Origin of the sequence: Rhizobium leguminosarum bv. viciae (assembly GCF_012276115.1) — a bacterium.
Taxonomy (GTDB): Bacteria; Pseudomonadota; Alphaproteobacteria; order Rhizobiales; family Rhizobiaceae; genus Rhizobium; species Rhizobium leguminosarum_T.
Window position 1 is genome coordinate 113,765 of record NZ_WIEU01000015.1, and the last position, 42,675, is coordinate 156,439.

At 61.6% G+C, this 42,675-nt stretch carries 41 protein-coding genes and 3 pseudogenes; 21 read left to right on the forward strand and 23 right to left on the reverse strand.

What is annotated here, in order from left to right; all coding sequences use genetic code 11:
- The first annotated feature begins 393 nt into the window (after positions 1 to 393).
- From GFM02_RS35485 to GFM02_RS23875, 4 genes are read left to right on the forward strand one after another with little or no spacing between them, the layout of a single operon-like run.
- On the forward strand, positions 394 to 522 hold the full coding sequence (locus tag GFM02_RS35485; RefSeq protein ID WP_281411277.1) for a hypothetical protein: 129 nt from the start codon (positions 394 to 396) through the stop codon (positions 520 to 522).
- Entirely contained in the window at positions 519 to 1,268 is a 750-nt protein-coding gene (locus tag GFM02_RS23865) for a metal ABC transporter ATP-binding protein (RefSeq protein ID WP_168322997.1), read from the forward strand. Before GFM02_RS35485 ends, GFM02_RS23865 begins: the two co-directional genes overlap by 4 nt.
- The gene (locus GFM02_RS23870; RefSeq protein WP_003557122.1) at positions 1,265 to 2,137 is read left to right on the forward strand and encodes a metal ABC transporter permease; all 873 of its coding nucleotides are present in this window, start codon (positions 1,265 to 1,267) and stop codon (positions 2,135 to 2,137) included. Before GFM02_RS23865 ends, GFM02_RS23870 begins: the two co-directional genes overlap by 4 nt.
- 16 nt (positions 2,138 to 2,153) lie before the next feature.
- Positions 2,154 to 3,053, forward strand: coding sequence for a metal ABC transporter substrate-binding protein (locus GFM02_RS23875; protein WP_138387947.1), 900 nt, complete (start codon positions 2,154 to 2,156; stop codon positions 3,051 to 3,053).
- Between the two features lie 33 nt (positions 3,054 to 3,086).
- On the opposite strand, the gene GFM02_RS23880 is transcribed toward GFM02_RS23875, so the two are convergent.
- From GFM02_RS23880 to GFM02_RS23890, 3 genes are all read right to left on the reverse strand, one after another.
- The gene (locus tag GFM02_RS23880; protein WP_130681468.1) at positions 3,087 to 3,395 is read right to left on the reverse strand and encodes a Dabb family protein; all 309 of its coding nucleotides are present in this window, start codon (positions 3,393 to 3,395) and stop codon (positions 3,087 to 3,089) included.
- Positions 3,396 to 3,523: 128 nt separating this feature from the next.
- A complete protein-coding gene (locus GFM02_RS23885) occupies positions 3,524 to 3,949 on the reverse strand; it encodes a hypothetical protein (protein ID WP_041936192.1) in 426 nt (141 codons plus the stop codon).
- A 143-nt stretch (positions 3,950 to 4,092) separates the two neighbouring features.
- Complete coding sequence (locus tag GFM02_RS23890; protein ID WP_168322998.1) at positions 4,093 to 4,581, reverse strand: RidA family protein; 489 nt, start codon at positions 4,579 to 4,581, stop codon at positions 4,093 to 4,095.
- Positions 4,582 to 4,774: 193 nt separating this feature from the next.
- Between GFM02_RS23890 and GFM02_RS23895 the strand changes: the two genes are divergently transcribed.
- Positions 4,775 to 5,473: a TetR/AcrR family transcriptional regulator gene (locus tag GFM02_RS23895; protein WP_168322999.1), complete on the forward strand. Its 699-nt coding sequence runs from the start codon at positions 4,775 to 4,777 to the stop codon at positions 5,471 to 5,473.
- An 84-nt stretch (positions 5,474 to 5,557) separates the two neighbouring features.
- Here GFM02_RS23895 and GFM02_RS23900 read toward each other — a convergent pair.
- Together GFM02_RS23900 and GFM02_RS35230 are read right to left on the reverse strand one after the other, a co-directional pair.
- Positions 5,558 to 5,860: pseudogene (locus GFM02_RS23900) on the reverse strand (DUF2200 domain-containing protein); the annotation flags it as partial.
- 162 nt (positions 5,861 to 6,022) lie between these two features.
- Entirely contained in the window at positions 6,023 to 10,378 is a 4,356-nt protein-coding gene (locus GFM02_RS35230) for a hypothetical protein (RefSeq protein WP_246792374.1), read from the reverse strand.
- A gap of 585 nt (positions 10,379 to 10,963) precedes the next feature.
- On the opposite strand from GFM02_RS35230, the gene GFM02_RS23915 reads away from it, so the two are divergent.
- Together GFM02_RS23915 and GFM02_RS23920 are read left to right on the forward strand one after the other, a co-directional pair.
- On the forward strand, positions 10,964 to 11,590 hold the full coding sequence (locus GFM02_RS23915) for a class I SAM-dependent methyltransferase (RefSeq protein WP_168323000.1): 627 nt from the start codon (positions 10,964 to 10,966) through the stop codon (positions 11,588 to 11,590).
- 99 nt (positions 11,591 to 11,689) lie between these two features.
- Positions 11,690 to 12,196, forward strand: a pseudogene (locus tag GFM02_RS23920) (nucleoside kinase); the annotation flags it as partial.
- A 20-nt stretch (positions 12,197 to 12,216) separates the two neighbouring features.
- Here the strand turns inward: GFM02_RS23920 and GFM02_RS23925 are convergent.
- The 5 genes from GFM02_RS23925 to GFM02_RS23945 all read right to left on the reverse strand — a co-directional run bounded on the left by GFM02_RS23925 (position 12,217) and on the right by GFM02_RS23945 (position 18,722).
- Positions 12,217 to 15,129: a sensor domain-containing phosphodiesterase gene (locus tag GFM02_RS23925; RefSeq protein WP_168323001.1), complete on the reverse strand. Its 2,913-nt coding sequence runs from the start codon at positions 15,127 to 15,129 to the stop codon at positions 12,217 to 12,219.
- Positions 15,129 to 15,740, reverse strand: a complete 612-nt coding sequence (locus GFM02_RS23930; protein WP_020048815.1) for a GNAT family N-acetyltransferase — start codon at positions 15,738 to 15,740, stop codon at positions 15,129 to 15,131. Before GFM02_RS23930 ends, GFM02_RS23925 begins: the two co-directional genes overlap by 1 nt.
- Positions 15,741 to 15,768: 28 nt before the next feature.
- Positions 15,769 to 17,067, reverse strand: a complete 1,299-nt coding sequence (locus GFM02_RS23935; protein WP_017963152.1) for a M16 family metallopeptidase — start codon at positions 17,065 to 17,067, stop codon at positions 15,769 to 15,771.
- Positions 17,068 to 17,070: 3 nt separating this feature from the next.
- Positions 17,071 to 18,495, reverse strand: coding sequence for a threonine synthase (thrC, locus tag GFM02_RS23940; RefSeq protein WP_168323002.1), 1,425 nt, complete (start codon positions 18,493 to 18,495; stop codon positions 17,071 to 17,073).
- 77 nt (positions 18,496 to 18,572) lie between these two features.
- Complete coding sequence (locus GFM02_RS23945) at positions 18,573 to 18,722, reverse strand: hypothetical protein (protein ID WP_168323003.1); 150 nt, start codon at positions 18,720 to 18,722, stop codon at positions 18,573 to 18,575.
- 36 nt (positions 18,723 to 18,758) lie between these two features.
- On the opposite strand from GFM02_RS23945, the gene GFM02_RS23950 reads away from it, so the two are divergent.
- The gene (locus GFM02_RS23950) at positions 18,759 to 19,406 is read left to right on the forward strand and encodes a hypothetical protein (RefSeq protein ID WP_205930435.1); all 648 of its coding nucleotides are present in this window, start codon (positions 18,759 to 18,761) and stop codon (positions 19,404 to 19,406) included.
- A gap of 31 nt (positions 19,407 to 19,437) precedes the next feature.
- Here the strand turns inward: GFM02_RS23950 and GFM02_RS23955 are convergent, their stop codons facing one another.
- The 4 genes and pseudogenes from GFM02_RS23955 to GFM02_RS23970 all read right to left on the reverse strand — a co-directional run.
- A complete protein-coding gene (locus GFM02_RS23955) occupies positions 19,438 to 20,679 on the reverse strand; it encodes a type II toxin-antitoxin system HipA family toxin (protein WP_168323004.1) in 1,242 nt (413 codons plus the stop codon).
- Positions 20,676 to 20,975 carry a helix-turn-helix domain-containing protein gene (locus GFM02_RS23960; protein WP_246792377.1) on the reverse strand — a complete coding sequence of 100 codons (300 nt, stop codon included), beginning with the start codon at positions 20,973 to 20,975 and terminating at the stop codon, positions 20,676 to 20,678. Before GFM02_RS23960 ends, GFM02_RS23955 begins: the two co-directional genes overlap by 4 nt.
- Positions 20,976 to 21,163: 188 nt before the next feature.
- Entirely contained in the window at positions 21,164 to 21,853 is a 690-nt protein-coding gene (locus GFM02_RS23965; protein WP_168271389.1) for an HAD family hydrolase, read from the reverse strand.
- A 200-nt stretch (positions 21,854 to 22,053) separates the two neighbouring features.
- Positions 22,054 to 22,266, reverse strand: a pseudogene (locus tag GFM02_RS23970) (methyl-accepting chemotaxis protein); the annotation flags it as partial.
- A 458-nt stretch (positions 22,267 to 22,724) separates the two neighbouring features.
- Between GFM02_RS23970 and GFM02_RS23975 the strand changes: the two are divergent.
- Both GFM02_RS23975 and GFM02_RS23980 read left to right on the forward strand, forming a co-directional pair.
- Positions 22,725 to 22,946: a hypothetical protein gene (locus GFM02_RS23975; protein WP_168271388.1), complete on the forward strand. Its 222-nt coding sequence runs from the start codon at positions 22,725 to 22,727 to the stop codon at positions 22,944 to 22,946.
- Between the two features lie 286 nt (positions 22,947 to 23,232).
- Positions 23,233 to 23,490, forward strand: coding sequence for an oxidoreductase (locus GFM02_RS23980; RefSeq protein WP_168271387.1), 258 nt, complete (start codon positions 23,233 to 23,235; stop codon positions 23,488 to 23,490).
- Positions 23,491 to 23,889: 399 nt separating this feature from the next.
- Here GFM02_RS23980 and GFM02_RS23985 read toward each other — a convergent pair whose 3' ends face one another.
- Positions 23,890 to 24,576, reverse strand: a complete 687-nt coding sequence (locus GFM02_RS23985) for an ArsR/SmtB family transcription factor (protein WP_168271386.1) — start codon at positions 24,574 to 24,576, stop codon at positions 23,890 to 23,892.
- A 72-nt stretch (positions 24,577 to 24,648) separates the two neighbouring features.
- Here GFM02_RS23985 and GFM02_RS23990 point away from each other — a divergent pair, with 72 nt between their 5' ends.
- Genes GFM02_RS23990 through GFM02_RS24000 form a run of 4 tightly spaced genes read left to right on the forward strand, consistent with a single transcriptional unit; the run spans position 24,649 to position 26,656 of the window.
- Entirely contained in the window at positions 24,649 to 24,978 is a 330-nt protein-coding gene (locus tag GFM02_RS23990) for an NIPSNAP family protein (RefSeq protein WP_168271385.1), read from the forward strand.
- A complete protein-coding gene (locus GFM02_RS23995) occupies positions 24,975 to 25,325 on the forward strand; it encodes an antibiotic biosynthesis monooxygenase family protein (RefSeq protein WP_168271384.1) in 351 nt (116 codons plus the stop codon). Before GFM02_RS23990 ends, GFM02_RS23995 begins: the two co-directional genes overlap by 4 nt.
- Positions 25,322 to 25,450, forward strand: coding sequence for a hypothetical protein (locus GFM02_RS35490; RefSeq protein WP_281411278.1), 129 nt, complete (start codon positions 25,322 to 25,324; stop codon positions 25,448 to 25,450). The genes GFM02_RS23995 and GFM02_RS35490 overlap by 4 nt, the downstream gene beginning before the upstream one ends.
- A 51-nt stretch (positions 25,451 to 25,501) precedes the next feature.
- A complete protein-coding gene (locus tag GFM02_RS24000; RefSeq protein WP_020048826.1) occupies positions 25,502 to 26,656 on the forward strand; it encodes a site-specific DNA-methyltransferase in 1,155 nt (384 codons plus the stop codon).
- Positions 26,657 to 26,814: 158 nt separating this feature from the next.
- Here GFM02_RS24000 and GFM02_RS24005 read toward each other — a convergent pair whose 3' ends face one another.
- From GFM02_RS24005 to mutY, 3 genes are read right to left on the reverse strand one after another with little or no spacing between them, the layout of a single operon-like run.
- Positions 26,815 to 27,180, reverse strand: coding sequence for a nuclear transport factor 2 family protein (locus GFM02_RS24005; protein ID WP_168271383.1), 366 nt, complete (start codon positions 27,178 to 27,180; stop codon positions 26,815 to 26,817).
- 5 nt (positions 27,181 to 27,185) lie between these two features.
- A complete protein-coding gene (locus tag GFM02_RS24010; protein ID WP_168271382.1) occupies positions 27,186 to 27,800 on the reverse strand; it encodes an HAD family hydrolase in 615 nt (204 codons plus the stop codon).
- Between the two features lie 2 nt (positions 27,801 to 27,802).
- The gene (mutY, locus tag GFM02_RS24015; RefSeq protein WP_168323005.1) at positions 27,803 to 28,906 is read right to left on the reverse strand and encodes an A/G-specific adenine glycosylase; all 1,104 of its coding nucleotides are present in this window, start codon (positions 28,904 to 28,906) and stop codon (positions 27,803 to 27,805) included.
- 108 nt (positions 28,907 to 29,014) lie between these two features.
- Here mutY and GFM02_RS24020 point away from each other — a divergent pair, with 108 nt between their 5' ends.
- A complete protein-coding gene (locus tag GFM02_RS24020; RefSeq protein WP_168271380.1) occupies positions 29,015 to 29,512 on the forward strand; it encodes a DUF721 domain-containing protein in 498 nt (165 codons plus the stop codon).
- Positions 29,512 to 29,706, forward strand: coding sequence for a hypothetical protein (locus GFM02_RS24025; protein ID WP_168271379.1), 195 nt, complete (start codon positions 29,512 to 29,514; stop codon positions 29,704 to 29,706). The genes GFM02_RS24020 and GFM02_RS24025 overlap by 1 nt, the downstream gene beginning before the upstream one ends.
- A 133-nt stretch (positions 29,707 to 29,839) precedes the next feature.
- Here the strand turns inward: GFM02_RS24025 and GFM02_RS24030 are convergent, their stop codons facing one another.
- Entirely contained in the window at positions 29,840 to 30,511 is a 672-nt protein-coding gene (locus tag GFM02_RS24030) for a Fic family protein (protein ID WP_168271500.1), read from the reverse strand.
- Positions 30,504 to 30,686 carry a hypothetical protein gene (locus GFM02_RS24035; protein WP_168271378.1) on the reverse strand — a complete coding sequence of 61 codons (183 nt, stop codon included), beginning with the start codon at positions 30,684 to 30,686 and terminating at the stop codon, positions 30,504 to 30,506. Before GFM02_RS24035 ends, GFM02_RS24030 begins: the two co-directional genes overlap by 8 nt.
- Positions 30,687 to 31,131: 445 nt before the next feature.
- On the opposite strand from GFM02_RS24035, the gene GFM02_RS24040 reads away from it, so the two are divergent.
- From GFM02_RS24040 to ppdK, 3 genes are all read left to right on the forward strand, one after another.
- On the forward strand, positions 31,132 to 31,902 hold the full coding sequence (locus GFM02_RS24040) for a DsbA family protein (RefSeq protein ID WP_017993213.1): 771 nt from the start codon (positions 31,132 to 31,134) through the stop codon (positions 31,900 to 31,902).
- Between the two features lie 306 nt (positions 31,903 to 32,208).
- Positions 32,209 to 35,670 carry a chromosome segregation SMC family protein gene (locus GFM02_RS24045; RefSeq protein ID WP_168323006.1) on the forward strand — a complete coding sequence of 1,154 codons (3,462 nt, stop codon included), beginning with the start codon at positions 32,209 to 32,211 and terminating at the stop codon, positions 35,668 to 35,670.
- A gap of 827 nt (positions 35,671 to 36,497) precedes the next feature.
- Complete coding sequence (gene ppdK / locus GFM02_RS24050; RefSeq protein WP_168323007.1) at positions 36,498 to 39,206, forward strand: pyruvate, phosphate dikinase; 2,709 nt, start codon at positions 36,498 to 36,500, stop codon at positions 39,204 to 39,206.
- 33 nt (positions 39,207 to 39,239) lie between these two features.
- Here the strand turns inward: ppdK and GFM02_RS24055 are convergent, their stop codons facing one another.
- Together GFM02_RS24055 and GFM02_RS24060 are read right to left on the reverse strand one after the other, a co-directional pair.
- A complete protein-coding gene (locus GFM02_RS24055) occupies positions 39,240 to 39,518 on the reverse strand; it encodes a hypothetical protein (RefSeq protein WP_168323008.1) in 279 nt (92 codons plus the stop codon).
- 443 nt (positions 39,519 to 39,961) lie between these two features.
- Positions 39,962 to 40,159, reverse strand: a complete 198-nt coding sequence (locus GFM02_RS24060; RefSeq protein ID WP_131622948.1) for a hypothetical protein — start codon at positions 40,157 to 40,159, stop codon at positions 39,962 to 39,964.
- Between the two features lie 144 nt (positions 40,160 to 40,303).
- Between GFM02_RS24060 and GFM02_RS24065 the strand changes: the two genes are divergently transcribed.
- Positions 40,304 to 40,549, forward strand: coding sequence for a hypothetical protein (locus GFM02_RS24065; protein ID WP_003546063.1), 246 nt, complete (start codon positions 40,304 to 40,306; stop codon positions 40,547 to 40,549).
- A gap of 16 nt (positions 40,550 to 40,565) precedes the next feature.
- Here the strand turns inward: GFM02_RS24065 and GFM02_RS24070 are convergent, their stop codons facing one another.
- Complete coding sequence (locus GFM02_RS24070; RefSeq protein ID WP_168323009.1) at positions 40,566 to 40,958, reverse strand: hypothetical protein; 393 nt, start codon at positions 40,956 to 40,958, stop codon at positions 40,566 to 40,568.
- Between the two features lie 338 nt (positions 40,959 to 41,296).
- On the opposite strand from GFM02_RS24070, the gene GFM02_RS24075 reads away from it, so the two are divergent.
- A complete protein-coding gene (locus GFM02_RS24075) occupies positions 41,297 to 42,208 on the forward strand; it encodes a DUF1499 domain-containing protein (RefSeq protein WP_168323010.1) in 912 nt (303 codons plus the stop codon).
- Positions 42,209 to 42,675 lie beyond the last annotated feature (467 nt).

The window sequence follows — 42,675 nt, forward strand, 5'->3', positions numbered from 1 at the left end:
GGCATGTAGCGGCCAGAGGGCTCATTTCTGTGGCGAGCACTGGAATACGGTGGGCGACGGCGCTGTACGCCGATCAGCCCTCATGGTGAGGGTGAGGAGCGGAGCAATCGATCCAGTGAATCGATTGCAGTGACAAACGAAGGGCCGTCTCGAACCACGGGGGCGGGTAATTGGACACCAGCGATCCGCATCTGTGAGGGCCTGTGGCCAGCCCCGTCCTTCGAGGCCCCTGCGGGGCACCTCAAGATGAGGCTGGAGAGAAGGCGCGCCTTGGAATGGGCCGGCGGCCGTTTGTCGCCTTTTTCATTTCTGCGAGTAAGTGCTCCCTCCCGCCTCAATCTCGCCGCAATCGTTATAACATAACCGTAATGTTATTACATTGTAGGATGCACCATGGCCCCGAGCCCCGACCGCCCCTTCGTCAGCCTGCTCGGACAGTCGGCTTTTTCAAGGGTGATCGGCATGGCGCTGGTCATTGCCGTCCTTTGGCTGGCGATCCACTGGGCGGTTTTGCTGCCATGACGCCGTTGATCCGTCTCGAGAATCTGACCGTCGCCTATAACCGGCACCCCGCCGTCCATCATGTCTCCGGCGCCTTTGCCTCGGGCAGCCTGACGGCGATTGCCGGGCCGAACGGGGCGGGCAAGTCGACGCTGCTGAAGGCGATCATGGGGGAGCTTCGCCCCGCCGAAGGCCGGGTCGAGCACCGGCTGGGGCGGGCGGAATTCGGTTATCTCCCGCAGGCGGCCGAGATCGACCGGCGCTTTCCGATCTCGGTCATCGATACCGTCATGCTCGGCGCCTGGAAGAAGACGGGCGCCTTCGGCCACATCGCGGCCAGTGAGGTGAAGAGGGCAGGCGAGGCGCTCGCAGCCGTCGGCCTCGAAGGCTTCGGCCGTCGTCATGTCGGCTCGCTCTCGGCCGGCCAATTCCAGCGTGTGCTTTTTGCCCGGCTGCTGTTGCAGGATGCCGGCATCATCCTGCTCGACGAGCCGTTTACGGCAATCGATGCCCGCACCACCAGGGATCTCGTCGATATCGTCACCCGCTGGCACGGCGAAGGCCGCACCGTGATCGCCGTGCTGCACGATTTCGAGCTGGTTCGCGCCCATTTCCCGCAAACCCTGCTGCTCGCCCGCGAACTGGTCGGCTGGGGTGCGACCGCAGATGTCATGTCCTCCGTCAATCTCCTGAAGGCCCGCGCCATGGCCGAGCGCTGGGATGAGGATGCGAATGCCTGCGCACCCGAAGAGGCGCCGGCGGCATGACGGCTTACGATCTCTTCCTCGCACCCTTTGCCGATTACGGTTTCATGCGCCGCGCGCTCGTCGCCTGCCTCTGCCTCGGGCTCGGCTCGGGACCGATCGGCGTTTTCCTGATGCTGCGGCGCATGAGCCTGATGGGCGACGCGATGAGCCATGCCGTGCTGCCCGGGGCTGCGATCGGCTACCTCGTCGCCGGCTCCCTGTCGCTGACGGCGATGGGCCTCGGCGGGCTGATCGCCGGCCTGTCGGTGGCGCTGCTGTCCGGCGCCGTCAGCCGGATGACCGTGCTGCAGGAGGATGCGAGCTTTGCCAGCTTCTATCTCGCCTCGCTGGCGCTCGGCGTGCTGATCGTCTCGCTGCGCGGCTCGAATATCGATCTCCTGCATGTGCTCTTCGGCACCATCCTGGCGATCGATGCGCCCGCCCTTTATCTGATCGGCGCGATCACCTCGCTGACGCTCGTCATCCTCGCCTTCATCTACCGGCCGCTGGTGGCCGAATGTTTCGATCCGGGGTTTCTGCGCGCCGTCGGCGGGCGCGGGCCGGTCTATCACGTGCTCTTCCTGTTGCTGGTGGTGCTGAACCTCGTCGCCAGCTTCCAGGCGCTCGGCACGCTGATGGCCGTCGGCCTGATGATGCTGCCGGCAGCCGTCGCCCAGCTCTGGTCGCGCAGTCTGCCTGTCATGATGGCGATAGCAGCCGCAAGTGCTGCCGCCTCCGGCTATCTCGGCCTGATCGCCTCCTACCATCTCGAGCTTGCCTCCGGCCCGACGATCATCATGACGGCGGCGGTCCTTTACGGCTTTTCTATTCTTTTCGCGCCCTCCGGCCTGGCCCGGCGCTTCTTTCCCCGCCCGCATTTGAAGGGCTGATCCCAAGGAGACTTCGATGACACCGCACAGACTGCTTCTCTCCGCAGCAATCCCCGCTTTGATGGCGCTGTCGGCCATGCCCGCCTCCGCCGAAACGCTGAAGGTGGTGGCCTCCTTCACCGTGCTTGCCGATGTCGTCAAGCAGGTCGGCGGCGAACACGTCAAGGTGACGAGCCTCGTCGGGCCGAACGGCGATCCCCACGAATTCGAGCCGTCGCCGGCCGACGCGAAGAATTTGAACGCCGCTCAGGTGACCTTCGTCAGCGGCGAGGGGCTGGAAGGCTGGATGGACCGGCTGATCACCGCCTCGGGCTATAAGGGCAAGCCGGTCACCGTTTCCGAAGGCATCAACACCCGCACCATGGAAGAGGACGGCGAAAAAATCACCGATCCGCATGTCTGGAACAGCCCCGTCAACGTCAAGATCTGGGTCGCCAATATCGAAAAGGCGCTGTCATCGGCCGATCCCACGGACGCCGCCGCCTTCAAGGCCAATGCCGAGAAGTACACCAGGACGCTGGACGAGCTGAACGCCTACGCCCATGCGAAATTCGACAAGGTGGCCGACGATCGCCGCAAGGTGCTGACCAGCCATGACGCCTTCGGCTATTTCGGCCGTGAATATAATGTCAGCTTCCTGGCGCCGCTTGGTCTGTCCACCGAAAGCGAGGCCTCGGCCGCCGACGTCGCCAAGCTGATCGAGCAGATCAAGGGCGAGCATGTGAAGGCTTATTTCTTCGAGAATTCCAACGATCCGCGCCTGGTCAAGCAGGTCGCCAAGGCAACCGGGGCCGAGCCGGGAGGCGAGCTCTATGTCGAATCCCTGTCCGACGCCAAGGGGCCGGCGCCGACCTATGAAAAGATGTTCAAATACAATGTCGACCAGCTCGCCGCCGCCATGGCGAAGTCGAGCTGAGGAATCGAGGGCTGCAGGCCTAACCTGCGGCCCTCACATATTGAGGTCGAAGACCAGGATGCCGGCAAGGCCTCCATCCGTCGACGAGACGATGCGCTCGCCCACCGTCACATGCTCGGGATGGATGAGATAGGCGTCGCGGGCTTCGGCGCTTTCAAAGGTCACGGCAAACCCGTCGACGAAGCCGCCATGCAGTCCCTCGGGCGAAACATTCGGCCCGTATTTGATATCCAATATGCCGGGAATGAGCTGCTTCAGGGCGGCGATCGCTTCGAACAGCGACTGCTTGTCGTCGTTCGTCATCGCGGTCTTCAGCCGCAGGAACACGCAGTGCAGGATCATCAGTGGTCCTCCCGATTTCTTTGGCCGATTTTCTTTGGCCCGATTTTCTTTGGCTGGAGAATAGCGGCGAAAGCCGGGAGAGCAATGAGATTTATTTTCACGCAGGCGTTGCGCCGCAAGCCGGCAGATTACATCTGGTCGGTCTTGACCATGGGCCGCTTGTAGATCTTCTGGACGAGATCGCTCGCCAGCGCGCGGGCTTCGTCTTTTTCAGCCGGCGTCATCGGCCGGCAGGTGTTCCTGGTGTTTGAACTGTCGAGCACGGTCGTAGAGCCGGAATTGGCGATGACGAGATGCCAGCTGCAGGAGGCGACCTTGTCGATGGCGACGGCACCATGGCAACCGGTGGACAGGCAGAAGGCAATGGTCCTCTGCGCCCCGTTGTCGCCTTTATAGGCCAGCGCGACGGCTTTCTTGATATCCGTGACCCATCGCTCGCATTGCGCCTGTTTTGCCCCGGGCTGGCAGCTCTTGGTAACGGGAGTGACGTCACCGGCCTGAAGCGGCGAGACGCAAAAAACACCCATCGAGAGGGCGAGCAGAAACTTGAGCATGGGATTTTCCTTGTGCAAGCCATGAGAGACGCACATCGCAGGCCGTTGGTCAATGGCCACTCGCAAAAGGGAAGGGTGGCGCGCCAAGCAGATGTTGGCGCGCCACCGGGAAAATCCGAAATTGTGTCGATCCGTCGCCGCCGCTATTCCAGAATGACCACGGCTTCGACCTCGAAGAGCATGGGGTCGATGGCAAGCTTGGGAACGGGAATCAACGTCTGCGCCGGCAGTGCTTCGCCGAACATGTCCTTGACATTGCTGGTCAGCACCTCGAGCTTGGACATATCGTGATCGACCACGAAGACCGTCAGCTTGGCGACCTGATTCGGCCTTGCGCCGAGCGCATCGAGGGCGGTGCGCAAATTCGCATAGGCCTGCTTCACCTGGACGGCGAAGTCGGGCGACAAGGCCCCCGTGTTGTCCTGGCCGCCCTGTCCGGAGATATAGGCCAGCCGGCCCTGGCGCGGCACGATCACCGCCGTGCTGTAACCGTTCGGCGAGGGGTCGTAGAGGTTTTTCGGATTGACGATATCAAGCTTGAGATCGTCCTCATTGGCTGTTGCCGCAGTTGGAACGCTGATGGTCATGATGATGAGTCCTCCGATAATGAGATGCTTGATTGCACGTGACATGGCTTCTCCTGGCTTCCCCAGGGCTGCGAGCGACCGATCCTCGCGGCCTGCAGGATGGAATCTTATCGCCACACGATACGACTCGTACGACGTACGATTAAATTGCATCGTACGTCGTACGAGTCAATCGGTCAGCATCGACATTCCCAGTATTGTCGGCTTAGATCGACGTCTGGATCGGTAAGGAAGACGAATGGCAGCCAAACGCAGCGGTGCTGAGAGTAAAGGGTCTGGACGGAGAGGTGCGTCACCTCAGTCCGGGCAGGAGCCGCGCAGTGAACCGCCTCTCTCGCTGGAACGGATCGTGGCGACTGCGGTGGATCTGCTGGACGCCGAGGGCGTCGACGGACTGAAGATGCGCCGGCTGGCCGATCGTCTCGGCGCGGGCGCGATGAGCCTCTATTGGCACGTCGACAACAAGGAAAAGGTCTTCGATCTGGCGCTGGATTCGGTGCTCGAATATCGCGGCCCGCCTGATATCGTCGAGTCTCGAGACTGGCGCGGGGAAATCGTACATATGCTCGAAGACTGGCGCGCCAGCATGCTGCGCCATCCCTGGTCGGCCTCGCTGCTGCCGCGCCGGGCGCTCGGCCCGAACATCCTCATTCGCCTGGAACTGCTGAGCAAGACCTTGTCCGGAGCCGGTGTCCGTGATGCGGATTTGAACGTCGCCATCTGGTCGCTCTGGAACTATGTGATCGGCGCGACCATCACCCGGGCGAACTTCGATCTCTCGGATGACGACAGGGCGGCCGCGCAGCAGCGCCTGACGGGTCTCAGCCAACACTATCCGACGATCGAACGCTCTCGTCTGCTGCTGGATAATGATTGGGACGGCGCCTTCAGGAAGGGCCTCGACTTCCTGCTCGATGGCCTCGCTCCGAGACAGTGAACATTCGTCATTCCTGGACGAGAGGGTGCCGGATTCTGCGCGCCTGCCGCGGGTGGGCGCGCGCTGCCGCGACACGGCTCCCGGCTATTTCCGCAGGATTTTTTCCATCGCTTTCCCTTTCGCGAGTTCGTCGATCAATTTGTCCAGATAGCGGATTTCCCGCATCGTCGTTTCCTGGATGTCTTCCACGCGGACACCGCAAATCACGCCTGTAATCAACGATCGGGAGGGATTCATCTGAGGCGCTTGCGCAAAGAAATCCTCGAAGTTGGTCTTCGCAGCCAATTGGTCGTCCAGGCTCTGCTGGTTATGCCCCGTCAGCCAACAGATGATGTCATCGACCTCCGTCTTCGTGCGTCCCTTCTTCTCTGCCTTGGCGACATAGTGGCCAGATTAAGCTTCCTCCCCCGATCGCCCGATTACCGTTTGTTCCTGCGTGATCCGGCAAACCCGGCGCTCATGCGCCTCCTCGAAGCCGCGCAGGGGGCCATACACTGGTGGCACGGGTACAGGTCGTTTCGGGGTAGATCGACGGCGGCCCTGGCCCCGTCATCTCTCCGATAGATCGACTGAGATTACCTCGACAACCTTGTTACCGGACAGCGTAGCGGTGACCGCAAGGGCCTTCGAGTTGGCCTGTTCGATCAGGCCCAGAAAATTGACTGCCTTGCCTGCTATCCTTTTCGCAAAGGCTTTCCGCAGAACTGCCCCTGTCTTTCGATGGATGACCTTGACCCGTGGATTGGCTCCATTGGCCAGGAGATAAAAGCCAGTGTGGGAACCATTTTCGAACATGTATTGGTCTGCGAGTTGAGTCTGTATCTTGTCGATCAGGATGTCACCAGTCCAATGAGGCTCTTCGGCCATTTTGATTTCTACAGAGATTAGCCCGAGCTCCGCATTTCGTGAGTGAATTCTCAGATCTGGCCGGTTCTCGACCGCGACTTCCTGCTCACGGATGACCTCGTAATGCTGCGCTCCAATTTCGCGCATCCTACCCGATAGCCAGTTCCGAATATCGTCTTCCTTGCCTCGTCCGCTTCTGAAGAGGAAGCCTTCGTCGTCGTCGAAATGATGCAGCTTCTCTAGGAGCGCCACTAGGTGGCGCTTTACCAGCGCTCGGAATTCCTCGATCGAAGTCGGTGTCTTGGAGAATGAATTCAGGAAAGCGATGGCCTCGCTGGCCGGGAGCAGGTCACGCCGAACAGATGTTCTGACCAGCTTGTCCCTTTGGTACAGGAACGTGTCGCGATGCCGTCTCAAATCGGGGTCAACTGCGAGTGCGTCGAGGGATGCCAGCGCTTGCTCAGATCCAAGGGCGGTCAGAGCATTTAAGAAATATGAGCGCTTTGACGTTGCTTTGTCCGCAATATCCGGTGAATAGGCATCTTCGTGGACGGGATCATTGGCCGGCGGCCATACAAGGTAAGTTGCTTTTGCCAGAGCGCGCAACACCGCGGCATCGGTGGCTAGATTGTCGCGCTCTGCATCGCGCTCCTCCGCTCTGGAATACGAAGGCGATTCCCGTCCTATAAATCTCAAGAAAAGCGCTTTGCTTGAAGGGCTCCAATAGTAACCGAATGCCGTCGTCCACCCAGCCCAAGCAGAGGCGGGCTCCACGCAAAAGAGCGCGTCGAGCCATATCCATGCGTCCGACATCCTGAAGCTCGACACGGCAGCGGTAAAGTTTTGCTGCAAGAAGGGTGTCAGGACCGTTGGGCTGACTGCAGAAGAGCGCGCGACGAGGTTCACGGCAATTTCAAGATCGCGCCTATTTTCTGGCAAGCCAGAGGTAAGCAAGAGTTGAAACAGCGGCGGGGCAATCAGTTCACGGATATCACTGCTGGAATAAGCGATCCTGCTGAAGCCATCCGACGTGGACTCCTTATCGCCGCCACTCCCTATGTCCTCTTCAAGAATACCGGTCGCGACACCCGTGAAAAGCTGGCGCTTCAGAAGGGCAAGCGGAAGTAACCAGTCCGGAAAACTGTTCAAGTTAGCAAAGCCGTACCGGAAAGCCCGTTCAACAAGATGATCAGGAAGTTGCGCCAGCGCTTCTGGAGCTTCGAGTGCGAGACCTGTTAGTCCGACCCATGCCTGGTAGGTATCGCGATCGGCATAGGAAATATCATTGTCCCTCCAGTAGCGCTTGAAGCCCGCAGCGAAAAGTTTGGCGATCCACTCTCCGTGGCGAGCCCTCATGCCGTCTACAACGCTTGTCCCGAGGTCGTTGGAGCTTCTATGAACGGCCCATATAAGCATACCCTTCTCCAGACCACTCGACAGCCGTCGCCACCGCCGCAGGAAAACGAACGTGTTGTAGACCCTCCAAAAGCCGCTAGAGAATGTCTCGATATGTGAACGTGCCCATCGGCGTATCGTATATTGGTGACTGTGCCGGAATCGGCTCGCGAACCGCCAAAGCGGAGCTAGTCTCCCATACGCTCGTTTGAGATCGCGTCCCCCGTACCGGCGGGCATATCGTCTCAAGATCAATCGTGCCTCGTCGCGCTCGGATTGCGACCGAATTTGATCCGCCAGTTGGCGCGCGCACGTAAATGCCAGCTCCCTTTCCCTGCTAGTCGGGCGATTCGCCATGAGATCAGCAAGCCTTCGAATATCTTCGGCCGTGAAGATCTCGTAGCCATCACCGCTTCTACCCAATTTGAGCGGATCTATTGCCTGATGGGCAATCCAGTATTCGTTCTTCTCATTTTGCGAGAAAAGCGCCATCCGCATGGTAATCAGATCATGTTTGAGATCCGGGAGGGCTCTCAATGTGCGCGCCAGTGCTGGAAGCCCGGTCTCCCGCGGGGAGTAGTCCGGGTTTTTGGCGATTGAAAAGGCAAATTCCAGCGCTTCCAGAAGTAGGGATCGCGGGATCCCGGCGGGGTCCTTTCCGAGGAGAGTATTGATGCAATGACATATTGCTTGTCCAAGAGCCATAAAGCGAGGGATGCGTGCCGGCATCATGTCGCGGTTCAGGTCGCGCTGGCCTTTGGCGAACCGGAGAAATATCTGCAGCCAGTTGCCAATCTCCGGAACGGTTAGCCGCTCGACAAACTCTTCCAAGTAGTGAGACGTCGCGGAGGCGTAATTTCTGGCTTCACGGCGCAAGCGATCAGTCAGCGCGATCCCGTCCAAGATGGGTACGCCCGCCGGCATTGTATAAGATAAGGCACTCGCGACAAACAGATTCCATGAAGGGGCGCTTTGCGTATCCTCATGCTCGGGTGCATCAGCCAGGAGAGCTGCATCCATCACGGCCTGCGCGAAAGTCGTGTCGTTGAGGTCAGACAGGGCAAAGCATGCTTCCGCTCTCACCCGAAGTTTTTCGCCCTGATCGCAAGCGATCGTCCCCAGCTCGGGAACCAACGTCGACATCCCGCCAAACCGGATCATCTCGATCAGCAACTCGCGAACCTCGGGGGAGGCCGCGATCGCAAGCTGCTCTCGTATTGCTGTGGCCAGGTCCGGCGTGACAAAATCACGGACATCCTGGTTTGAAAACCACTCTCCCCGGTAAGTTCGATCTTCATATGCGGCGACATGTGACCGGATAGCCTGCGACTTCTCCTCCACCGTCAACGCGGTTGGATCACCCGTTTCGATCAACAGGGAAGGGCGAAGCTCCGTCACCCGATTTCGAGCGATCCGATCGAGCGCGGCAAGCCATCCAAAGACGTGCTCGGTGGATTGAGGAATTTCGATGTTACCAAATCCCTGGGCCAAAAGCGGTTTCACGACATCGAGTGAACCTGCATCTCGACTGATCGCGTCGCGGAAGTGACATGCTGCAAGATAATCACGCAACTCATTATGGGCAAAGCGCACGCGGCCGGAAACAGAAGGCTGAAAGATGCCGTAGGAGAGGAGTTGGCGCACTTCGACCACGGACCAGCGTTCGGTGTCCGTGGACAGCGCGGATAGTGCATTGATCGCGTGCGGTGTCGACGGATCTATGGTGAAGTCCTGGATGTCGGTCAGAAGTGAAACGGCAGCAAGCTTCTCACATGCGCGTCGCCCGAGAAGGGGATCAAGGTTTGATCGGCGCTCTTGGCCGCTCTCTGTGCGCAGACGAAATCCCACGATGTCGTCATAGACCCGCAATCTTGAACGGAAGATGCTCGTCGGCTCACGGCCATTGTCGATGGCTTCCTGCCAAAGATCGATCAGGAGCTGCGCGTCGAGCGGTTGGGAGACCAGATTGGCCGCCTTCGCTTTATCGATTGCCCCGACAAACTCTGCAGCATCGATGTTCCTGCTGGCAGCGATGGCCTTAACATCGTCGGCTCGAAGAGGCAGGAGGCGGAAGGTCTTGACCTCAATCGGACGGTCTTCGGCGGTGGGCGGTCTGAGGCCTCTGATCACAGCTTTGATGGCTTGGAGGTCGCTGTCGCCCTGCCATTCGCTGGCTCTTGATGTGATGATGACCTTCAGTTCCTTGCCGGCCTTGCCTACGGAAGCCGAGAGCTTGGTCAATGCGTCAGCAAGTGCGCTGGTGTTGCGCGCGTCCGGCAAACGGGCCTCGTCCAATGCATCCAGCAAGGCGACTGCGGGGCCTCCCCGACTCTTCCACTTCGCGTGGGCTGAGGCGGCGCCTTCATCAGAATGGGAAAAGGACTGTTCCGGCGGCAGTCGAAGAAGTGCCTCGATTCGAAGCACGAAAGCAGGGGTCCCAGACGCGCGAAGCTGCTTTGCAAGCTCTAGAAGCTCCCGCGTTTTTCCTGCACCTGCGGAGCCGAGCACGATAGCACAATCCAGCTCTGTAAGCTTGGCCCAGGAACACCCTTCATCCCGCGATTTTAGGTTTGCCATAGTCATGGCGCTGCTAAGCTCACTCGGATGCACAGTGCTGATCTCCGCAAGGCGTCGATCAAGTTTGACGTATTCGTACTCAACCAAGGTAGCCCCCTCAACCCGCCGCCTTTTTAAACCTAGAATAGCGGTCACCGGTTGAAAATGGCCATATTTACGAGCATCCGACTTTTACAGTGTTCATTCAGCGATCCCCATCATGGACTAGCTTTTGCCAGCCCCACGCACCAAGCATTGGAAGTTACTGTCTCGTCTTATGCCGAGCCCTCAACGGTCTAGTCGGTGCGCGGCACGCAACCTTTGCGGTTAGGCTGGTAGGATCGCAACAGTTTAATCGACTTGACGAAAGTCCAATGCAGCGTTGTCCTCCACATTTGCCTTTTGCCGGTGGTATAGGGCTTAGCGCGACAGCCCTAGTTGTCGCAAAGAGAACGCAGAGCTTGCGCGATCCGCGTCCGCTTTCAGGAAAAGCAGGGCACCGCTTACAACCGAAATGTGGGCGCATCGCCGCCCGGCAGCATTCGCTCGGTCGGTGGTGTCTCTGACCGCATTTCTGCTAAAGCTCGGAAGCAAATCGCCCGCGATGTCACCAACTGCGGAAGTGTGAAGGGCGCAACGGGCTGATGGGCCTCTCGCTCATCAGGCCTCTTGTCTTGAAGGAGGAGCGCTAGGATGAGCACCGACCTGAATACCGTGCGGTCCTATGATAGGGTCGCGGCGGAGTACGCTGCCGAGGCCGCGGCGATGCCCGAATGGGTCGCGACAGAGATCGATGCGTTCGTGACCGAGCTGGGCGGCTCGGGCAGGGTGCTGGAGATCGGAAGCGGTGGCGGGCGAGATGCACTTGAGCTTGAGAAGCGGGGAATGAGCGTCCGGCGCACCGACATTGCAAAGGGTTTCGTCGAACTGCTTCGCGAAAGTGGCTTCGAAGCCGACCTGTTGGACCCGCTGACCGATGACTTGGCCGACCCGCAGCGTCCCGGCACGCCGTATGACGGGATCTGGGCCTGTGCCTGCCTGATTCATGTCGCGCGCGAGGATTTCGGCACGGTGCTTGGACGGCTTGCCGAGGCGACCCGGCCCGGTGGCCGATTGCACGCCTCGGTGAGAGAGGGCGAAGGAGAGGATGTGTCCACACACGGCAGTGCTGCAGCGCCCCGGCGCTACGTCGAGACGTACTGGCGCGAGGCTGCCCTGCGGTCCGCCCTCACAGACGCCGGCTGGATCGTCAGCGAGGTACGTCGGTGCGTCGGAAAGCCCCATGATCGGTGGCTGAGCGTTCGGGCGAGTCGGGCGTGACGCACATAGAACTTGCGGGAGGGGCCGTCATTTCTTTGGCGAAGCGTTCCCAGGTAGAGCGTCTTCTCACCAGATCGAAGTCCATGATAAGCGGCGCCTATGGGAATCAAGAACTATCTGATCGAAGGCGGTTCCGGGACTGGGAAAACGTCTGTCGCTACCGAACTGGAGCGGCGGGGCTACCATGTCGTCCATGGTGACCGGGTCTTGGCCTATGTCGGCGATCCCGAGACGGGCCAGGCACTCGCAGGACCACCCGAAGGCGCCGACCGCATCGTTTGGGGATACGCCCACTGGATCTGGCGTGTCGACAAGGTCCGCGCTATTGCTGCCGACACCACCCATCCTGTCACTTTCTTCTGTGGCGGCTCGCGCAATTTCCACAAATTCCTGGACCTTTTCGATAAGGTTTTCGTGCTCGACATAGACGTTGAGACCTTGAACCGACGGTTGGATGGGCGGCCAAATGAGCCGGGCTTCGAGCCGGCCGAGCGGGCGCTGGTGCTCCGCTATCATCATACCCGGGAATATCTTCCCATCGGCATCAATATCGACACGACGGGTACCGTCCCAAGTGTCGTCGACGATATCCTCGCTCAACTCACCGATGAGATCGGCGGCTCCGCTCAAGCCCGTTTCGTCAATGGAAACCGGTCGCGAAGCAGCCGCAGCACCGATTCCGAAGGGATCGGTGGGCCGAAAAGGTAGCTCTGGCCGTAGTTGCAGCCCATCTTGGCGAGTTCGATGGCGTCCTCGTTGGACTCGATCCCCTCGGCCACCACCTTCATGTCGAGCTCGCGCGCCATTGCGATCACCGACCGGAGCACGGTCGCCTTCTTGTCGCTGCTGTCGCGCACCAGGGCCTTGTCGAGCTTGATCGTGTCGAAGGGGAAGCGGGTGAGATAGGCGAGCGACGAATATCCGGTGCCGAAATCGTCGAGCGCCAGGCCGATGCCGGCTTCCTTCAGCTTCTGCAGCACGAGGCGAGCCTGTTCCGGATTTTCCATCACCATGGATTCCGTCAGTTCGAGCTTGAGGCGCGAGGGCTGGCAATGCGTCTTGGCGAGAACCGAACGCACGTCGTCGTAGAGCTCGTTGTTGAGCAGCTGCACGCTCGACAGGTTGATCGAGACGAAGATCGGCAATTCGCCGGTCTGGTGCTGCCAGCTCATCAGATCGTTGGTCGCCTGTTCCAGTGCGAACATGCCGAGCGGGCCGATAAGATCCGAGGCCTCGGCGATCGGAATGAACTCGGATGGCGGGATATTGCCGCGTTTGGGATGTTCCCAGCGCATCAGCGCCTCGAAGCCGGCGACCTCGACATCCTCCAGCCTTGCGATCGGCTGGTAGACCATCGACAATTCCTTGCGCTCGATGGCGCGGCGGAGATCCGTTTCCAGCTGCAGCCGGTCGGTGCCGAAGTCGCGGAAGGCCGGCTGGAACGGCTCGACGCGGTTGCCGCCGGCCCGTTTTGCCCGGTACATAGCAAGCTCGGCATCGCTGAGCAGGCCGGTGGCGCTCTCCTGCCGGTCCACCCAGGAGGCAAGCCCGACCGAGGCCGTCAGGATGATCTCGCGATTGGCGAAGTTGATCGGCACCATGATCGCCTTGCTGATCGCATCGGCAAAATCGGCGACCTTGGCCGGATTGTGCTCGGAAACCAGGATGAGGCCGAACTGGTCGCCGGCAAGCCGCGCCAGCGTGTCCTGCGGTTTTAGAAGCCGGCGCAGGCGCCGCGTCAGCGCGATGAGAATGTTGTCGCCGGCGGCAACGCCCAGCGAATCATTGACCAGCTTGTAGCGGTCGATATCGATCACCATCACCGTCGGGCGCAGCGTATCGCCGCCCGGCGCCAGTGCCAGCACCGACTGCAGCCGGTCGAGGAAGACCTGCCGGTTCGGCAGGCCGGTCAGATTGTCGTGCAGCGCATCGTGCAGCAGCCGCTCGACGGAATTCTTCTGCTCGGTCACGTCGACGATCGTGCCGACGCAGCGGATGATCTCGCCGTTCGAGCCGAGCACCGGCCGGGCCCGGATCAACAGCCAGTGGAAATGCCCGTCCTCGGCGCGGATGCGGAACTCGTGGTTCAGCCGCCCGCGGCGGTGTTCGAGCAGCACGTCGAGCGTGGCGCGGAAGCGGTCGCGGTCGTCTGGATGCAGCCGCGGCAGCCAGTTGCGCGCCGCCCCATGCATGGCGCCCGGCGACAGGCCAAGCTTGATCGAGACGTCGGGAATGGTGACGACGCGGTCGCGCGCCACGTCCCAATCCCACACCATGTCGCCGGAGCCGGTCAGCGCCAGCGATTGCCGCTCGAGATCGGAAAACAGCCCTTGCTGGTAGGCGCCGCCGGCAAAAGCATGCTGCATGACGGTGAAGCCGATCAACAGCACGATCAGCACGAGGCCGCCACCGAGTGCCGGCTGGATGATGTCGTTGTCGAGCCGTCCGGTGACCGTCAGCCACGCGCCGAACAGCCAGACGAGCGTCAGCGCCCAGGCCGGCACCAGCAGAATGGCGCGGTCGTAGCGGTTGAAGCCGAGATAGATGATCAAGAGCAGCCCCGTCGCGGCCGTCAATGCGAAGGAAAGTCGGGCGATGCCGGCGGCGATCGACGGGTCGTAGATCGCGACGCCGAAGAGCAGGGCAAGGCCGAGCACCCAGGCAAGCGTGGCGTAGCCGAGATGCGCATGCCAGCGGTTGAGGTTGAGATAGGTGAAGAGGAAGATGACGAAACTCGAGGCCAGCGCCACCTCGGCGCAGGCGCGCCATATTCGCTGGTCGGCCGAGGCGACGCTGATCAGCTTGCCGAGAAAACCGAAATCGACGCAGATATAGCCGAGCACCGCCCAGGCGAGCGCTGCCGTCGCCGGCAGCATCGAGGTGCCCTTGACGACGAAGAGGATGGTCAGGAACACGGCGAGCAGGCCGGCAATGCCAAGCACGATGCCGCGATAGAGCGTGAAGGCGTTGATCGTGTCCTTGTAGGCGTTCGGTTCCCAGAGATAGATCTGCGGCAGTTCCGGCGTCGACAGTTCGGCAACGAAGGTGATGACGGCGCCGGGGTTCAGCGTGATGCGGAAGACGTCGGCCTCGTCGCTCGGCTGCCGATCGAGCGCGAAGCCTTCGCTCGGCGTAATCGCGCTGATGCGCTGCGAGCCGAGATCCGGCCAGAACAGCTTGGAATTGACCAGACGGAAATGCGGGGCGACGATGACGCGCTCGAGCTGTTCTTCCGAAACATTGGCAAGCGCAAACACTGCCCAGTCGCCCTGATGGTTCTCCGAGCTTGCCCTGACTTCGATGCGGCGGCGGATGCCGTCGGCGCCGGCCGCCGTCGAAACCTGGAAGGCTTCGCCCTGGCTGGCGTAGATCTCGGTCGTTGCCGTCAGATCGAGCGCGGTATCGTCACGGGAAATTTTTACCGGTTCGGCCGCCTGGGCAACATCCGCCACGAAGGCGAAGGCTGCCAGGAAAAGGGCTGCGATCACCGCGATCACTCGTCCGGACGGTGACTTGGGCAGCATGCGGTCTCTTGTCATCAGCTGTCGGTTTTCCTGCCTTTATCCGTATCGGTGGCGAGACGTGAAAACATCACATGGTCATGCCACTGACCGTTGATCTTCAAATATCCGCGCAGATAGCCTTCCTGTTGAAACCCGGCTTTTTCAAGCAGACGAATGCTGCGCGCGTTATCTGGAATACAGGCTGCTTCGATACGGTGCAACTCAAGCCCGGTGAAGATGTAAGGAATAACCATTTGAAGGGCGGCGAACATATGCCCCTGGCCGGCATGACGTTCGCCCATCCAGTAGCCGATCATGCAGCTTTGTGCCGCACCCCGTCTGATGTAGCCGATGGTGACGCCGCCGACGAGCGTCATGTCGTCTTTCAGGAAAATGAACAGCGGCACCGCCTGGCCCGAGGCATATTCCTGCTTGCCGCGGACGACGCGGGCGCGGTAGGCGCCCTCCGTCAGCTCATCGCGCCGCCAGGTCGGCTCCCAGGGTTCCAGAAATTTGCGGCTGTCGGCACGTAGCCGGTGCCACTGGTTGAAATCCTGGTAGCGCGGCAGGCGCAGGAGATATCTGTCGTTCTCCAGTTGCACCGCTTCCGGCTGCCGCTGCAGGAACCGAAAAACCGATTTTGGCATCGATCACTCCCGGCCGGACGACGTCGGCTCAGCGGCTTGCCTGCAGCGTCTTCGACGCCGGGACCGAAAGCGAGGCAGTGATGTCTTCCATCGGCGCGAGCTGTTCCAACGGACCGATCGCCGAAAGCGTCGGCACCGTATCATAGAACAGCCGGCCGGCGAGGTCGGTCAGCCGCTCGATGGTGATGCCTTCCAGCCGCTCCATCATCTCCGGATTGGAAATCGGCCGGCCGTAAAGCATCATCTGCCTGGCGATCTGGCCGGCGCGGGCAGCCGGGCTTTCCGCACCCATCAATAGCTGCGCGCGGATCTGGGCGCGGGCGCGCTCGATTTCCTTCTGGTGGATCGCATCGGCCGACTTGTGCAGCTCGTCGATGATAACGGGCACCAGTTCCGGCAGGTTTTCGCCGCCGGTTGCGGCATGAATGCCGAAGATGCCGGTGTCGGAAAAGCCCCAGTGGAAGGCATAGACCGAATAACAGAGGCCGCGGAACTCGCGCACCTCCTGGAAGAGCCTGGACGACATGCCGCCGCCAAGGATATTGGCGAGGATCTGCGAGCAGTAGAAATCGCGGGCGTGGTAGGGCTTGCCTTCGAAGCCGAGCAGGATCTGCGCGTCCATCAGGTCGCGCGGTTCGCGCACGCTGCCGCCGATATAACGCGCCGGTTCCATGACGGGCGGCGCGGAAGGGGTCGTCGGCAGGCTGGCGAAACGATCCTCGACCATGCGCAGGAATTCTTCATGCTCGACGGCGCCGGTGGCCACCACGAACATGCGGTCGGTCGTGTAGTTGCGGCCGAGATAGCCACGGATCTGCTGCGGCGTGAAGGAGACGACGGTCTCCGGTGTGCCGAGGATCGCCCGGCCGAGCGTCTGGTCGCGATAGGCAGCCTCGGAGAACCGGTCGAACACCACGTCGTCGGGCGTGTCGTTGGCGGCGTTGATCTCCTGCAGGATCACCTGCTTTTCGCGCTCCAGCTCCTCTTCCTCGAAGGCCGATTCCGTCAGGATGTCGGCGAGGATGTCGACGGCGAGCGGCACGTAGTCCTTGAGCACGCGGGCGTAATAGGAGGTCGTCTCGGTCGAGGTCGCGGCATTGACTTCGCCGCCGACATCCTCGATTTCTTCGGCAATCTGGCGGGCCGTGCGGCGCGCCGTGCCCTTGAAGGCCATGTGTTCGAGCAGGTGAGCGATGCCGTGCTCGTTATCCGTCTCGTTACGCGATCCCGATTTGATCCAGACTCCGAGCGCAACGCTTTCAAGATGCGGCATGGTCTCGGTGACTACTGTCAGCCCGGATTTCAGCCGGGTGCACTCAACTGTCATTGGCTATCTTTCTGCGCCTGCTGTCGTCTCGCCGCGGGCGTGCTTGCCGATAAAAGTCTCAACGGCTTTCAGCTCCGGTTTGATGATCTGGAAACGCTCCTCCCTTTGCATCAGATCAGCAAGCCACGTCGGAAGCGCCGGGTCAATACCGCAGGCGGATTTTACGGCGACCGGGAATTTCGCCGGATGCGCGGTCGAAAGCGTCACCATCGGCGTATTCGGCTTTTCTTTCTTGGCAGCGACGAAGACGCCGATCGCCGAATGCGGATCCAGCAGATAGCCGGTCTCGGCATGGGTCTTGCGGATCGTCTCGGCGACCTGCTTCTCACTGGCGCGCCCGGAGCGGAAGTCGCGGCGGATCGCCTTCAGCGCTTGCGCGCCGATCTCGAAGCCGTTGGATTGCTTGAGGCTTTCCATCGCCGCGCGCACCTTCGATGCGTCGCGGTCATAGGCTTCGAACAGCAGCCGTTCGAAGTTCGACGAGATCTGGATGTCCATCGACGGCGAGCTCGTCGCCTTGACCGCCTTCATGTCGTAGCGGCCGGTTTTCAGCGCCCGCGCCAGGATGTCGTTCTCGTTGGTGGCGATCACCAGCCGGTCGATCGGCAGGCCCATGCGCTTGGCGCAGTAGCCGGCGAAGATATCGCCGAAATTGCCGGTGGGCACCGTGAACGAGATCTTCCGGTCCGGCCCGCCAAGCGCCACGGCCGCCGTGAAATAATAGACGATCTGGGCCATGATGCGCGCCCAGTTGATCGAGTTGACGCCGGAAAGTCGGACCTTGTCGCGGAAGGCCACGTCGTTGAACATCGCCTTCACGAGGTTCTGGCAATCGTCGAAATTGCCCTCGACGGCAAGCGCATGCACATTGGCTGACGACGAGGTCGTCATCTGCCGCTGCTGTACCGGCGAGACCTTGCCGTGCGGGAAGAGGATGAAGATGTCGGTGCGCTCACGGCCCGCAAAAGCGTCGATCGCAGCTCCGCCGGTGTCGCCCGAGGTGGCGCCGACGATCGTCGCCCGCTCGCCGCGCTTTTCCAACGCATAGTCCATCAGCCGGGCGAGCAGCTGCATTGCCACGTCCTTGAAGGCGAGCGTCGTGCCGTGGAAGAGTTCCATGACGAAGCTGTTCGGCCCGGTCTGGACGAGCGGTGCAATAGCCGGGTGGCGGAAGGTGCCATAGGCCTCGTCGATCATCGCCCGGAAGGTGTCGTCGGGGATCTCGCCATTGGTGAAGGGCGACAGGATGGTGAAGGCGATCTCCTGATAGGTCTTGCCGCGGAGCGCACGGATCTCCTTCTTCGAAAAGCTCGGCCATTTGCGCGGAACATAGAGCCCGCCGTCGCGCGCCAGCCCGGTCAAAAGGGCGTCGCAAAAGCCGAGGGAAGGGGCCTCGCCGCGGGTCGAGATATAGTCCACGTTCATCATCCTTGATCTATCGCTGGAGGGAATCCGGCCGGGCGCGGCCCTGGTGCGGTCTGCCGCAAATCGGCAAGCGGGTGCCTTCAGGCCATACCATTGCCGTTATCTTGTTGAACTTGCCCGCATCCGGCGTCGAAAAGTGCATCAAAACGGCGCTTACCCAATCGATTTTTGTTTGCGCCGCTGATATAGACCATCGCAAACCGTCGTGAAAGGCCCCACGGAAAAGACATGGGGCCTCCAAGAAGCGCTTATACAAGGGATGGAATATGGTGCTCGGCAAGGTCTCGCGTCTCATCGTCTCCGCATCTATTCTTGCCCTGCTCGCTGGCTGCAACTCGCTCGGTATCGGCGGCGACAGCAAGCCGGCTGCGCCGGCCACCCAGCCGAGCGGTACCGCCCAGATCATGCCGCTGGCGCCGGCCAACCCGTCCTCGAACAATCCTTCGATCGGCACGGCCACGACGGCGCAGGGCACGGTCGCTCCCGTCGTCCAGGGCGCCTGCCCGCAGATCTTCATGCGTGACCAGGATGCGATCTTCCGCACCTATGCCAAGGGCAAGAAGGACGATCCGCAGCAGATCGTCTTCCAGGCCTCGGTCGGCGACTACACCCGCCAGTGCACGCTGAACGACACGAACCTGACGATGACGGTTGTTGCCCAGCTGCGCCTGATCACCGGCCCGGCCGGCACGCCAGGCCCGGTGACGCTGCCGATCCGCATCTCCGTCGTCGATGGCGAGACCGTGCTCTATTCCGAAGTCACCAAATTCCCGACCGAGATCCCGCCGGGCGCGCCGGGCACCCAGGTCATCTTCCGCAAGGACGGCATCACGATGCCGGTCGGCTCCGGCTCCCTGGTGCGCGTCAATATCGGCTTCGACACCCAGCCGGCGAAGACGAAGAAGAGCAGCTGAGTTATTCCAGGAAACGTACGAAGCAGGCCTTCTAGTTCAGAATCCGGTCAAGCTCGGTTGTACGGGATTTGGATAGGCCAGCTTTTTCTGCGAATTGTTGCCAGCCTTCGATAGCGGTGCGAACCTGATCGATGACATCTCTCGCGTCTTGATCAGAGATAGATGCTTGCCTGGAGACTGTCAGCAGGTGCTTTATATCGGGGTTTCTTCCTTCGCCTGCAATATCCACGCTGTGTTCTCCTCCTGGTCCCGAAGAGAAGGTCAGGTCGTAAGCAGGAGAGAGTATCCATCGCCCGTCAGCGTTCATGAGGAAGGCGTGGTTCTTGGCGTGGTCGTCTCGATTCCTGGCGTACACGTTGAACACCATGCGCCGAAACATCCGTAGAACTTCGGAACTGTCACGTGTCATCATGAGTGTCAGCTTGTGGAGCTGTCCGTAGTTCAGCGACGCCTGTCGATGGCTGGCGTTCAAGATGCCGCTGGCAGTGTGCATGTGCAGCCGGCCAGCCGGTGTCCGATCAAATCGCTTGGTGGCGAAAAGACGGCTCCCTTTCCTGGTGTCGAATATCCGCGTCTCTGCCATCTCCAGCCCTGCGGCGCGTGCCATCAAAGCATAGGCCTGCTCCTCGACCCCGATATCGACGGGGTCGCCAACGCCACGCGCCTTTACCATCCATCGATCAAAACCGGGCTCCATGTCCTGGCCGTAGTCCAGAGCGAATGTCTTTTGGACCTCGTTAAATCCAATCATGATTTTTGGACGTGCCCCCGCAGAACCGCCCTGCGCGCCTTGCAGAGTGTCGATGTCGGCAATATCCATCTCGGCTTGGACGAGGTCGACCTGCTCGACGAACCAATCCCAATCGATGTCGTCGGCCGGTTTCCTTTCGTCGTCAGCCAGCTCGGGGATATATGAAAGCCCACCCATTCCCGTCTTTCCAACCGCGGAAAGGCGATCCAGCGGGGTGAGCAGGTGATAGTCGATCCCAGCCTTTTGAAGACGGCGATCAAGCAGGAGGCGGCCCCATCCGTCGGGTAGGCTGTCGTTAAACAAACCGTGGAGTCCGTCGAACGGATCCCGCGGCGCCGCGATCAGGCCCGGATATTCTTTTAAATTGAAGGGGGACACCGGCAAAGGGGCAGCGAGGAATTCCGCAGAATATTCAAAATAGGCCCGGCGTTCGTCACGGCTCCAGGCAAGCGTTCCCAAATTTCTCTCGCTCCCCTCGATATCGAGAACAACGCTCATTTTTCGGATCGGCTTGAATTTCATCTCTTGCGCACCCTCTGTCTGACAGGACGGCCAATGACATCGTCAATTGTCTTGGGCGGACGCGGCGGAAACAAGTGCTCGAACTCAGCTTCGGCTTCCAGAACAAAGGCAATCTTCACAAGAGCTTCGAGCGAAATCTTTCCCGCCTCCTCGAACAGTCTTAGCGATCCGTAGGAAACGCCAGCTCTTGCGGCCAACTCCCTCTGCGTGAGGCCGACATCAATACGTCGACGCTTCATCCGTTCCGACAGGCCGCCGATCACCTCAGCGGGAGAGGTCATATTAAATGTGAACATAATAGCACTTATATCAGATATCGAACATAATTGCCAATATAATAGCAATTATCTTCAACCTCAATCGCGCGAAATCGATCGCACGGAATCCGATCGATACCTGCCGTTGGCGTAGCAGCTCGAAGTCTGTGACTCGGAGAAACCAGAATGCTCTCTGCATAGCCCGCGGATCGCGGGCCTGAGGCGCCTCAGAAAACGTTGTCCCAGGCCGCCAATGCGGCGACGACGCCTGGCAGGTCGTTCATGCGGGAGATCGCCGTTTCGGCGCCGGCATCCGTCAGTTTGTCGGCATGGGCGGGATAGCTGTGCGAGGCGCCGGTAAAACCGATGACGCGCATGCCGGCGGCGCGGGCCGCATGCACGCCGTGCACGGAATCCTCGACCACAACGACCTTGTCAGGCGAAACGCCCATCTGGCTTGCGCCGTGCAGGAAGATGTCGGGCTTCGGCTTGGCGCGGTCGGGGCCAAGATCCTTGGCGGAGAAAATGGTCGGCGCAAACAGCGGCTTCAGGCCCACCTTGGTGAGCATCATGTCGAGCCGCTTGGTGCTCGAATTCGAGCAGATGCAGCGCTTGATCGGCAGCCTGGAGACGGCGAATTCGACGCCCGGGATGGCCTGGACGTCCTGCGCCAGCCTGAGGTCGAGCATATGCTCCGACTTGTCGAGCAGGGAGGCCGAAAACGGGATGCTTGCCTCGCGCTCGATCTGCAGCAGGATGTTGCGCCACGTCATGCCGGCGAAGCGCTCGCCCATTTCCTCGGCGTCGATCGGATATCCGGCCTCTGTCAGAAGCGCGGATTCGACTTCCGCCGCGATGATTTCCGAATCGACGAGAACGCCGTCGCAGTCGAAGATGATGAGGTCGAAGCCGTCCATATGTTCACGCCTTGCTGAAAGTCTGGGCTGGAAGTCTGGGTCTTGTCCGGGAATGCTGCGGCTTTACACGATGCCCGGCCAAAGCTCAACCTGATCTCAAGCATGGCTGCGATGCGGCAAGCGACCGGCTCCGGCATCGCTGCCGGATCGGTCGTGTCGGGTTGACTTGGGAATGAACAATGGCGAGCCGATAGAAGCCGTCAGGCCGCCAGCTGCCCACTCCGGCGTCCAGCTGCAGATGGCGTCGAAGCTGTCGCCCGAAGCCTGAAACGGGAAACGAGCTCGCGCAGCTTGGCAGCTTCCTCGGCAAGCTGGCCGGATGCCGCGGTGGATTGCTCCACCATTGCCGCGTTCTGCTGGGTCACCTGGTCCATTGAGTTGACGGCGGTGTTGACTTCGGCAAGGCCGGTCGACAGGGCAGGTGCCCCGGGCAGAGCTGCCACCAGTACCGATGGTGCTGCTCGCAGTTCCGCCGCCGGCCGACGAACCGCCGGTGCCGACGGTGCTAGACGATTGGGCGAAGCCGGGAACAGCCGTGCCGGCCAGAAGGGCGGCCGCCAAGGCCAGATGTGTTGCCTTCATCATGGTGTATTCCTCCGTTTGTTTCTAACGTGCCGTCGCATCCGGAATGGATGGATAGCTGTCTGACAAACTTGGCTCTCACCACTGTACCTGTCTTAGGCCCTCAGTCGGATGGCCCCGGGACCTTCGTCCGATCCACGCCGCCATGGTTGACGATCGAGCGTGACGGGAGCGCGTTCCCGCCCGCCCGGGTGTTCGGGAACCCCGGCATTTCCTGGCTGGCGCGACACCATCCTCATTGCGGGCTCACCGGCTCGGGCGTAGCATGCAAGGCAAGAGGAGAGGGACAATGAGGATTTCCGCTTTCGTCCGACCGGCGGCAGCCGTAGCGCTGCTGATTGCCTCCACATCCACCGACGTTATCGCTAAGGGCGGCAAACACCACCACAAGCGAACCTGCGCCCAGATGCAGGCGATGATGGATCATGGTCTGACCGGCGGAAAACATGTCGGGGATGGGCCCGAAAAGAGAGCCAAGCTCGAAAAGAAGATGAGGAAGAAGGGCTGCTAAGCGCCGGGTAATCCACGAGAGCCGGCGACGGGTGCGCAGCTGCGCGAAATCAAGGAGGATGAAAGCATCCTCGGTGAAGCCGAGAGCAATCACGCGGCGCTGGCGGCACTGCGGGCGCATGTGCGGCAGGAAGATGAAAAGAGGGCAGGTGCGTGAGGGCTGGGGAAGGTTGAGCGGCGCGCTTGAGAACGTTATAAGACGGCAAGATCCCGCGCATTTTCATCGGAACAAATCGAAGGAATCCCGGTTCGCCCACCATCCCCGGTGAAGCAAAAAGGAGATTCCAATGCTTCTGAGACTGCTCGCAGTAACAGCGCTTTCACTTGGCCTGACAACGGCCGCCATCGCACAATCCGGCGGCACGGGATCCGGCAATTCGGGCGCGAATTCGACAGATGGAGGAGGCGCAGGAGGAATGAACGGCGCCAACAACTCCGGCGGCGATCCGGATGATTGCCAGCGCCAGCAGGCAGGCCAGCCCGGCAATTCGGCACCCTCAGGCACGACGACAAACAAGCCGGATTCCGCCAACGCCTGCCAATAGAAGATGCATCATCCGATGATGACCGGATCCCTGGCTGCACCACCTCAGGCAAGCTGCCCGGGGCTGACGCCACGCTTCCGTTATTCGTAATTTGTGAAAGTATGGCTGGCGAGCTGTTATGCGGCAGGATGCTGCTCATCTGCGGGCGGCACGCTCCACCAGACCTCATCCTGAGGTGCGCAGCCCGCAGGGCGAAGCCTCAAAGGACACGCCGAGACGCTGCTCCTTGCCTCTATCAACGCCGGTGCACCCGCCTCGCCCTTCGAGGCCCTGCGGGCACCTCAGGGTGAGGCTCTCTTGGGTGCTGGCGTTCTGGGGCGTTGGCGCAATGGGAGCCGGATGGGTGGTGAAGAGCTAGAGCCGGGATCGCGCTCCAACATTTTTTAGATCCGTCCCGACCTACGCATCGACCGGAAAAAGCATCAGGAACTGCCGGTCGCCTTCCGGGGAGAAAATGATCGAGCGGCTTTCGGCCGTGCGCCGCGCCCAGCCTTTGTCGAGGAAGCTTGACAGCAGAGCCTTGCCGAGGCTGCCGGCGAGGTGGGCGCGTCTTTCGCTCCAGTCGAGGCAGGAGCGGCAGAGCGGCCGGCGCGAGGATCTGAGGTCGCTAACATCGATGCCGATGCATTTGAGATCGCTTTCGCCCTTTTCCGTCAGCGCCAGGCCGTCTCCGACCGCGTCGATCGCGCCTGATGCAATCAGGCTGTCGAGCATGCGCACGCCGTAATCGCCGGCAAGATGATCGTAGCAGATGCGCGCCTTGCGCAGCGCCGGCTCCTTCGGTCCCGGCTGGTGGCGCAGATGGCCGCGTCCGGCGGCAAAGCCCATCATGCTTTCGATCAGCCGGGCGACGGCCTCGTCGGCCAGGGTGAAATAGCGGTGGCGCCCCTGCTTGCGCTGGGTTAGCAGTCCGCCGGCTTCGAGCTTGGCGAGATGCGTGCTCGCCGTCTGCAAGGTGATGCCGCCGACGCCGGCAAGCTCGGTCGCGGTCAGCGCCCGACCGCCGGTCAGCGCCGCCAGCATGTTGGCGCGCGCCGGATCGCCGATGAGCGCGCCGATCTGCGCAATGTCAGGGCCTTCCTTCATAGTTCGATCGTAACCGAAGCATCGCCGTCGGGCAATGTGCGAAAACGGGTGAAGAGCCACAGGAGAAACGATATGATCACCTGCTTCATCCGCTATCAGATCGACCCCTTCAAGAAAGAGGCGTTTGCCGAATATGGCCGCAACTGGGGCCAGGCAATTCCGCAAAACGGCGCCGACCTGATCGGCTATTACGGCCCGCACGAGGGATCGGCAACGACGGCTTACGGCGTCTACAATATCGAAAGCCTCGCCGCCTACGAAGCCTATCGCGCCAGGCTGGCTGCCGACCCACTCGGCTGTGAGAATTACGAATTTGCCAGACGCGAAGGCTTCATCCTCAAGGAGGATCGCATCTTCCTCAAAAATGTCTCCGCTCCTCACGCCAAGCTGGTGCTGCCATGATCGCCGTCATCTTCGAAGTCGTGCCCTATATGGGCGAACGCCACAAATATCTGGATCTCGCCGGCGAGTTGCGCGCCGAGCTCGAAAAGATCGACGGCTTCATCTCGATCGAGCGTTTCGAGAGCCTGACGACGCGCGGCAAGCTGCTGTCGCTCTCCTTTTTCCGCGACGAAGAGGCCGTCAAGCAATGGCGCAATCTCGAGGCTCACCGGGCAGCACAGCAGGCCGGACGCGGCGGTATCTTCGCCGATTATCGCCTGCGGATCGCCAGTGTCGTCCGCGATTACGGCATGTTCGAACGCGACGAAGCACCGGCCGACAGCCGCAAGGTTCACGATGCGGCGTGATCGCCGACGACGGCATTCTTGCCGCCGCTCGGCAGCCGGCCGGCGTCGGCAAAGTCTGCCGCTCACTCATCGGCCGCCCGAATAAATTCCCGAAATCGGCCAGCGCTTCAGGCTTTGGTAACTAAGTTGCGTAACCATAACGGACAGTTAAGCGTAGAGCGTGAGTGAGTATTTAAATGGCATCAGTTTTTCCGCTTGCCGACCTCAAGGCTTCCGTCAAGTCGGATTCCCGGCAGGATTCCAGGGCCGGGTCTTGGGTCGACACGATCATCAAGGGCGATTGCGTTAGCGCCCTTGAAGCTTTGCCCAGCCACTCCGTCGACATCATCTTTGCCGACCCGCCGTATAATCTCCAGCTCGGCGGAACGCTGCATCGTCCCGACCAGTCGCTGGTCGATGCGGTCGACGACGAATGGGACCAGTTCGCCTCCTTCGAGGCCTATGACGCTTTTACCCGCGCCTGGCTGCTGGCTTGCCGCCGGGTGCTGAAACCATCAGGCTCGATCTGGGTGATCGGCTCCTACCACAATATCTTCCGCGTCGGCGCCACGCTGCAGGATCTGAATTTCTGGATCCTCAACGACATCATCTGGCGCAAGACCAACCCGATGCCGAATTTCAAGGGCCGCCGTTTCCAGAACGCCCATGAGACGATGATCTGGGCAAGCCCCAGCGCCAAGGCCAAGGGCTATACCTTCAATTACGATGCGCTGAAGGCCGCCAATGACGACGTGCAGATGCGCTCCGACTGGCTCTTCCCCATCTGCAACGGCAGCGAGCGGCTGAAGGGCGAGGACGGCAAGAAGGCGCATCCGACGCAGAAGCCGGAAGCGCTGCTTGCCCGTGTCATCATGGCCTCGACCAAGCCCGGCGATATCGTGCTCGATCCCTTCTTCGGCTCGGGAACGACGGGCGCCGTCGCCAAGCGTCTCGGCCGTCACTTCGTCGGCATCGAGCGCGAACAGGATTATATCGATGCGGCCTCGGCCCGCATCGCCGCCGTCGAGCCGCTCGGCAAGGCGGAACTGACCGTCATGACCGGCAAGAAGGCCGAAGTCCGTGTCGCCTTCAACGTGCTGGTTGAAAGCGGCCTGATCAAGCCCGGCCAGGTGCTAACCGACGCCAAGCGCCGCTATAGCGCGATTGTCCGCGCCGACGGCACGGTGGCATCCGGCGGCGAGGCCGGCTCCATTCATCGTCTCGGCGCCAAGGTGCAGGGTCTCGATGCATGCAACGGATGGACCTTCTGGCATTTCGAAGACGGGCAGTCCCTGCGCCCGATCGACGATCTCAGGTCCGTCATCCGCAGTGATCTGGCAAAGGCGGAGTGAGCACCACCTTCGCGAGATCGAGATACCTTCTTCCGATTTCCCTCCAGTTGCGGAAGAAGACCAAGGCGCCCGGGGTCAAACCCGGGCGTCCTCTTTTTGTTTTTGCGCAATTCCGGACGCAAAACTTTTGCTGGAATTGCTCCAGTCAGAACTTCTGATCAGAACTCCTGGTAATCGGTGACCTCGACCCGTGTGACGCGGCCTTCCGCGTTGAAGGTGATCGTCTCCTCGCCCTCGCGGATCAGCGGCTTGCCCGTCTTGCTGTGGGTGGCGCGTACCGACCAGACCGACCGGCCGGAGAGCGGCGTCAACGTTTCCACCATAGAATTTTCCGCCGTCTGGTCGGGATAGTCGTCGAAATAACGCCGGAAGGCAGCCATGATCTCGGCGCGGCCGGTGAGATCGCCGACGCCGTTCGAGACATAGGTCGCATCCTCGGCGAAATAGGCCTCGATCGCCGGAAAATCGAGGGCGTTGATGGCAGCGTGAAAGCGTTCGATTTGCTTTGCAGGGTCGAAAGTCATGGTTCTCAGACCTTCACCCCATAGCCGGCGAGATCGCTGCGCAGCTTTTCCGCACCTGAAAACAGCACTGCATTCCAGCCGAAGGCCTTGGCGCCTTCGACATTGACTGGCGCGTCGTCGATGAAGATCGTCGCTGCCGGATCGAGGCCGAAGCTTTTCGTATGCGTCTCGTAGATGGCGATATCGGGCTTGATCAGGCCGACGTCTCCGGAAACGGTGACGCCGCGCGGTTTGGTCAGGAAGGGGAAACGGGCCTGCGCCTCGCGGAACGTGTCGGAGGCGAAGTTGGTGAGCATCGTCACGTCGCGCCCTTCGGCAATCAGCCCCTCCATGATCGCGACGCTGTCGTCATAGGCGTGCGGCACCATCTCATGCCAATATTTGCGGAAGGCGCGGATATGCTCCTCGCGGGCAGGGTGCTGTTTTATCAGCAGCGCTTCGGCCTCCGCCCAGGTGCGGCCGCGGTCCTGCTCGATGTTCCAGTCATGGGTGCAGATATTGGCGAAGAACCAGTGGCGCTCGGTCTCATCAGGGATGAGACGGCTGAAAGGAAGATGCGGATCGTAATGAATAAGGACTTTGCCGATATCGAAAACGATATGTCTTATGTCGGTGGTCATGGTCATCCCTTGGATGTTTTAAACGCGAGAGGAATAGCCGCTGCGATCGCTTTTTTCATGATTGTTGGTAAGGCTTGGGCTTCAAGATTTGTAACCGGCTCCCACCATCCGTCATTCGGGCCGTCATCCAGGGCGACTTTGGCTGCAATCGCCGCACGCCAGATCGAAAGCCTGAGCTCGAAATGGGTGAAGACATGGATGACGGTGCCACAGGCCTGCCATGCCGCCTCGAAGGGCGCGGCATCAGCCGAGGTCTCACCGTCGATGCGCGCCGTCCAGGCGCTAGTCGGCACCTCGGTCATGCCGCCGAGCAGACCGCTGTCGATGCGCCGTCTGAGCAGCATCTCGCCGTCACCGGTCACCGCGATGAAGGCCGCGCCGTATCTGACCGGCTTCTCCTTCTTCGCCGCCTTGACCGGAAAGAACTCCGGATCGGAAAGCTTCAGCGCCGCGCAGGCACCGCGGAACGGACAGAGCGAACAGGCCGGCCGCTTCGGCGTGCAGATCGTCGCCCCGAGATCCATCATCGCCTGGGCGAAGTCGCCGGGCCGATCGGCAGGCGTCAACAGCGCCACTTTCTCTCTCATCGCGGGCTTTGCCGCTGGAAGCGACGTGGCGATCGCATGGAGCCTGGAGATCACCCGCTCGACATTGCCGTCCATGACGGCCGCCTGCCGGTTGAAGGCGATGGCCGCGACGGCGGCTGCCGTATAGTCGCCGATGCCGGGGAGCGATTTGAGACCCTCTTCGGTATCGGGAAAGATGCCGCCATGCTCTTTCGCCACCGCTTCGGCGCATTTCTTCAGGTTGCGGGCCCTGGCGTAATAGCCAAGCCCCGCCCAGGCTGCCATCACCGCGTCGGTCTCGGCCGCGGCAAGATCGGTCACCTCAGGCCAGCGCTCAAGAAACCGTTCGAAATAGGGTTTGACCGCCTGCACCGTCGTCTGCTGCAGCATCACCTCCGACAGCCAGACGCGATAGGGGTCGGGCTTTACGCCGCGGGCCGCCATGCCGGGCGAAACGCGCCAGGGCAGGTCGCGGTGGTGGCGATCATACCAGTCGAGCAGGGGCTTTGCTGAGGGCGTGTCGAGTGTGGTGATCGTCATGATTTGCCGCGATGAGGGGAAGTGCCTATACTTGGCGAAGCAATGCCGCGCGATCAAGTCGCCTGTGCGAATTGGCATGCGAATTGGCGGCGTCGCTGAAGGGTTTCGATGAGTTATCCACGTAAAGGTGCAAAGCAGATTTCCGAGCTGGCGAACGGGCTGATCGATCCCGTGCTTGCCAGGCGGGCCGGCATCAACACGGCTCTGCTCGGCTCGTGGAGCGAAATTGCCGGCGAGGATTTCGCCGATTGCACCCGGCCGGAAAAGATCGCCTGGGCCCGCGGCGGCGATGAGACCGGCGGCTTCCGCCCCGGCGTTCTGACCATTGCCTGCGAAGGCGCGCGTGCGCTCTTCCTCACCCATGCCCAGGGAGAACTCATCCAGCGCATCAACAGCTTCTTCGGCTTTGCCGCCGTCCACCAGATCCGCATCGTGCAGAAGCCGGTCTCACAAGGCATCCGCCGCTCCCGAACCCCGCCGCCGCTGAGAGGCGAAGCCGCCCGCAAGCTCGAAGGCATGATGGAGGGGATAGAGAACGACAAGCTGCGCCAGGCGATTCAGCGCTTGGGGACCGCAGTGATGGGGAGGCGGGGAAATCAACGCTGATGAGCAAAACGCCCAACTTGACCGGTAACGCCAAGACCGACGGCCTGGGTCAAGCCAGCGCCGAAAAGATCAGTGCGGTTGACGGCCCGGTTCTTAGCCCGCGCATGCGCAAGCTCCTCGCCGAGACCAAGGATCAGCCGGCCGAAGAACGTCGCCAGGCGATCCGCGCGCTGTTTGCACGCAAGCCCGCATGAGCGGGGGCTCCAGCTAGTGGCGCCTATAGAGCTGTTTGTTTTTATGCATGCCGTTATCTCGGGACCGCTGCACACTTCCGGACGACATGCATTGGGCCGAATCGGGAGATGCACCTTGGCAATGCGGAAAACGTCACTCGTGCGAAAGGAATTGCTTTCCTGTTGCCGTTTCCATGACGCTGGCGAGCTGCGTGGCGAGCATTCCCTCGATCAACTCTTCCATTTTCGAGAGATCGCAGGCGCCATGCTCGGCCGCTCGATCTGCCGCTTCGAGGGCGTCGAAATAGGGCTTCCGGTTGTCGACGATCTGATCAGGAATCGTCCTGATGCCAGGCAGCGGCAACTGAAGTTTCACGCATAGAACGACATAAGACACCATCCGGGAGGTGCGGCCATTGCCGTCGCTGAAGGGATGAATCCAATTCAGCCGCCACATAACGTATGATGCCAAATGGACGGGAGTTTTGTCCCAATTGTCGTTGACGTAGTCGCAAAGCTCTTCGATCAACTCCGGCACACGGTGCGCACCAAGTGGCTTGTGTTCGCTTCCCTGTATCGCCACATCCGCCGGCCGGAAGTTGCCGGCATAAGCACTGATTCCCTGCAAAGCTTCGCGATGCAGCGCCAGCAGCAAAGAGGGCCGAAGCTTCCACTTCACACCCTTGTCTATGGCGTCGATGATCATATCGCGCGCCGCATCGAACTGGCGAAGGCCGTTGCGGGCTTCCGCCTCGGCGCGTTCCCTCTCGTCCTTGATCAGATACGCTTCCGTAGCGACGCTGTGTCGACGGGTGCCTTCAGTCATTTTTCTGTTTGTCTGCCATCTCGTCAGCCACGCGATCAATCATCTCGCGCGTGATCATCTCGTTTTCGAAATGCGTATTCCCATAAGCGAAGCTGCGACGCTGAACTTCGATTTCACGCGGCGACGGCTGCATCTTCCTCGCGGCTTCGAGTAGATTTTTGAGCGGTTCGTTCATTGCAGTCTTCCTTTCATGCGCCGATTCATAGAAGCGGTTTTCCGATTTCAAGCAACCTTAAACCGGATACTGAAATCGAATTGTGCCAAGCTTGTGAAGCGGGTGTTGCCCAGATAGCAGCGATGCACCCCCGGATTTGGCTTATGTAGGTTGGAAGCGGAGAGATGGTAGATTGGAAGCACGGAATCTGCCAACAACCGATAATGCTTGAAGCTGGCTCGTCAACGGCGAGCCTTACCCCATTGCCTTGGCACCTTTGCCTAGCGTCAGTTGAGATGCGAACTTGATCGATTAAATGGCGAACGCATGTCTTTCAACGGTATCGGTCCCATCACGGTCACAATTCTTTGAAGGAAGTTGGCGAACCGTGCCTTGTGAGTGGCCGCCAGCCGTTATATCGCACAGTCATGCCGTCAATCTCATTATCTATGGGGAATCCATGCAGATGTCCGAAATGCAACTGACGAAACGCCGCCTGCTCAGCGGTATCGCCATCGCCGCAGCTGCCGTAGCGCTTGTCGCCTGCAACGACAGCAAGGACGCTGCCGATGCTTCGTCCTCCGGCAAGACTATGGCTGATGGCACCAATGTCGACACCATGCAGACGGCGGCCACTTCGGCGACCGAGATGCCGGAGTCCGACGGCGATGTCGACATGGCTGAGGTGCTGAAGCCCGGCGTGCTGCCGGAAATGGCGCTCGGCAAGGCCGATGCCCCAGTCAAGATCGTCGAATACATGTCGATGACCTGCCCGCATTGCGCCCATTTCCACAACACCGTCTTCGACACGATCAAGCAGAAATATGTCGACAGCGGCAAGGTGCAGTTCATCATCCGCGAATTCCCCTTCGACCCGCGCGCCGCCGCCGCCTTCATGCTCGCCCGCTGCAATTCTTCCAATCCGGAGCAGTTGAGCACGCCGGAACAGTATTTCCCGATGGTTTCGATGCTCTTCAAGCAGCAGCAGGTCTGGGCCGCCGCCGATGATGGCCGCGCCGCATTGCTGCAGATGTCGAAGCTTGCCGGATTTACTGAGGATAGCTTCACGAAATGCTTGACGAACCAGAAGCTTCTGGATGAAGTGAACGCCACGCGGGAAAGAGGTTCCAAGGATTTCGGCGTCAACGCCACCCCGACTTTCCTGATCAATGGCAAGCGCTACTCTGGAGACATGCCGGTTGACACCTTGTCGAAGCTCATCGACAGCCTGCTCTGAACCGGATCGTTTCGATAGAACGGGCGACGGCGAAAGCCGTGCGCCCGTTTTTTTGTGGGTGCGTGGGGAATACCCCCCTCTGTCCTGCCGGACCCGGGGTCGAGCCACGGGTCTCGACCCGTCCTTCGGACCCCCACAGGGGGGGAGATCAGCTGGAAGGAATGTCTCGACCTTCATGAATGCCCTGCGGAAGCGCTCCCTTGTTTGGGGAAGCCCTAACCACTTGCCGATCTCCCCCCTTGTGGGGGAGATGCCCGGCAGGGCAGAGGGGGGTGCCACACCCTCTCTGCGCCCCGGAGCGGCTGCATGAAGTTCAACAAGCTGCGCCTGGTCGGCTTCAAATCCTTCGTCGAGCCGACGGAATTCATCATCGAGCGCGGGCTGACCGGCGTCGTCGGGCCGAACGGCTGCGGCAAGTCGAACCTCGTCGAGGCGCTGCGCTGGGTGATGGGCGAAAATTCCTACAAGAACATGCGCGCCTCCGGCATGGACGACGTGATCTTTTCGGGCTCGGGAAACCGCCCGGCGCGCAATACCGCCGAAGTGGCACTCTATCTCGACAATGCCGAGCGCACCGCGCCTGCCGCCTTCAACGACAGCGACGAGATCCAGGTCACCCGCCGCATCGAGCGTGAACAGGGCTCGCTCTATCGCATCAACGGCAAGGAAAGCCGCGCCAAGGACGTGCAGCTGCTGTTTGCCGATGCCTCGACCGGCGCGCGGTCGCCCTCGATGGTCGGGCAAGGGCGTATCGGCGAGCTGATCCAGGCAAAGCCGCAGGCCCGCCGCCAGCTGCTCGAAGAGGCGGCCGGCATTTCGGGCCTGCATTCGCGCCGCCACGAGGCCGAGCTGCGGCTGCGCGCTGCCGAAGGCAATCTCGAGCGCCTCGACGACGTCACCTCGCAGCTCGAAAGCCAGATCGAGAGCCTGAAGCGCCAGGCCCGCCAGGCAAACCGCTTCAAGACGCTGTCTGCCGATATCCGCGCCCGTGAGGCAATGCTGCTGCATATCCGTTGGGTGCAGGCCAAGGAAGCCGAGGCCGAGGCCGACAGCGCCTTGAACCAGGCGACCTCCGTCGTCGCCGAAAAGGCGCAGATGCAGATGGAGGCGGCGAAGAACCAGGCTGTCGCCAGCCTGAAGCTGCCGGAGCTGCGCGAGGGCGAGGCGCGTGCGGCGGCCGCGCTGCAGCGCCTGCAGATCGCCAGAAGCCAGCTGGAGGAGGATGCCGGCCGCATCCTGCGCCGCCGCGACGAGCTGACCCGCCGTCTCGCCCAGCTTGCCGAGGATATAAGCCGCGAAGAGCGGCTGGTCGCCGACAATGCCGTCATCCTGGCGCGGCTCGATGCCGAAGAGGCGGAGATTTCGGAAATCCTCGCCGATTCCGGCCGTTATGCCGAGGAGACCCGCGAGGCCTTCGAGGGCGCGGCGGCGAAACTGGCCGACAGCGAGCGGATCTTCACCCAGCTGACGGCTGAGCGCGCCGAGGCTGCCGCCGGCCGCAACCAGCTGGAACGCGCCATCCGCGATCTCGCCGACCGCAGGATGCGCCTCGAACGGCAGATGGACGAGGCAAACCACGAATTGTCCGCCATCGGTGAGAAAATATCAGGACTGCCCGATCCCGACGAGAAACGCGCCATCGTCGAGGCCGGAGAGATCGCCGTCGCCGACGCGGAAGCCGCGGTCCAGGCGGTCGAACAGGCGCTGGCTAGCGCCCGCCAGACCGAGGCGTTGTCGCGCGCGCCGGTCGAGCAGGCCCGCTCGAGCCTGAATGCGCTGGAAACCGAGGCCCGCACCATTTCCCGCATGCTCGCCGCTGGTGCTGCGGCCGGCAAATTTCCGCCGGTTGCCGACGAACTGAAGGTCGATCGCGGCTTCGAAACCGCACTTGGTGCCGCCCTCGGCGATGATCTGGAATCGCCGCTCGATGCCGAGGCGCCGGCCCATTGGTCGGACAATGGTGATGGCGCCGCCGATCCCGCCCTTCCATCCGGTGTTGCGCCGCTGCTGACCCATGTCCGCGCGCCGGCGGCACTGACCCGCCGCCTGCGCCAGATCGGCCTGGTCGCGGAAGGCGATGCGCAGTCGCTGATGGCGGTGCTGAAGCCCGGCCAGCGGCTGGTGACGAAAGAGGGCGCGGTCTATCGCTGGGACGGCCATGTCACCGGTGCCGACGCCCCGAGTGCTGCAGCACTGCGCCTTGCCCAGAAGAACCGCCTGGCCGAACTCGAAGGTGAAGCGGCCCTTGCCCGCGACGTGCTTGCCGAAGCCGAAGAGCGGCAGGCAGCCGCTGCCGAAGCGATCCGTGCAGAGGAGCGTCGGCTTGCCGAGGCGCGCGACATGAGCCGTCTTTCGGCACGTCATCTCGCGGAAGCGCGCGATGCGCTTGTTGCCGCCGAGCGTGCCTCCGGCGATCTCATCCGCCGCCGCGATGTCGTCAGCGAGGCTTCAAGCCAGTTGCGGTCGCAGCTGGAGGAGATCGCCATCCAGGAAGAGAATGCCCGCATCGAGCTGGAGGATGCGCCCGATCTGACTGCGATCGACGAGCGGCTGCGGTTCCAGCAGGCGGAAGTTGCGACCGATCGCGGCGCGCTGGCCGAAAGCCGCGCCCGCCATGAGAGCCTCGCCCGGGAAAACGAGGCCCGCCAGCGCCGCATCATGGCGATCGGCCAGGAGCGTGAGACCTGGCGCCAGCGGGCGGCAAGTGCTGAAGACCATGTCGCCACACTGCGCGAGCGCGAGGAAGAGGCGCGCGATGAGGCAGCCGAGCTCGAACTGGCGCCGGATGAATTCGATGACAAGCGCCGCGCTCTGCTCAGCGAATTGCAGAAGGCCGAGGAGGCCCGCCGCCAGGCGAGCGACCTTCTGGCCGAGGCCGAACGCATTCAGCGCGAGGCCGACCAGAAGGCAACGACCGCACTGTCGGAACTTGCCGAATGCCGTGAACGCCGCGGCCGCGCCGAGGAGCGCCTGGTTTCGGCCCGCGAGAAGCGGCAGGAAAGCGAAAGCCGTATCCGCGAGGTCCTGAACGTCGCCCCGCACGAAGCGCTGCAGCTGACCGGGCGCCCGACCATGCAGGCGCTTCCCGATCCGCGCGAAGTCGAGCGCGAGCTGGAGCGCCTGAGGATCGAGCGCGAGCGGCTCGGCGCCGTCAACCTGCGCGCCGACGAGGAACAGAAGGAGCTGAGCGAAAAGCTCGAAGCGCTGATCAAGGAGCGCGACGACGTCATTGATGCGATCCGCAAGCTGCGCGGCGCCATCCAGAGCCTCAACCGCGAGGGCCGCGAACGGCTGATCGCCGCCTTCGACATTGTCAACGCCCAGTTCCAGCGGCTGTTCACCCATCTTTTCGGTGGCGGCACCGCCGAGCTGCAGCTGATCGAATCCGACGATCCGCTCGAAGCCGGCCTCGAAATCCTCGCCCGCCCGCCCGGCAAGAAGCCGCAGACCATGACGCTGCTCTCCGGCGGCGAACAGGCGCTGACGGCAATGGCGCTGATCTTTGCCGTCTTCCTCACCAATCCGGCGCCAATCTGCGTGCTCGACGAAGTGGATGCGCCGCTCGACGACCACAATGTCGAGCGCTACTGCAATCTGATGGATGAAATGGCGGCTTCGACCGAAACCCGCTTCGTCATCATCACCCACAATCCGATCACCATGGCCCGCATGAACCGCCTCTTCGGCGTCACCATGGCCGAGCAGGGCGTCTCCCAACTCGTCTCCGTCGACCTGCAAATGGCCGAGCGCCTGCGCGAGATTGCCTGAGGTTTTCGACGAACGCGTTTCTGCGTCGGGGAAGGGGTGATTGAGGGGATTGGCGAGAGCAGCCGCTCATCCGCCTGCCGGCACCTTCTCCCGTAAACGGGGCGAAGGGGACATGCCGCACCGGCTTCCCCCAATCTCGACGCTGCGTTTGGCACGTCCCCTCGCCCCGTCAGAACGGGGAGAGGGTTAGGGTGAGGGGCAGCCATTGGCGCCAACCGAGCATCCACGTCGCCGCCCGCGCCGACGCAATTTCCGTAAAGTTATGACGCGGGTTTGCGTCCGGAAATTGCGTAAAATCAAGGACCAAGAAATAAACACCAAAAAAGGTCGGCTCTCTTGCCGTCTGTACCCCATTTGGGTGATGCTCTTTTCGCTGACTTGCATTAGAAGTTGTTTCAACGCAACCTAATTACTCTGCTGGAAAGCGGGCGACCAGAGGTTGCGCATTGTCGAATTTGCGTGCGGTTTTCCGGGCGAGGGCAAGAGCCGGAAACCGAGAGCAAATCTTGGGACGTAGCGATCTATTTTCCAGGAATTGCGTAAGACGAGGTCAGAGCGGTTCTGCTTTACAAAAAAGCTGAGCCGCTCCTGGGTTGAGGGACCCCCCGTCCGGTTTTCCTGGCCGGACGGAAACAAGGCTTTGCGGGACATTGTTGCAGTCCCGCAAAGCTTTTTTTGTGTCTTGTTTTCTGTTTGGGCACCTTTCAACCGTTTCAACGCCGGCCGCAGCCAAGATTTATTGTGCAGCGCAACATTCTGCCGCATTTGTCGATTTTCATTTCAACACCAACGGATTAAGCTAACCCCGATTTGGTGTTGGGGGGAAGATGACCAAGTGGGTCTATAGGTTCGGCGACGGGCAGGCTGAGGGCCGGGCGCGCGATCACGGGATTCTGGGCGGCAAGGGCGCCAATCTCGCGGAAATGTGCGCGCTCGGACTTCCGGTGCCGCCGGGGCTGACGATCGTCAGCGACGCCTGCAACACCTATTACAAGAATGGCCGCCACATCGAGAATGCGGTGAAGGCCGAGGTGCGCGCCGGCATATCGGCGATCGAGGCAATCACCGGCCGCCGCTTCGGCTCGGTCAGCCAGCCGCTGCTCTTATCGGTGCGCTCCGGCGCCCGCGTCTCCATGCCGGGCATGATGGACACGGTGCTCAATCTCGGCCTCAACGACGAGACGGTGCAGGCGCTCGGCCATGATGCCGGTGATGCGAGGTTTGCCTGGGACAGTTACCGCCGCTTCATCCAGATGTATGCCGATGTCGTCATGGGCCTCGGCAACGATGCCTTCGAGGAGATCCTGGAAGACGAGAAGGCCAAGCTCGGCCATGAATTCGATACCGAACTCAGCGCCTCGGAATGGCAGCATATCGTCTCTCTCTATAAGCGGCTGATCGAGGAGGAGCTGGAGCAGGAATTCCCGCAGGATCCCGAAGTCCAGCTCTGGGGCGCGGTCGGCGCCGTTTTTTCCAGCTGGATGAGCGCGCGCGCCGTCACCTATCGCCAGCTCCACAATATTCCGGAAGCTTGGGGCACGGCGATCAACATCCAGGCGATGGTCTTCGGCAATCTCGGCAATAGCTCCGCCACCGGCGTTGCCTTCACCCGCAACCCCTCGACCGGCGAGAGGGCGCTTTACGGCGAATTCCTGGTCAATGCCCAGGGCGAGGATGTCGTGGCCGGCATCCGCACGCCGCAAAGCATCACCGAGGAGGGACGGATCTCCTCCGGCTCCGAAAAACCCTCGATGGAAAAGCTGATGCCGGAGGCGTTCCGCGAGCTCTGCCGCATCTGCACCGACCTCGAGATCCATTACCGAGACATGCAGGATATCGAATTCACCATCGAGCGCGGCAAGCTCTGGATGCTGCAGACCCGCTCGGCCAAGCGCTCGACCCGGGCGGCAATGAAGATCGCCGTCGATATGGTCGACGAGGGGGTGATCACCGAGGACGAGGCGGTGCTGCGCATCGAGCCTTCCAGCCTCGACCAGCTGCTGCATCCCACAATCGATCCGCGCGTCACCCGCCAGGTGATCGGTAGCGGGCTGCCGGCTTCGCCCGGCGCTGCCACCGGCGGCATCGTCTTCACCGCGGAAGAGGCTGTCGAAGCGGAAGCCGAAGGCCGCAAGGTCATCCTGCTGAGGGTCGAGACCAGCCCCGAGGATATTCACGGCATGCATGCCGCCGAAGGCATTCTGACGACCCGCGGCGGCATGACCAGCCATGCGGCAGTCGTTGCCCGCGGCATGGGCATCCCCTGCGTCGTCGGCGCCGGCACCATGCGCATCGACCTACGCAACGAGCGGCTGCTCGGCGTCGGCGTGACGCTCAAGAAGGGCGATATCATCACCATCGACGGCTCGGCCGGCCAGGTGCTGAAGGGCGAGGTGCCGATGATCCAGCCGGAGCTGTCTGGCGATTTCGGCCGCATCATGGGCTGGGCCGACCGCGCCCGACGCATGACGGTGCGCACCAATGCCGATACGCCGGCCGATGCGCTGGCTGCCCGCTCCTTCGGCGCCGAAGGCATCGGCCTTTGCCGCACCGAGCACATGTTCTTCGAGGGCGAGCGCATCCATGTGATGCGCGAGATGATCCTTGCCGTCGACGAGAAGGGCAGGCGGCTGGCGCTCGACAAGCTGCTGCCGATGCAGCGGCTGGATTTCACCGGCCTTTTCACCGTCATGCACGGCCTGCCGGTGACGATCCGCCTGCTCGATCCGCCGCTGCACGAATTCCTGCCGAAAACCGACGACGAGGTGGCCGAAGTCGCCTTCGCCATGGGCATGGAAGCCTCCGTGCTTCGCCAGCGCGTCGATGCGTTGCATGAGTTCAATCCGATGCTCGGCCATCGCGGCTGCCGGCTGGCGATCTCCTATCCCGAAATCGTCGAGATGCAGGCCCGCGCCATCTTCGAGGCGGCGGTGTCCGCAGCCAAGGAGACCGGGGCAGCCGTGGTGCCGGAGATCATGGTGCCGCTCGTTGGCCTGCGCACCGAGCTCGATTACGTCAAGGCGCGCATCGATGAGGTCGCCGGCGACGTCATGCGCGAGGCCGGCATGAAGATCGATTATCTCGTCGGCACGATGATCGAGCTGCCGCGTGCGGCCCTCCGCGCCCATGTGATTGCCGAAGCCGCCGAATTCTTCTCCTTCGGCACCAACGACCTGACGCAGACCACCTTCGGCATCTCGCGCGACGACGCCTCGGCCTTCATCCCCACCTATCAGCGCAAGGGCATCATCGAGCACGATCCCTTCATCTCGCTGGATTTCGATGGTGTCGGCGAATTGATCAGCATCGCCGCCGAACGCGGCCGGCGCACCCGCAGCGACATGAAGCTCGGCATCTGCGGCGAACATGGCGGCGACCCGGCCTCGATCCGCTTCTGCGAAACGATCGGCCTCGACTACGTCTCCTGCTCGCCCTTCCGCGTGCCGATCGCCAGGCTGGCGGCAGCGCAGGCGGTGATTGCAGGCAGTCTGGAAGAGATCCGGCGCGGTCCGAAAGACCGGCGGGCAACCGTGTAGGATATTCGGTGTGGGGCAGGGCGCCCTGGGCACTCAGTAACGATAGCGCCAACGATCGCGGTAGGTATACGGCCCGTTCAGATCCCAGGCCATGCGGTTCATCATCTCCGCACTCTGCGCCCGTGATTCGGCGCGCCGGTCGAGATCGATGCGCTGCAGGCAGGTGGCAAAACCATCCGTGCCGCGCCGGAAGCCATAGCTCAGGCACCGCTGCTCATCCGCCGCCCGCCGCTCCTCCGGCGTCATCGTCTGGCAGGCGGAAAGCCCGGCGACGATGGTGGCCATGACGGTGATGAGAAGACGAATGCGCATCGGTGTATTCCTTGGAATGCTTTTTCCTGAGGAAAGGCCATTCGGGCGAGGGCGTCAAGCCGCTCTTGGTCCAGGAGATCGCTGAGTGCTGGGTGACTACGTGAGCCGTTTACCGTGCGGCCCCCTCATCCGACCCTTCGGGCCACCTTCTCCCCGTTGGGGCGAAGGGGATAGGCCGCAACCTCTCGCTTGCCTCTTCTCCCCTCGGGGAGAAGGTGCCCGTAGGGCGGAAGGGGGCCGGGTCTGCCATTCCTTACAGCCTCCTGCACCCAACCTCTCCTTCCTCATTCCTGTGCTCGTCACAGGAATCCAGCCACCGCGCGTCTGCGCGGTGAATGACGCTCATAGGTGAAGCAGGTCTCCTGCGCCCAAGGACTTGGGCGCACTGGATTCCTGTGACGAGCACAGGAATGAGGGAGATTGGGGGTGACGCTCTCACGACTTCAAGCCGCCCCAGCCGGATCTCCAATCGGCAGCAGCGCCGGATTAAGCGGCGGATCCTGCGGGTTCTTCGTGTCGCCCGGGTCCTGAGCCGGTGTCAGCGGCGGTTTTTCCTGGATGCGGTCGGGAATGCCGGATGTCGGCGTCGGGCCGCGTGGCGTATCGGCATTGGGTGTCGGGATCGGGTCTCTGTTCGGCATGAGTGCCTCCTTTTCGAAAAAGGAACGGCAGGCTTTGCACATGGTTCCACTTTCGCCGGCCAACCTTTCTATGCATGAGGGCCATTCCTATGTATGAGGAAAACATGGTCTCTCTCTGAGAGGCCGGCAAACCTTGGAACGAGCATGGCCCTTCGCGATCGATTTTCGAAAAAACTGAACTGTCCGCAATGCGGCAATGAGGGCTTTGCCGAAGCCTCGGAAGTCGATGATCCCAAGCGCAAGCACCCGGATTTCAAGGTCGATCAGCTGCCGCGCGGCTTTGGCGTGCAGCGGCCTTCCAACCATCAGGAAAATTTCGTGATCAAATGCGAATGCGGGCGAAAATTCCCCTTCCGCAGCGTCGCGGAAGCCGCGGCCGAGCGCCGCTAAGATCTTGATCTAGAATTCAGATTCGCTCCAGAACTTCGATGAAGGCATCGGCGAAACGCACCAGCGGCGCGGTCTCTTCGTCGGGCGCCTGCATGCGGATTTCGGTGCCGTTGCCGTCGAGCAGCGCCAGCACGACGCGCATCTGCTGGCCGTCTTCAGGAATGCGCAGCACGGCAATGCGGCGGCAATCGTCGATGAGGCCGCCGGCCGGAAGATCGAACAGCAATTCGCCGCCGGAGCGTGCCGCCGCCTGGCGCACCGCCTCGCAGAAGCCGGCATCGCCGCCGGCATAACCTTCGAGCGAAAGTTCGAGTTCGAGCAGCTCCATCGGCAGCGTCGGCTCGGACTGATGGTCGATCCCGCCAAGCGCAGACGCCTGCGGCCTTGCTGCAATCTCGGGTGAAATCATCCCGTCTCTCCTTTATATCTGGAGATGAAACCGCGGCAGAATGGCCTTTTTTTGACATATCAGCAAGGGCTTATGAAGAAGCTGCCGTTTCACCATGGCCTTCGCCGTGGATTCCAACGCAATGCCTCAGACAATCGTTTCAATTTAGCCGAATCTTGCCCCAGATCCGGATGATTTGAGGTCGGGCCGGCCTAAAATCTGAATCCGGATCTAAATCAAGAATAGAGCATGATGTCGTCCGAAAACCGCTTCACACTTTTCGGCATCATGCTCTAAACAGGGTTGAGGCGATTTGCGTGGTCGAACGCGCGGGCGCTGACGAGCAACCGGTAAATTTGATGGCCATCCGCTTCGACCGCCCCGTTTCCAGCGCCGCCCGCTCTTCGCGGCTCATCGGGGCGTTTTCCCTGGTGCTGGCGCTGGCCGTGATGATCGCCCATCGTTTCGGCGGCCTCGCCACACCCTATCTGGTACTGCTGCTGATTGCCGCTGCCGGCTGCGCACTGCTCGCGGCGATGCTGGCAGCCATCGGACTGCGCAGCCTCTGGATATCAGGGGCCGAGGGCGGACTGGCGGCGCTGGCGGCGCTGATCTATGCCGCCTTTCCGCTGGGGCTCGGCGCCTATGCCACCGAGCGCTACATGACGCTGCCCGATATCTACGACGTTTCCACCGATCCGGTCACCGCACCCGACTGGCTTTCCTATCCGTATTTCGACCAGATCTGGCTGAAGCGCAAGGTGCAGGTGACGCCGGAGGATCGCGAAAAGCAGCTCACCGCCTATCCCGAACTCACCGGCCGACGCTATGAGGGCGCGCTCGACCGCGTGCTGGAGGCGGTGCGCAAGGTCGCCAAGCTGAGCGGCATGACCATCACCAAAAGCAGCGGCGACACCGAGCCCGGCCGCGACCCCGAGGACAGGCCGGTCAAGCCGCCGCAGCCTGGCGACGATGCCGTGGCCGATGCGCCCGATACCATCCCCGTGCCGACGCCGCGCCCCTATGACGACGACGTCGCCAAGCTGATCCGCGGCGTCAACGGCGTGACGCTGCAGGGCACCACCCGCACGCTGATCCTCGGCCTGCGCTTCGATTTCATCATTCGGCTCCGCGAAGAGGCCGAAACCACCTTCGTCGACATCCGCGTCGCCTCCCGCTACGGCCAACACGACCTCGGCTTCAGCGCCGAAATCGCCGGCGATTATCTGAAGGCGCTGGATGCTGAGCTTCTAGGGATTGCTGGGGGGTGAGCAACGGTGGCGCAGAGCGCCAGCAATCGATCCGGCGAATCGATTGCAGTTGCGAACGCCCTGAGCCCAAGCGAAGGGCCGGGATACGGTGCGGCAAACACAGAGCCATTACGGTGCCGCACACTCGACGTCGCTTCAATATCGCCCAAGCAAGCCTCCCTCATTCCTGTGCTCGTCACAGGAATCCAGTGCGCCCAGGTCCCTGGGCGCGGAAGACCCTCCCTTGGTAAGAGCCATTCACCGCGCAGAAGCGCGGTGGCTGGATTCCTGTGACGAGCACAGGAATTGTCTCTCAAATCTATGCTTTAATGTTTGGGAAGCTGGGATCGAACCCCGGGATGGCCATCCCGGGGTTCGCGCGGCAAAGCGCCCGTACAGGAATAGGTGTCAACGACCGACTTCATGAAGGGACTTTGCCGCTCCAGCTTCGCATCGCTTGCTGACTTGAATGGGCTATCCGAAGGACA

Bases quoted from the DNA above. Each gene is read 5' to 3' on its own strand.
- GFM02_RS35485 (WP_281411277.1), top strand. From the start codon at position 394: ATGGCCCCGAGCCCCGACCGCCCCTTCGTCAGCCTGCTCGGACAGTCG.
- GFM02_RS23865 (WP_168322997.1), top strand. From the start codon at position 519: ATGACGCCGTTGATCCGTCTCGAGAATCTGACCGTCGCCTATAACCGG.
- GFM02_RS23870 (WP_003557122.1), top strand. From the start codon at position 1,265: ATGACGGCTTACGATCTCTTCCTCGCACCCTTTGCCGATTACGGTTTC.
- GFM02_RS23875 (WP_138387947.1), top strand. From the start codon at position 2,154: ATGACACCGCACAGACTGCTTCTCTCCGCAGCAATCCCCGCTTTGATG.
- GFM02_RS23880 (WP_130681468.1), bottom strand. From the start codon at position 3,395: ATGATCCTGCACTGCGTGTTCCTGCGGCTGAAGACCGCGATGACGAAC.
- GFM02_RS23885 (WP_041936192.1), bottom strand. From the start codon at position 3,949: ATGCTCAAGTTTCTGCTCGCCCTCTCGATGGGTGTTTTTTGCGTCTCG.
- GFM02_RS23890 (WP_168322998.1), bottom strand. From the start codon at position 4,581: ATGTCACGTGCAATCAAGCATCTCATTATCGGAGGACTCATCATCATG.
- GFM02_RS23895 (WP_168322999.1), top strand. From the start codon at position 4,775: ATGGCAGCCAAACGCAGCGGTGCTGAGAGTAAAGGGTCTGGACGGAGA.
- GFM02_RS23915 (WP_168323000.1), top strand. From the start codon at position 10,964: ATGAGCACCGACCTGAATACCGTGCGGTCCTATGATAGGGTCGCGGCG.
- GFM02_RS23925 (WP_168323001.1), bottom strand. From the start codon at position 15,129: ATGACAAGAGACCGCATGCTGCCCAAGTCACCGTCCGGACGAGTGATC.
- GFM02_RS23930 (WP_020048815.1), bottom strand. From the start codon at position 15,740: ATGCCAAAATCGGTTTTTCGGTTCCTGCAGCGGCAGCCGGAAGCGGTG.
- GFM02_RS23935 (WP_017963152.1), bottom strand. From the start codon at position 17,067: ATGACAGTTGAGTGCACCCGGCTGAAATCCGGGCTGACAGTAGTCACC.
- thrC (WP_168323002.1), bottom strand. From the start codon at position 18,495: ATGATGAACGTGGACTATATCTCGACCCGCGGCGAGGCCCCTTCCCTC.
- GFM02_RS23945 (WP_168323003.1), bottom strand. From the start codon at position 18,722: ATGTCTTTTCCGTGGGGCCTTTCACGACGGTTTGCGATGGTCTATATC.
- GFM02_RS23950 (WP_205930435.1), top strand. From the start codon at position 18,759: ATGGTGCTCGGCAAGGTCTCGCGTCTCATCGTCTCCGCATCTATTCTT.
- GFM02_RS23955 (WP_168323004.1), bottom strand. From the start codon at position 20,679: ATGAAATTCAAGCCGATCCGAAAAATGAGCGTTGTTCTCGATATCGAG.
- GFM02_RS23960 (WP_246792377.1), bottom strand. From the start codon at position 20,975: ATGTTCACATTTAATATGACCTCTCCCGCTGAGGTGATCGGCGGCCTG.
- GFM02_RS23965 (WP_168271389.1), bottom strand. From the start codon at position 21,853: ATGGACGGCTTCGACCTCATCATCTTCGACTGCGACGGCGTTCTCGTC.
- GFM02_RS23975 (WP_168271388.1), top strand. From the start codon at position 22,725: ATGAGGATTTCCGCTTTCGTCCGACCGGCGGCAGCCGTAGCGCTGCTG.
- GFM02_RS23980 (WP_168271387.1), top strand. From the start codon at position 23,233: ATGCTTCTGAGACTGCTCGCAGTAACAGCGCTTTCACTTGGCCTGACA.
- GFM02_RS23985 (WP_168271386.1), bottom strand. From the start codon at position 24,576: ATGAAGGAAGGCCCTGACATTGCGCAGATCGGCGCGCTCATCGGCGAT.
- GFM02_RS23990 (WP_168271385.1), top strand. From the start codon at position 24,649: ATGATCACCTGCTTCATCCGCTATCAGATCGACCCCTTCAAGAAAGAG.
- GFM02_RS23995 (WP_168271384.1), top strand. From the start codon at position 24,975: ATGATCGCCGTCATCTTCGAAGTCGTGCCCTATATGGGCGAACGCCAC.
- GFM02_RS24000 (WP_020048826.1), top strand. From the start codon at position 25,502: ATGGCATCAGTTTTTCCGCTTGCCGACCTCAAGGCTTCCGTCAAGTCG.
- GFM02_RS24005 (WP_168271383.1), bottom strand. From the start codon at position 27,180: ATGACTTTCGACCCTGCAAAGCAAATCGAACGCTTTCACGCTGCCATC.
- GFM02_RS24010 (WP_168271382.1), bottom strand. From the start codon at position 27,800: ATGACCACCGACATAAGACATATCGTTTTCGATATCGGCAAAGTCCTT.
- mutY (WP_168323005.1), bottom strand. From the start codon at position 28,906: ATGACGATCACCACACTCGACACGCCCTCAGCAAAGCCCCTGCTCGAC.
- GFM02_RS24020 (WP_168271380.1), top strand. From the start codon at position 29,015: ATGAGTTATCCACGTAAAGGTGCAAAGCAGATTTCCGAGCTGGCGAAC.
- GFM02_RS24025 (WP_168271379.1), top strand. From the start codon at position 29,512: ATGAGCAAAACGCCCAACTTGACCGGTAACGCCAAGACCGACGGCCTG.
- GFM02_RS24030 (WP_168271500.1), bottom strand. From the start codon at position 30,511: ATGACTGAAGGCACCCGTCGACACAGCGTCGCTACGGAAGCGTATCTG.
- GFM02_RS24035 (WP_168271378.1), bottom strand. From the start codon at position 30,686: ATGAACGAACCGCTCAAAAATCTACTCGAAGCCGCGAGGAAGATGCAG.
- GFM02_RS24040 (WP_017993213.1), top strand. From the start codon at position 31,132: ATGTCCGAAATGCAACTGACGAAACGCCGCCTGCTCAGCGGTATCGCC.
- GFM02_RS24045 (WP_168323006.1), top strand. From the start codon at position 32,209: ATGAAGTTCAACAAGCTGCGCCTGGTCGGCTTCAAATCCTTCGTCGAG.
- ppdK (WP_168323007.1), top strand. From the start codon at position 36,498: ATGACCAAGTGGGTCTATAGGTTCGGCGACGGGCAGGCTGAGGGCCGG.
- GFM02_RS24055 (WP_168323008.1), bottom strand. From the start codon at position 39,518: ATGCGCATTCGTCTTCTCATCACCGTCATGGCCACCATCGTCGCCGGG.
- GFM02_RS24060 (WP_131622948.1), bottom strand. From the start codon at position 40,159: ATGCCGAACAGAGACCCGATCCCGACACCCAATGCCGATACGCCACGC.
- GFM02_RS24065 (WP_003546063.1), top strand. From the start codon at position 40,304: ATGGCCCTTCGCGATCGATTTTCGAAAAAACTGAACTGTCCGCAATGC.
- GFM02_RS24070 (WP_168323009.1), bottom strand. From the start codon at position 40,958: ATGATTTCACCCGAGATTGCAGCAAGGCCGCAGGCGTCTGCGCTTGGC.
- GFM02_RS24075 (WP_168323010.1), top strand. From the start codon at position 41,297: ATGGCCATCCGCTTCGACCGCCCCGTTTCCAGCGCCGCCCGCTCTTCG.